This is a genomic window from Brevundimonas sp. (genome assembly GCF_965279155.1).
GTDB lineage: Bacteria > Pseudomonadota > Alphaproteobacteria > Caulobacterales > Caulobacteraceae > Brevundimonas.
In genome coordinates this window covers 2,829,285-2,885,158 of record NZ_OZ257138.1, presented here as the reverse complement: position 1 = coordinate 2,885,158, position 55,874 = coordinate 2,829,285, and the positions used below count along the sequence as shown (strand labels likewise).

The 55,874-nt window shown below is 67.4% G+C and carries 52 protein-coding genes and 1 other RNA gene (2 of these 53 cut by a window edge); 24 read left to right on the top strand and 29 right to left on the bottom strand.

What is annotated here, in order from left to right:
* From ACQY72_RS13870 to ACQY72_RS13860, 3 genes are all read left to right on the top strand, one after another.
* On the top strand, positions 1 to 286 hold the 3' portion of the coding sequence (locus ACQY72_RS13870) for a type II toxin-antitoxin system RelE/ParE family toxin (RefSeq protein ID WP_428154267.1). 29 nt of this gene lie to the left of the window's left edge; the window shows 286 of its 315 coding nt (coding positions 30-315); its start codon lies off the left edge, out of view; the stop codon is at positions 284 to 286.
* A 28-nt stretch (positions 287 to 314) separates the two neighbouring features.
* Positions 315 to 1,706: a cytochrome P450 gene (locus tag ACQY72_RS13865; protein ID WP_428154265.1), complete on the top strand. Its 1,392-nt coding sequence runs from the start codon at positions 315 to 317 to the stop codon at positions 1,704 to 1,706.
* 71 nt (positions 1,707 to 1,777) lie between these two features.
* Positions 1,778 to 2,854 (top strand): glycosyltransferase family 4 protein, encoded by a 1,077-nt coding sequence (locus tag ACQY72_RS13860; RefSeq protein ID WP_428154263.1) that lies wholly within the window; start codon positions 1,778 to 1,780, stop codon positions 2,852 to 2,854.
* A 4-nt stretch (positions 2,855 to 2,858) separates the two neighbouring features.
* Here ACQY72_RS13860 and ACQY72_RS13855 read toward each other — a convergent pair whose 3' ends face one another.
* The 7 genes from ACQY72_RS13855 to ACQY72_RS13825 form a co-directional block, all read right to left on the bottom strand.
* Positions 2,859 to 3,698 carry a TIGR00282 family metallophosphoesterase gene (locus tag ACQY72_RS13855; protein WP_428156716.1) on the bottom strand — a complete coding sequence of 280 codons (840 nt, stop codon included), beginning with the start codon at positions 3,696 to 3,698 and terminating at the stop codon, positions 2,859 to 2,861.
* Entirely contained in the window at positions 3,677 to 4,087 is a 411-nt protein-coding gene (locus ACQY72_RS13850) for a PIN domain-containing protein (protein ID WP_428154261.1), read from the bottom strand. Before ACQY72_RS13850 ends, ACQY72_RS13855 begins: the two co-directional genes overlap by 22 nt.
* Positions 4,087 to 4,320: a type II toxin-antitoxin system VapB family antitoxin gene (gene vapB, locus ACQY72_RS13845; protein WP_428154259.1), complete on the bottom strand. Its 234-nt coding sequence runs from the start codon at positions 4,318 to 4,320 to the stop codon at positions 4,087 to 4,089. The genes ACQY72_RS13850 and vapB overlap by 1 nt, the downstream gene beginning before the upstream one ends.
* A 31-nt stretch (positions 4,321 to 4,351) precedes the next feature.
* Entirely contained in the window at positions 4,352 to 4,912 is a 561-nt protein-coding gene (locus ACQY72_RS13840) for a 5-formyltetrahydrofolate cyclo-ligase (protein WP_428154258.1), read from the bottom strand.
* A gap of 174 nt (positions 4,913 to 5,086) precedes the next feature.
* Positions 5,087 to 5,249: non-coding RNA, 6S RNA (gene ssrS, locus ACQY72_RS13835), on the bottom strand.
* 60 nt (positions 5,250 to 5,309) lie between these two features.
* Positions 5,310 to 5,630, bottom strand: coding sequence for a cell division protein ZapA (locus tag ACQY72_RS13830; RefSeq protein WP_135194907.1), 321 nt, complete (start codon positions 5,628 to 5,630; stop codon positions 5,310 to 5,312).
* Entirely contained in the window at positions 5,630 to 5,893 is a 264-nt protein-coding gene (locus tag ACQY72_RS13825) for a hypothetical protein (RefSeq protein WP_428154256.1), read from the bottom strand. The genes ACQY72_RS13830 and ACQY72_RS13825 overlap by 1 nt, the downstream gene beginning before the upstream one ends.
* 94 nt (positions 5,894 to 5,987) lie before the next feature.
* On the opposite strand from ACQY72_RS13825, the gene tkt reads away from it, so the two are divergent.
* The 6 genes from tkt (at position 5,988) to ACQY72_RS13795 (ending at position 13,162) form a co-directional block, all read left to right on the top strand.
* Positions 5,988 to 7,979, top strand: coding sequence for a transketolase (gene tkt, locus ACQY72_RS13820; protein WP_428154254.1), 1,992 nt, complete (start codon positions 5,988 to 5,990; stop codon positions 7,977 to 7,979).
* Positions 7,980 to 8,152: 173 nt separating this feature from the next.
* Positions 8,153 to 8,995 (top strand): alpha/beta hydrolase, encoded by an 843-nt coding sequence (locus ACQY72_RS13815; RefSeq protein WP_428154252.1) that lies wholly within the window; start codon positions 8,153 to 8,155, stop codon positions 8,993 to 8,995.
* On the top strand, positions 8,992 to 9,384 hold the full coding sequence (locus ACQY72_RS13810) for a VOC family protein (RefSeq protein WP_428154251.1): 393 nt from the start codon (positions 8,992 to 8,994) through the stop codon (positions 9,382 to 9,384). Before ACQY72_RS13815 ends, ACQY72_RS13810 begins: the two co-directional genes overlap by 4 nt.
* A 4-nt stretch (positions 9,385 to 9,388) precedes the next feature.
* Entirely contained in the window at positions 9,389 to 10,585 is a 1,197-nt protein-coding gene (purT, locus tag ACQY72_RS13805) for a formate-dependent phosphoribosylglycinamide formyltransferase (RefSeq protein ID WP_428154249.1), read from the top strand.
* 260 nt (positions 10,586 to 10,845) lie between these two features.
* On the top strand, positions 10,846 to 12,933 hold the full coding sequence (locus ACQY72_RS13800; RefSeq protein WP_428154247.1) for a carbon starvation CstA family protein: 2,088 nt from the start codon (positions 10,846 to 10,848) through the stop codon (positions 12,931 to 12,933).
* Positions 12,926 to 13,162 carry a YbdD/YjiX family protein gene (locus ACQY72_RS13795; protein ID WP_428154245.1) on the top strand — a complete coding sequence of 79 codons (237 nt, stop codon included), beginning with the start codon at positions 12,926 to 12,928 and terminating at the stop codon, positions 13,160 to 13,162. Before ACQY72_RS13800 ends, ACQY72_RS13795 begins: the two co-directional genes overlap by 8 nt.
* A gap of 282 nt (positions 13,163 to 13,444) precedes the next feature.
* On the opposite strand, the gene ACQY72_RS13790 is transcribed toward ACQY72_RS13795, so the two are convergent.
* Together ACQY72_RS13790 and ACQY72_RS13785 are read right to left on the bottom strand one after the other, a co-directional pair.
* Positions 13,445 to 14,638, bottom strand: a complete 1,194-nt coding sequence (locus ACQY72_RS13790; RefSeq protein ID WP_428156715.1) for a S41 family peptidase — start codon at positions 14,636 to 14,638, stop codon at positions 13,445 to 13,447.
* 125 nt (positions 14,639 to 14,763) lie between these two features.
* On the bottom strand, positions 14,764 to 15,474 hold the full coding sequence (locus ACQY72_RS13785; protein WP_428154244.1) for an SDR family NAD(P)-dependent oxidoreductase: 711 nt from the start codon (positions 15,472 to 15,474) through the stop codon (positions 14,764 to 14,766).
* 41 nt (positions 15,475 to 15,515) lie between these two features.
* On the opposite strand from ACQY72_RS13785, the gene ACQY72_RS13780 reads away from it, so the two are divergent.
* Positions 15,516 to 16,214: an HAD family hydrolase gene (locus ACQY72_RS13780; RefSeq protein ID WP_428154242.1), complete on the top strand. Its 699-nt coding sequence runs from the start codon at positions 15,516 to 15,518 to the stop codon at positions 16,212 to 16,214.
* A 52-nt stretch (positions 16,215 to 16,266) separates the two neighbouring features.
* On the opposite strand, the gene ACQY72_RS13775 is transcribed toward ACQY72_RS13780, so the two are convergent.
* Complete coding sequence (locus tag ACQY72_RS13775; protein WP_428154241.1) at positions 16,267 to 19,155, bottom strand: TonB-dependent receptor plug domain-containing protein; 2,889 nt, start codon at positions 19,153 to 19,155, stop codon at positions 16,267 to 16,269.
* Positions 19,156 to 19,598: 443 nt separating this feature from the next.
* On the opposite strand from ACQY72_RS13775, the gene ACQY72_RS13770 reads away from it, so the two are divergent.
* From ACQY72_RS13770 to ACQY72_RS13760, 3 genes are all read left to right on the top strand, one after another.
* Positions 19,599 to 19,913 carry a hypothetical protein gene (locus ACQY72_RS13770; RefSeq protein ID WP_236547491.1) on the top strand — a complete coding sequence of 105 codons (315 nt, stop codon included), beginning with the start codon at positions 19,599 to 19,601 and terminating at the stop codon, positions 19,911 to 19,913.
* A gap of 25 nt (positions 19,914 to 19,938) precedes the next feature.
* A complete protein-coding gene (gene carB / locus ACQY72_RS13765; RefSeq protein WP_428154239.1) occupies positions 19,939 to 23,238 on the top strand; it encodes a carbamoyl-phosphate synthase large subunit in 3,300 nt (1,099 codons plus the stop codon).
* Between the two features lie 64 nt (positions 23,239 to 23,302).
* Positions 23,303 to 23,587, top strand: coding sequence for a DUF1294 domain-containing protein (locus ACQY72_RS13760; protein ID WP_428154238.1), 285 nt, complete (start codon positions 23,303 to 23,305; stop codon positions 23,585 to 23,587).
* Here the strand turns inward: ACQY72_RS13760 and ACQY72_RS13755 are convergent.
* A complete protein-coding gene (locus ACQY72_RS13755; RefSeq protein ID WP_428154236.1) occupies positions 23,577 to 24,860 on the bottom strand; it encodes a dicarboxylate/amino acid:cation symporter in 1,284 nt (427 codons plus the stop codon). The genes ACQY72_RS13760 and ACQY72_RS13755 overlap by 11 nt on opposite strands.
* A gap of 100 nt (positions 24,861 to 24,960) precedes the next feature.
* On the opposite strand from ACQY72_RS13755, the gene ACQY72_RS13750 reads away from it, so the two are divergent.
* The 5 genes from ACQY72_RS13750 to ACQY72_RS13730 all read left to right on the top strand — a co-directional run bounded on the left by ACQY72_RS13750 (position 24,961) and on the right by ACQY72_RS13730 (position 27,940).
* Positions 24,961 to 25,173: a cysteine protease gene (locus tag ACQY72_RS13750; protein ID WP_428154235.1), complete on the top strand. Its 213-nt coding sequence runs from the start codon at positions 24,961 to 24,963 to the stop codon at positions 25,171 to 25,173.
* A gap of 70 nt (positions 25,174 to 25,243) precedes the next feature.
* Positions 25,244 to 25,909 (top strand): glutathione S-transferase family protein, encoded by a 666-nt coding sequence (locus tag ACQY72_RS13745; RefSeq protein WP_428154234.1) that lies wholly within the window; start codon positions 25,244 to 25,246, stop codon positions 25,907 to 25,909.
* A gap of 55 nt (positions 25,910 to 25,964) precedes the next feature.
* Complete coding sequence (locus ACQY72_RS13740) at positions 25,965 to 26,165, top strand: hypothetical protein (RefSeq protein WP_346494834.1); 201 nt, start codon at positions 25,965 to 25,967, stop codon at positions 26,163 to 26,165.
* 145 nt (positions 26,166 to 26,310) lie between these two features.
* Positions 26,311 to 26,784: a transcription elongation factor GreA gene (greA, locus tag ACQY72_RS13735; protein ID WP_346494833.1), complete on the top strand. Its 474-nt coding sequence runs from the start codon at positions 26,311 to 26,313 to the stop codon at positions 26,782 to 26,784.
* A 184-nt stretch (positions 26,785 to 26,968) separates the two neighbouring features.
* A complete protein-coding gene (locus tag ACQY72_RS13730) occupies positions 26,969 to 27,940 on the top strand; it encodes a mitochondrial fission ELM1 family protein (protein ID WP_428154233.1) in 972 nt (323 codons plus the stop codon).
* Positions 27,941 to 28,057: 117 nt separating this feature from the next.
* Here the strand turns inward: ACQY72_RS13730 and ACQY72_RS13725 are convergent, their stop codons facing one another.
* A complete protein-coding gene (locus ACQY72_RS13725; RefSeq protein WP_428154232.1) occupies positions 28,058 to 28,354 on the bottom strand; it encodes a hypothetical protein in 297 nt (98 codons plus the stop codon).
* Between the two features lie 69 nt (positions 28,355 to 28,423).
* Between ACQY72_RS13725 and trxB the strand changes: the two genes are divergently transcribed.
* Positions 28,424 to 29,431 carry a thioredoxin-disulfide reductase gene (gene trxB, locus ACQY72_RS13720; protein ID WP_428154231.1) on the top strand — a complete coding sequence of 336 codons (1,008 nt, stop codon included), beginning with the start codon at positions 28,424 to 28,426 and terminating at the stop codon, positions 29,429 to 29,431.
* Between the two features lie 16 nt (positions 29,432 to 29,447).
* Here the strand turns inward: trxB and ACQY72_RS13715 are convergent, their stop codons facing one another.
* The 4 genes from ACQY72_RS13715 to ACQY72_RS13700 form a co-directional block, all read right to left on the bottom strand.
* Positions 29,448 to 30,407 carry an aldo/keto reductase gene (locus ACQY72_RS13715; protein ID WP_428154230.1) on the bottom strand — a complete coding sequence of 320 codons (960 nt, stop codon included), beginning with the start codon at positions 30,405 to 30,407 and terminating at the stop codon, positions 29,448 to 29,450.
* A gap of 71 nt (positions 30,408 to 30,478) precedes the next feature.
* Positions 30,479 to 30,886 carry a response regulator gene (locus tag ACQY72_RS13710; protein WP_428154229.1) on the bottom strand — a complete coding sequence of 136 codons (408 nt, stop codon included), beginning with the start codon at positions 30,884 to 30,886 and terminating at the stop codon, positions 30,479 to 30,481.
* A 65-nt stretch (positions 30,887 to 30,951) separates the two neighbouring features.
* A complete protein-coding gene (locus ACQY72_RS13705; protein WP_428154228.1) occupies positions 30,952 to 32,889 on the bottom strand; it encodes a PAS domain-containing protein in 1,938 nt (645 codons plus the stop codon).
* 80 nt (positions 32,890 to 32,969) lie between these two features.
* Positions 32,970 to 34,151: a cell wall hydrolase gene (locus ACQY72_RS13700; RefSeq protein WP_428154226.1), complete on the bottom strand. Its 1,182-nt coding sequence runs from the start codon at positions 34,149 to 34,151 to the stop codon at positions 32,970 to 32,972.
* Between the two features lie 203 nt (positions 34,152 to 34,354).
* On the opposite strand from ACQY72_RS13700, the gene ACQY72_RS13695 reads away from it, so the two are divergent.
* Positions 34,355 to 37,630: a PAS domain S-box protein gene (locus ACQY72_RS13695; protein ID WP_428154225.1), complete on the top strand. Its 3,276-nt coding sequence runs from the start codon at positions 34,355 to 34,357 to the stop codon at positions 37,628 to 37,630.
* A 75-nt stretch (positions 37,631 to 37,705) separates the two neighbouring features.
* Here the strand turns inward: ACQY72_RS13695 and ACQY72_RS13690 are convergent, their stop codons facing one another.
* Positions 37,706 to 38,062 carry a DUF6481 family protein gene (locus ACQY72_RS13690; RefSeq protein WP_428154223.1) on the bottom strand — a complete coding sequence of 119 codons (357 nt, stop codon included), beginning with the start codon at positions 38,060 to 38,062 and terminating at the stop codon, positions 37,706 to 37,708.
* A 252-nt stretch (positions 38,063 to 38,314) separates the two neighbouring features.
* Positions 38,315 to 38,500 carry a hypothetical protein gene (locus ACQY72_RS13685; protein ID WP_428154222.1) on the bottom strand — a complete coding sequence of 62 codons (186 nt, stop codon included), beginning with the start codon at positions 38,498 to 38,500 and terminating at the stop codon, positions 38,315 to 38,317.
* Positions 38,501 to 38,950: 450 nt separating this feature from the next.
* Between ACQY72_RS13685 and ACQY72_RS13680 the strand changes: the two genes are divergently transcribed.
* The gene (locus ACQY72_RS13680; RefSeq protein ID WP_428154220.1) at positions 38,951 to 40,102 is read left to right on the top strand and encodes a cell wall hydrolase; all 1,152 of its coding nucleotides are present in this window, start codon (positions 38,951 to 38,953) and stop codon (positions 40,100 to 40,102) included.
* Positions 40,103 to 40,129: 27 nt separating this feature from the next.
* Here ACQY72_RS13680 and nadC read toward each other — a convergent pair whose 3' ends face one another.
* The 4 genes from nadC to nadA are packed head-to-tail and all read right to left on the bottom strand — an operon-like array spanning position 40,130 to position 44,526.
* The gene (gene nadC, locus ACQY72_RS13675; protein WP_428154219.1) at positions 40,130 to 40,987 is read right to left on the bottom strand and encodes a carboxylating nicotinate-nucleotide diphosphorylase; all 858 of its coding nucleotides are present in this window, start codon (positions 40,985 to 40,987) and stop codon (positions 40,130 to 40,132) included.
* A complete protein-coding gene (locus tag ACQY72_RS13670; RefSeq protein ID WP_428154218.1) occupies positions 40,984 to 42,498 on the bottom strand; it encodes an L-aspartate oxidase in 1,515 nt (504 codons plus the stop codon). Before ACQY72_RS13670 ends, nadC begins: the two co-directional genes overlap by 4 nt.
* The gene (locus ACQY72_RS13665; protein WP_428154216.1) at positions 42,495 to 43,352 is read right to left on the bottom strand and encodes a metalloprotease; all 858 of its coding nucleotides are present in this window, start codon (positions 43,350 to 43,352) and stop codon (positions 42,495 to 42,497) included. Before ACQY72_RS13665 ends, ACQY72_RS13670 begins: the two co-directional genes overlap by 4 nt.
* 58 nt (positions 43,353 to 43,410) lie before the next feature.
* Positions 43,411 to 44,526: a quinolinate synthase NadA gene (gene nadA, locus ACQY72_RS13660; RefSeq protein ID WP_428154214.1), complete on the bottom strand. Its 1,116-nt coding sequence runs from the start codon at positions 44,524 to 44,526 to the stop codon at positions 43,411 to 43,413.
* A gap of 167 nt (positions 44,527 to 44,693) precedes the next feature.
* Here nadA and ilvA point away from each other — a divergent pair, with 167 nt between their 5' ends.
* Positions 44,694 to 46,220 carry a threonine ammonia-lyase, biosynthetic gene (ilvA, locus tag ACQY72_RS13655; protein WP_428154212.1) on the top strand — a complete coding sequence of 509 codons (1,527 nt, stop codon included), beginning with the start codon at positions 44,694 to 44,696 and terminating at the stop codon, positions 46,218 to 46,220.
* 60 nt (positions 46,221 to 46,280) lie between these two features.
* Here ilvA and ACQY72_RS13650 read toward each other — a convergent pair whose 3' ends face one another.
* Together ACQY72_RS13650 and ACQY72_RS13645 are read right to left on the bottom strand one after the other, a co-directional pair.
* Positions 46,281 to 49,337, bottom strand: coding sequence for a TonB-dependent receptor domain-containing protein (locus ACQY72_RS13650; protein ID WP_428154211.1), 3,057 nt, complete (start codon positions 49,335 to 49,337; stop codon positions 46,281 to 46,283).
* Positions 49,338 to 49,692: 355 nt separating this feature from the next.
* Positions 49,693 to 50,091: a host attachment family protein gene (locus tag ACQY72_RS13645; RefSeq protein ID WP_425985148.1), complete on the bottom strand. Its 399-nt coding sequence runs from the start codon at positions 50,089 to 50,091 to the stop codon at positions 49,693 to 49,695.
* Between the two features lie 109 nt (positions 50,092 to 50,200).
* On the opposite strand from ACQY72_RS13645, the gene ACQY72_RS13640 reads away from it, so the two are divergent.
* Positions 50,201 to 50,911 carry a LamG-like jellyroll fold domain-containing protein gene (locus tag ACQY72_RS13640; protein WP_428154210.1) on the top strand — a complete coding sequence of 237 codons (711 nt, stop codon included), beginning with the start codon at positions 50,201 to 50,203 and terminating at the stop codon, positions 50,909 to 50,911.
* 79 nt (positions 50,912 to 50,990) lie between these two features.
* Positions 50,991 to 51,806, top strand: a complete 816-nt coding sequence (locus ACQY72_RS13635; RefSeq protein ID WP_428154208.1) for a tetratricopeptide repeat protein — start codon at positions 50,991 to 50,993, stop codon at positions 51,804 to 51,806.
* Here the strand turns inward: ACQY72_RS13635 and ACQY72_RS13630 are convergent.
* The 5 genes from ACQY72_RS13630 to ACQY72_RS13610 form a co-directional block, all read right to left on the bottom strand.
* On the bottom strand, positions 51,803 to 52,330 hold the full coding sequence (locus tag ACQY72_RS13630; protein WP_428154206.1) for a methylated-DNA--[protein]-cysteine S-methyltransferase: 528 nt from the start codon (positions 52,328 to 52,330) through the stop codon (positions 51,803 to 51,805). The two genes, ACQY72_RS13635 and ACQY72_RS13630, sit on opposite strands and share 4 nt — an antisense overlap.
* Positions 52,314 to 53,405, bottom strand: coding sequence for a bifunctional transcriptional activator/DNA repair enzyme AdaA (locus tag ACQY72_RS13625; RefSeq protein WP_428154204.1), 1,092 nt, complete (start codon positions 53,403 to 53,405; stop codon positions 52,314 to 52,316). Before ACQY72_RS13625 ends, ACQY72_RS13630 begins: the two co-directional genes overlap by 17 nt.
* Before the next feature lie 70 nt (positions 53,406 to 53,475).
* The gene (locus ACQY72_RS13620; protein ID WP_428154202.1) at positions 53,476 to 53,670 is read right to left on the bottom strand and encodes a helix-turn-helix transcriptional regulator; all 195 of its coding nucleotides are present in this window, start codon (positions 53,668 to 53,670) and stop codon (positions 53,476 to 53,478) included.
* Between the two features lie 7 nt (positions 53,671 to 53,677).
* A complete protein-coding gene (locus ACQY72_RS13615; protein ID WP_428154201.1) occupies positions 53,678 to 54,367 on the bottom strand; it encodes a hypothetical protein in 690 nt (229 codons plus the stop codon).
* A gap of 77 nt (positions 54,368 to 54,444) precedes the next feature.
* Positions 54,445 to 55,874 carry the 3' portion of an SLC13 family permease gene (locus ACQY72_RS13610; RefSeq protein ID WP_428154199.1) on the bottom strand. It continues 346 nt past the right edge of the window, so only the last 1,430 of its 1,776 coding nucleotides appear in the window; its start codon lies off the right edge, out of view — the gene reads right to left on this strand; its stop codon occupies positions 54,445 to 54,447.

Below are 55,874 nucleotides of genomic sequence, written 5' to 3'. Positions count from 1 at the left end.
CAGCCGTCGGCTCGACGACATCTACGCCTACAGTTGCGAGACCTGGGGTGAGGCGCAGGGGCAGACCTATATCCGCCGCCTGTTCGCCTGTTTCGAGGACATTGCGGCCCAGCGCGTCGCATGGCGTTCGATCCCTGCCGAGTTCGGCGTCGAGGGCTTCTACGTCCTCTGCGAACACCACTACGTCTATTGGCGCACCCTGTCGGACGGCGCCGTCGGGATCGTGACGATCCTGCATGAACGCATGCACCAGATCGCGCGTTTCAGAGACGATGCGCCCGGTTGAACCGGCGATTTGCTTAAGGAACCGTCCTATGGACGCGACGACCGCCGACACCATCTTCCGCCCCGCCATACCGCCCCGGCGGACGGGCAAGCCCCTGTCGCTGCTGCCCTTCCTGTGGATCAGCTGGCGGGACCCGATTCAGATGTGGTCCGAGCGGCACTTCACCGAGCCGCAACTGCACGGCAACAGCGCCTTCGGCGAAATCCTAGTGGTCAGCCATCCCGAGGGCGTGCGTCACGTCCTGACCGAGAACGCGGCCAACTATGAGAAGGGCGACCTGCAACGCCGCGTGCTGGGGCCGATGCTGGCCGAGGGCCTGCTGCTGACCGAGGGCGAGGTCTGGCGTCGCGCCCGGCGCATCCTAGCGCCCCTGTTCACCCCGGCCAAGATGGCCACTCTGAACGCCCGCATGGCCGAGGTCTGCCAGGCCCGCGTCGCCGCCTGGTCGCTCTCGGCGCGCGGGCGGGTGCTGGATATCGACAGCGAGATGTCCGGCCTGACCTTCGACATCCTGTCGGCGACCATGTTCTCTGACGAACTGGGCGGCGAGGCGCGCGGGTTCGAGCGGGCGCTGAACCAATTCCTGGCCAATGGCGCGCGCATCGATCCGCTGGACGTGCTGGGCGCGCCGGACTGGGCCCCGCGCTTGGGCCGCCTGGCCAGCTTCCGCTCGGCCCGCTTCTTCGAGCAGCGCGTGACTACGCTAGTCGAGGCCCGCCGCGCACGGATCGAGACCGGAGACGCACCCCCCGCCGATCTGCTCAGCGCCCTGCTGCTGGCTAAGGACGAGAACGGCGGACCCGGTCTGACCGACGAAGAGGTCGCCGCCAACATCCTGACCTTCATCCTGGCGGGACACGAGACCACGGCCCGCGCCCTGGGCTGGACCCTGCACCTGCTGTCGCGCCAACCCGAGTATCTCGCGTATCTCCAAGCCGAGGCTGACACCTTCGACGTCTCCGATCCGAAATGGGCCGACGGCCTGCCCTGGACCCGCGCCGTGCTGGAGGAGACGATGCGTCTGTTCCCGCCCGCCCCGACCATGGCCCGCAAGGCCCTGGCCGACGACGAGATCGGCGGACAGACGATCAAGGCCGGCGCCACCGTCATCATCTCGCCGTGGATTCTGCAACGTCACAAGCTACTGTGGGACGACCCCGACGCCTTCCGGCCCGAACGCTTCCTGCCGCAGAACCGCAAGTCCATCGACCGCTACGCCTACATCCCCTTCAGCGCCGGCCCCCGCGTCTGCATCGGCGCAGCCTTCGCCCTGCAGGAGGCGATGATCGCCCTGGCCGCCATCCTGCGCGTCGCCGACGTCGAGGCCCTGACTACGGTCGAGCCTCGCCCGGTCCACCAAATCACCCTGCGCAGCCGCGAACCCATGCGACTGCGATTGAGGGCGCGGCGCAAGGGCTGACCCAGCCGAACCGTCCCCCTTCCGCCATGAACCGTCTATAGGTCGCGCCGTCCTCCCATCGGAACTTGCCCTTGCGCACCGCTGTCCTGCTCCCTCCGGGATGCCTGTTTTCCGAAACCCAGCCAAACTCGATGGAGACCGTCGTGCGGACGATGGCGGGTGTCGATCAGGGCGGCGAGACGCGCATCTTCTGCTGTAGCGGGGCAGACGATCACAATGCGCCGGGCATTGACGCCCTGCCGACCGGCCGCATGCGAATGCCCGCCCTGATCGAGCGGCTGCGGGCCTTTCGACCCGATGTGATCGAACATCATCAGCAGGTGAAACAGGCGCTGGCCGTGCAGCAGGCCCTGCCCGAGACGCCCCATCTGCTCTATCGCCACAACGCCCTGCGCCCGCCCCGCCACCCCATCGATCGCTGGCGCTACCGGGCGCGTTACGAGCGGCTGGACGGCTTGGTCTTCGTCAGCGTCGCCGAGCGCGACGCCTTCGTGCGGACCTTCCCCGATCTGGACGACCGGGCGTTCGCGGTGCCCAACCCCATCGACGCGAGCGCCTGGCTGGCCTCGCCCGAGGATCGACAGCCGATGATCGCCTTCGCCGGACGGGCGATGCCAGAGAAGGGCGTCGATGTCCTGTGCGCCGCCCTGCCCGCCGTGCTGGACGCCCATCCCGACTGGCGCGCCGTGCTGATGCTGAACGACTGGGACGATCACGCCCGCTGGGCGGCCCGGCATGTCGCGCCGCTTGAGCGGTATGGTGACCGGGTCGAGGTGCTGAAGTCCGCGCCGTTGGCCGAGGTCCGGCGACGCATGCAGACGGCGGCCATCGCCGTCACCCCCTCGGTCTGGGACGAGCCGTTCGGCCTGACAGCGATCGAGGCCCATGCTGCAGGTGCAGCCCTGATCTCGTCCGGGCGCGGGGGCTTGCGCGAGGCCAGCGGGCCGCACGCCCTCTATGTCGATACGGTGACGCCCCGGACGCTGGCGAAGGCGATGGAACAGCTGATCTCGGCGCCCGAGGAACGGCTGGCCCTGGCGCGCGCGGGCCAGGCCTATGTGCTGGCGACCCATACACCCCAGCAGCGCGCGGCCGATCTTCAGGCCGTGCGTCGGACCCTGATCGAACGCCGCCGGGCCGCCGCCTGAGGCCTCAGAGAATCGGCACGGCCTGGGACAGGCGTCCGCCGACACGGATCGGCTCGACGCGCGTCGCCAGCCCGGTCTTGTCGTCGGTCTCGACGAAGACGCCACACACCGTCGCGGGACCGGACGCCGGCATATAGCGACCGCCCGAGATGCGGGTGGTGAAGCGGCGCAGCGGCTCTTCCTTCTCGTTGCCGATGACGCTGTCGTAATCGCAGCAACCGCCGGCGTCGGTCTGATAGGCCGTGCCGCCGGGCAGGATCTGACAGTCGGCGGTCGGGACGTGGGTGTGGGTGCCGACGACCAGCGAAGCGCGCCCGTCGCAGAAATGCCCCATGGCCATCTTCTCCGACGTGACCTCGGCATGCATGTCGACGATGACAGCGTCGGCCACGGCGCCCAGGGGGGCGGCCGCCAGCTCGCGCTCGACCGCGCCGAACGGATCGTCCATCGGGTCCATATGCACCCGGCCCAACACGTTCATGACCAGGACGGTGCGGCCAGAATGGGTCTCGAACAGATTGGCCCCGGCGCCCGGCGCATCCATCAGGCGCGGATAGTTGGCCGGTCGGATCAGGCGCGGCTCGCGCACGATATAGGTCAGGGCCTCGCGCTGGTCCCACGAGTGGTTGCCCAGCGTCAAACAGTCCGCGCCCGCCATGAACAGCTCGCGCGCCGTGTTTTCGGTGATGCCGAAACCGCCCGCCGCGTTCTCAGCATTGATCACCACGAAGTCGAGCTTCAGGTCGCGCTTCAGGCCCGGAAGATGGTCGCTGATGCCGTCACGGCCGGACTTGCCGATGACGTCGCCGAAAAATGCCAGTCTCAAGTCAAGGTCTCCGTCCAGTCCTGACAACGCAAGCCTGGAACACGCTGAAACTCACCCAGATTGCCCGTCAGCAATAACAAGCCGCGACTACGCGCGTGGCCGGCGATCAGGGTGTCGTGGGCGCCGATGGGTGTACCCGCCCTCTTGAGATGGGTCTTGATGTCAGCCGCGTGCGCTGCCGCTTCATCATCGAAGTCTAACAGGACTAAGCGCTGAACGAAGTCCTCGACCTCGGACCTATGATGATCAGGTCGGGAAGATAGGATCGCGCCGTATAGCAGTTCCATCAATGCGATGGTCGAAAGACAAAGCCGATCGGCGCTCGTCCTGAAGTGAGACCGAAGCAGGCCCGATCGGTCTCGCAGCGCGCGCACGCACACGCTGGTGTCCAGCATGGCTTCAAGCATCAGTCGAACGAGACAACGGTGTCGTCCACCGGATCGGCAGGCTCTTCGATATCGATCCCCGGCCGGTCGAAGAAGTCGTCCCAAACGGCGTTGGCAGGCAAAAGAAGAAGGCCTTTGCCTTCCCTGATCACGCGCAATTCTTTGACGTCGTCTGGAAAAGCGAGGGCTTTAGGCAAACGCACTGCCTGCGAGCGGTTCGATTTGAACACAGTGGCTTTTAACGGTCCCGACATGACTGACATGTCCACCGTATACCCGGATATGTCAATGGCATATCCCATTAAACGACACATAGCCCGCCTCGGTCAGAACCCCATGCAGTCGGACATCGTGCGGTTCCAGCGCCAGCCGCTCGACCTTCTGGCCGACATAGGCGAAGCCGATGCGCAGCGCGTCCGGGCGAGCGGCGAAGGTGCGGTCGTAATAGCCGCCGCCCTGGCCCAAGCGCCCGCCCTGATCGTCAAAGGCTAGCAGGGGCGTCAGGATCAGATCGGGCGTGACGACTTGCGCCAGCGGCAGGGGCGCGGGACATCCGGCGGCGTCCAGTTCCAGCGGTTCTCCCGGCGACCAGGCGCGAAACTCCATGGGGGCGTCGCGCTGGACCACCACCGGCAGGCACAACCGGCGGCCGGCGGCCTCCAGCGCCACGGCCAGGGCGTCGGTATCCAGTTCGGACCCCATGGCGCGATAGAGGGCAACGATCTCGGCGGGCGGCAGGGCGTCCGCATGATCCGCCGCACGCGACGCCGCTAGCGGATCGATCTCGGCCAGCCGCTTGCGAAGCGCCCGCGCGGTGGACCGGAGCTCATGCTTGTCCTGGATCATTCGGCCACCCCTACCAACGCGCCGAGCCTAGCGAACCAAGGCGACGCGCACGCAACAGCAAAAACGCGCTCACTCGCGGACCGACCGCCGCCGGCCGGCGAACGATAGCGCACAAACGTGCTCAAGCAGGGAGCCGCCGCGCGGCGAGCGGTAGCACAAAAAAAGAGAGAGGTTGGCGGCGCCGCAAGAACCGTGAAGGGCGTTTAAATCCTCTCGAACCTGGGTAGCCAGGTGGGCTCCATATGCCCAGGCCCTCGAGCCCGGACAGGGACAGATCCCTTTGAGTGAATTAAGGTCGCGAGGAAATGTATGCCTTCGACGTGGGCCGCAGCAAGACCCGCCGTTGATCAAGATAGGCCCTTGCTCGGCCTTGCGCCAGCCTGCGTCGAATCTTTGATCAGATACCCTGGGCGATCTTTTCGATCCGGGCGGCGACCGCGTTCAGCGCCTCGGCGACGCCGTCCGTCGAGGCCGGGGCCGGGGCCAGGGTGGACGGTCCCGCCTTGCCGCCGTTCAGGCGCGCCTCATGCAGCTCGTCAGCCAGGATCAGGGCGGACATCAGGAACAGCCGCAGGTCGCCGACATGACCCACGTCCTGGGCCACCTGGCGCACCTGGTTGTCGAACTGTTTGGCCAGGATGCGGACCCGCTCTTCCTGCCCGTCGGCGCAACCCACCGCATATGGCCGCCCGTTGACCTCGACCGTCACCGTCGCCATCAGCCGGCCTCGCTTTGCGCCAACACGCCGCGCACGGCCTCTGCCGCGCGGGCCAGGGCGTCGGAGGCCTCGCGTCCTGCGGCCTCCAACTCGGCGACGCGCTGATCGCTGGCCCCCGAATCCGAAGAACGGGGCGCGAACAGGTCGTCGTCCGCAATCGCGGGCGCCGAGGCGGGGCGCGCCTTCAGCTCCAGGATCTTGCGTTCCAGTTCGGCCAGGGCGCGGTCGATACGCGCCCGTGCGGCCGTGGTGGCGTCTGCCATCGGTCGCTCCTTCAAATTGCGTATAGAACCCGAGGACGCGTCGGGGTAAAGCGGCGCGCCCCCTTTTTCCGCCTTCCCAACAGAGGTCTCCACCGTGACCGAAGCCAAAACCGCACCAAAGGCCACGCCCGAGCAGATGGCGAACGCCATCCGCGTCCTCGCCATGGACGGCGTCGAGAAGGCCAAGTCCGGCCACCCCGGCATGCCGATGGGCATGGCCGACGTCGCCACGGTGCTGTTCAGCCGCTTCCTGAAGTTCGACGCGAGCCGCCCCGACTGGGCCGACCGCGACCGCTTCATCCTGTCGGCCGGTCACGGTTCGATGCTGATCTACGCCCTGCTGCACCTGACCGGCTACAAGGCCGCGACCAAGGAAGAACTGTCCAACTTCCGCCAGTGGGGTTCCAAAACCGCAGGCCACCCGGAATACGGTCACATGCCCGGCGTCGAGGTCACCACCGGCCCGCTGGGTCAGGGCCTGGCGACCTCGATCGGCTTTGCGATGGCCGAGCGTCATCTCGCCGCCAAATACGGCGACGACCTGGTCGATCACCGCACCTGGGTCATCGCCGGCGACGGCTGCCTGATGGAAGGCGTGTCGCAGGAAGCCATCGCCCTGGCCGGCCGCTACAAGCTGAACAAGCTGCACGTCCTGTGGGACGACAACGAGATCACCATCGACGGCAAGGTCTCCCTGTCGGACACCACCGACCAGAAGGCCCGCTTCAAGGCCGCCGGCTGGGCGGTCAAGGCCATCGACGGCCACGACATGAACGCCATCAAGGCCGCCATGAAGTGGGCCACGCGTCAGGACAAGCCGACGCTGATCGCCTGCAAGACCAAGATCGGCAAGGGCGCCGCCACCATGGAAGGCAGCCACAAGACCCACGGCGCGGCCCTGGGCGCCGCCGAGATCGCCGCCACCCGCCTGGGCCTGGCCTGGGATCACGAACCCTTCGAAATGCCTCAGACCATCGCCGACGCCTGGCACAAGGTCGGACGTCGCGGATCGAAGGACCGCAAGAAGTGGGAAGCCCGCCTCGCCGCCTCCGGCCAGGCCGCCGACTTCACCCGCGCCATGAAGGGCGACTTGCCCGAGGCCGCCTTCGACGCCCTGAACGCCAAGATCGCCGAACTGATCGAGACCCAGCCGGCCCAGGCCACGCGCCAGTCCTCGGGCGCCGCCCTGGACCAGGTCTTCGCCGCCATCCCCGAACTGGTCGGCGGCTCGGCCGACCTGACCGGCTCGAACAACACCTTCGTCGCCGGCACGCCGATCCTGGACGCGCCGTCGTATGAGGGCCGTTACGTCAACTGGGGCATCCGCGAGTTCGGCATGGCCGCCGCCATGAACGGCCTGGCCCTGCACGGCGGGGTCATCCCCTATGCCGGCACCTTCATGGTCTTCTCGGACTACAGCCGCCCGGCCATCCGTCTGGGCGCCCTGATGGGGGTCCGCGCCATCCACGTCCTGACGCACGACTCCATCGGCCTGGGCGAAGACGGCCCGACGCACCAGCCGGTTGAACACCTGGCCGCCCTGCGCGCCATCCCCAACCTTCTGGTCTTCCGCCCCGCCGACACGGTCGAGGCAATGGAATGCTGGAAGATCGCGCTGGAGACGAAGACCGCCCCCTCGGCCATGGCTCTGTCGCGCCAGAAGACCCCGGCCGTCCGCACCGTCGCCTCGACCGAGAACCTGTCGGCCAAGGGCGCCTATGAGATCAAGGCGGCCTCGGCTGAAGCCAAGGTCACCCTGTTCGGCACCGGCACGGAACTGGCCCTGGCCCTCAAGGCCGCCGAGACCCTTGAATCCGAAGGCGTTCCGACCCGCGTCGTCTCCGTCCCCTGTTTCGAACTGTTCGAGCAGCAGGACGCCGCCTACCAGGCCTCGGTCATCGGTCGCGGCACAGTTCGTGTCGCCGTCGAGGCCGCCATCAAACAGGGCTGGGAAGGCTTCATCGGCGAAGACGGCGCCTTCATCGGCATGACCGGCTTCGGCGCGAGCGCGCCAGCCGAAGTCCTGTACGAGAAGTTCGGCATCACCGCCGAGGCGATCGTCGCGGCGGTCAAGGCGCGGCTTTAAGAACCCGCCCTTCTCCCTGAGGGAGAAGGTGGCCCGAAGGGCCGGATGAGGGGTTACGGTGCTGATCGCGTCGCACAGCGTAGCCCCTCACCCTTTCGCGCAAGAACGACGGCTTCGCCGCCGTGCGCTCAAGCCCTCTCCCAACGGGAGAGGGAAGGCTTGTGGAGATGTCGATGATTTCGGTTCGCGGTCTGCTGCTGAGTATTGGCCTGGCCCTCAGCCTGGCGGTCCCCTTCGCGAAAGCCCAAACGCCGCCCATCGCCGAAACCCCCATCGTGATCGGCCGCTCCTACGCCCTTCCCTCTGCGATTATGGGCGCGACCCGCGAGATCAACGTCTGGCTCCCGCCCGGCTATGCCGACAGCGGCCGGACCTACCCCCTCCTCTATGTGCTGGACGGCGGTCAGGATCAGGACTTTCACCACATCTCGGGCCTCGCCCAGCTCGGGACCGTCGCCGGCACGACCCGGGACGTGATCGTGGTCGGGATCGCCTCGGTCGATCGCCGCAACGAGCTGGCCCTGCCCACCACCGATCCCGACCTGATCGCCCGCTATCCGACCCAGGGCCATTCGGATCGCTTCCGCCGTTTCGTGGCCGAGGAGGTCCAGCCCTTCATCGAAAACCGCTTCCGCACCAGCGGCGAGACCGCGCTGATGGGCGAGTCCCTGGCCGGCCTGTTCGTGGTCGAGACCTTCCTGAAGGAACCCCAGATGTTCGACGCCTATGTCGCCGTCAGCCCCAGCCTGTGGTGGGACGGCGGCGAGCTTGCGCGCCAGTCCGGCGCCCGTCTGCGTGACCAGTCGAACGACCCCCGCACCTTGATCCTGACTCTGGGCGACGAAGGCCCCGAGATGCAGGCCCCGATGGACGTCCTGACCGCCAATCTGCGCGACTACGCCCTGCCCGGCCTGAGCTGGAGCTTCACCCCCCGCCCGACCGAGAGCCACGCCACCATCTATCACGGCGCCGCTCTGGACGCCTTCCGCCACCTCTATGCGGAGCCCGCGAAATGAGCCGTATCGGCGCCGTCAGCCTCTTGGTCCACGACTATGACGCGGCCATCGCCTTCTATGTCGGCAAGCTGGGCTTCGACCTCAGCGAAGACACCGACATGGGCGGCGGCAAACGCTGGGTGCGCGTCACCCCCAAAGGCGGCGAAACCAGCCTGCTGCTGGCCCGCGCCACGACCGACGCCCAGACGGCCCAGGTCGGAAACCAGGCCGGCGGCCGGGTCTGGCTGTTCCTCGAAACCGACGACCTGATCCGCGATCACGCCGCCTGGCTTGCCGCCGGCGTCCACTTCCGCGAAACCCCGCGACATGAGACCTATGGCAAGGTGGTGGTCTTCGAAGACCTCTACGGCAACGCCTGGGACCTGATCGAACCCGCTACCGGAGCCTGACGCCATGAAACTCGGCACCCCGCTTTCCGACACCGCCGTCCGCGTCATGCTGCTGGGCGCGGGCGAACTGGGCAAGGAGGTCGCCATCGAGCTGCAACGCCTCGGCGTCGAGGTCATCGCCGTGGATCGCTATCCCAACGCCCCCGCCATGCAGGTCGCCCACCGCAGCCACGTCATCCCGATGACCGATCCTCAGGTGCTGAACGGCCTGATCCTGGCCGAGGCCCCGCACTTCATCGTGCCCGAGATCGAAGCCATCGCCACCGAGGTCCTGGCCGATATCGAGGCCGCCGGCCTGGCCGTGGTCATCCCCACCGCCCGCGCCGTCCAGTTGACCATGAACCGCGAGGGCATCCGCCGCCTGGCCGCCGAAGAGCTGGGCCTGCCTGCCAGCCCCTACGCATTCGCCGGTTCGGCCGAGGAACTGGCCGCCGGCGCCGAAACCGTCGGCTATCCCTGTTTCGTCAAACCGGTCATGTCCTCGTCCGGCAAGGGGCAATCCTTCGTCGAAAGCCCCGATGAAATCGCCGACGCCTGGACCTACGCCCAAGACAGCGGCCGCGTCGCCGGCGCCCGCGTCATCGTCGAAGGCCGTATCGACTTCGATTTCGAGATCACCCTGCTGACCGTCCGCTCGCGCGCCGCCGACGGCTCGACCCGCACGGATTTCTGCGCCCCCATCGGCCACCGCCAGGTCAAGGGCGACTATGTCGAAAGCTGGCAGCCCCAGGCCATGAGCCCCGCCGCCCTGGCCGCCTCGCAAGACATCGCCGGCAAGGTCACGGACGCCCTGGGCGGTCTCGGCGTCTTCGGCGTCGAACTGTTCGTCAAGGGCGACCAGGTCTGGTTCTCCGAGGTCTCGCCCCGCCCCCACGACACCGGCCTGGTCACCCTGGCCAGCCAGACCATGAGCGAGTTCGCCCTCCACGCCCGCGCCATCATGGGCCTGCCCGTCGACGTGACCCTGCGCGAACCCGCCGCCAGCGCCGTCATCTACGGCGGCATAGAGGCGCAGGGCGTGGCGTTCGAGGGTGTCGCAGAGGCCCTGTCCGTCCCCACCGCCGACCTGCGCCTGTTCGGCAAGCCCGAAGCCTTCGACCGCCGCCGCATGGGCGTCGCCACCGCCCGCGGCGCCGATGTCGAGGAAGCCCGCGAACGCGCGCGCGAAGCGGCCGGGCGGGTGAAGGTGGTTCGGGCTTAGCACCATCGTCTCCTCCCCGCTTTGCGGGGAGGAGGACCGCGCGTAGCGTGGTGGAGGGGCTCTTGAAGTCCCACAGACGCCTGTGATGCGGTGCAGAACCCCTCCGTCACGGTGCGAAGGCGCGCCGCGCCACCTCCCCGCTCCGCAGGGAGGAGACGTCTGATACTGCATTTCTACGACTTTAGTCGATTGGCCTTGTCCCGCATTGTGGTGCAAACCAAGGGCGAGGGCCGCAGTCTGCCGGCCGGGAGGGATCTGTCGTGGGCAAACTCAGCACACCCATAATTTTCGGCGCCATCGCCATACTGGGGGCCGTGTCCCTCGGCATCATCGCCCTGCATCAGGGCGAGAGCATCAGCGCGGTCTGGATGGTGGTCGCCGCCGTCTGCACCTACGCCATCGCCTATCGGTTCTACGCCCGCTTCCTGGCCAACAAGGTGCTGAAGCTGGACCCCGCGCGTCTGACGCCGGCCATGCGCCGCAATGACGGGCTGGACTATGTGCCGACGCCCCGCAACGTCCTGTTCGGCCACCACTTCGCCGCCATCGCCGGCGCGGGGCCGCTGGTCGGGCCGGTGCTGGCCGCACAGATGGGCTATCTGCCCGGCGTGCTGTGGATCCTGGTCGGTGTGGTTCTGGCGGGCGCGGTGCAGGACATGATCGTCCTGTTCATGTCCACGCGTCGCGACGGCAAATCCCTCGGAGATATGATCCGCACCGAAATGGGCACCATCCCCGGCATCATCGCCCAGGTCGGCGTGCTGATGATCATGGTCATCATCCTGGCCGTTCTGGCCCTGGTCGTGGTCAAGGCCCTGGCGGAAAGCCCGTGGGGCACCTTCACCGTCGCCGCCACCATCCCCATCGCCATCTTCATGGGCCTGTACACCCGCTATCTGCGGCCCGGCCGCGTGGGCGAGATCTCGGTCATCGGGGTCGTCCTGCTGATCCTGGCCATCATCGGCGGCGGCCATGTCGCGGCTGATCCGTTCTGGGGTCCGGCCTTCACCCTGACCGGCCCGACCCTGGCCATCCTGATGATGATCTATGGCTTCATCGCCTCGGTCATTCCGGTCTGGCTGCTGCTGGCGCCGCGCGACTATCTGTCGACCTTCCTGAAGATCGGCGCGATCGTGGCCCTGGCCATCGGCATAATCATCGTGCGTCCGCACCTGCAGATGCCGGCCGTCACCCCCTTCATCGACGGCACCGGCCCGGTCTTCGCCGGCGCCCTGTTCCCCTTCCTGTTCATCACCATCGCCTGCGGCGCCGTCTCCGGCTTCCACGCCCTGATCTCGTCGGGCACCACGCCCAAGCTGCTGGAGAACGAGAACCAGATCCCGCTGATCGGCTATGGCGCCATGCTGTGCGAAAGCTTCGTCGCCGTCATGGCCCTGATCGCCGCCACGGTTCTGGACCCGGCGGTCTATTTCGCCATGAACAGCCCGGTCGCCATCATCGGCAACGATGCGGTCTCGGCCGCCGCCGCAGTCGCCCAATGGGGCTTCCACATCACGCCTGGAGAGCTTGAGCAACTGGCCCGCGACGTGGGCGAGAACTCGATCCTGTCTCGCGCGGGCGGCGCCCCGACCCTGGCCGTCGGCATGGCGCACATCCTGTCCAGCGTCATCGGCGGCAAGGCCATGATGGCCTTCTGGTATCACTTCGCCATCCTGTTCGAGGCCCTGTTCATCCTGACCACCGTCGACGCCGGCACCCGCGTCTGCCGCTTCATGATCCAGGACCTGCTGGGCGTCGCCGTGCCCAAGATGCGCGAGACCAAGTCATGGGGCGCCAACGTCGTCGCCACGGCCCTGACGGTCGGTCTGTGGGGGTATTTCCTCTACACCGGCGTGGTCGATCCGCTGGGCGGCATCAACAGCCTGTGGCCCCTGTTCGGCATCGCCAACCAGATGCTGGCCGCCGTCGCCCTGATCCTGGGCACCGTCGTCCTGTTCAAGATGAAGCGCGAGAGATACGCCTGGGTCACGATCGTCCCGGCGATCTGGCTGCTGATCTGCACCCTGACGGCGGGCTTGCAGAAGCTGTTACACCCCGAGGTTCGCATCGGCTTCCTGGCCCACGCCCGCAAGTATCAGGAGGCCCTGGGCGCCGGCGAACTGATCGCCCCGGCCAAGAGCGTCGGCGACATGCACCGGATCATCGTCAACGACTACGTCAACTCGGTCCTGACGGCGGGCTTCCTGTTCGTGGTCGTCACCATGGTGATCTACGGCGTGCTGGCGTGCCGCAAGGCCTACCGCAACAACCGGCCGACCGTGCGCGAATATCCCGAAGCGCACGACCTGACCCCGGCCGACGAAGCGGCGGACATCGCCCGTGCCTAGTCCTCAGACCCAGGACGACCTGCTCTGCCTGTGCCGCGACACCGCCCTGCGGTGGGGTCGCGGCGTCAGGCGCACGGCGGGCGCCATGATCGGCCAGCCGGACTATGACGCCTATGTCGCCCACGCGACGGCGACCCATCCGGATCAGCCGCCTCTGGACAAAACCGCCTTCTTCCGCCTGCACGAACAGCGCCGCTTCGGCGGCGCCGGCGGCTTCAAATGCTGCTGATCTGAAGCATTCGACGGCTGGGTTGGACCGGTCAACTTATCAGCGGAAGTCAGACAAAGCGGTCATCACAGCGGCCACAACGAGGTCTCAACGAACACAACGGAGCGATGCCGGTTCAGAACGTCTCGATGCCTGCGGCGGCGAAGCCGCAGATTGATTGACGGCATGGACATGGGAACAGGAAGTCAACGCGTGTTCGATCACGTCGTGTCCTCGGTGATCTCGTCGTGCCCGTTGTGATGAACGCCTTCCATGCCCGCATCAACTGGGACAAAGACCGCTTTAAAGACCGCTGGCGGGGACATCGGTCCGAGCCCGATCCTCCGCCTGAAGCGCGGCGATAGCGGCCTCCAGCGTGGGGTCGTCGCCCGCGCGACGCTGGGCCACGGTGCGCGGCGCCGCAATGTCCGGCGTCACCCCATGCTTCTCCAGCCGCGTGCCGCCCGAAGTCACAAAGTCCGCCCGACTGAGCGTCAGCTTGCCCCCGTCCGGAAGGTTGGTCTCCTGGGCGATCAGGACCGATCCCCCTGTCTTCTCGCCGACCACGATCCCACGCCGCGCCTCCTGCAGGGCCGCCGGCGTCAGTTCCGCCGCGCTACGACTGCCCTGGTCCACCAGCACCGCGACGTCATTGGCCAAGGGATCGCGTCGGTCGCCACAGTCGCCCGCCGCCCGCAGCACTACCGCCCGGCCGCTGCGTCCCCTCCGCGTGGCCCAGGCCTGATTGGCGGGCAGGAAACAGGTCAGGACAGACTCCGCCTCCATCAAACGACCACCCGGATTGCCGCGCAGGTCCAGCACCACATCGACATCGGCCGGCAAACCTTCCAGCTCGCTGCCCATCCACGCGCCCAGCCCCTTGTCGAACTGCTCGACACGCAGGACCAGCACGCCCGGCCGCGACTTGTCCGCCGTGAACGGCTCGACTGCGTCCATCACGCGCGGCGTCAGGGCGGTCTCGTGCCGCTGGCCTGTCTCGTCCGTCAGGACCAGTCGCACCGGCTGTCCTTCGTGCGTCTCGACATCCGGCCCCCAGGTCCGACCATCGACCGAGTTCAACGACCAGCCCAGCTGCACCCCCGCCTCCTCGGCCGGCGAACCGGGCCGAATGCGTTCGACGGTCCAGTCGTCGGGCGTCTCGCCCCGCATCAGTGTCAGGCCCATCACGGCCCGCCGCGCGAACTGGGCCTCCTGGCGGCGCACGGCGGCCGGGGGGCTGGCGGCGGCATGGCCGTCGTCCAGCAGGTCCAGCATTTCGTTGATGACCCGGTACAGCCCCCGCTCGTCTGTCGCCGCCAGGGCCTGGGGCCGAAACTGCGCCCGCGCCGCGTTCCAGTCCACGCCGTGCAGGGTCGGGTCGTAATAGCCGCGCCGGACCTCGCTCCACACCCGGTCGAACACCCGCTGATTCAGCCGCACGCGGTCTCGCGTCTGCGCCGCCGCTATGGACTGGATGGACAGGGCGCCGGCCGGCATGGCCACGGCCGGGGCGCCTAACGGCAGGCCGAGCAACAAGAGGCTGAAAAGCCGGACGGAAACTCTGACGCGCATGGAGGACATCTGACGCCAGACGCCCCTTTCGCTCAAGTCACGACTGCGCGTTATTCCGCTACCCGCGCCCCGTCCCAGGCGAAGACCCCGCCGCTGTCGGCCGGCGTCAGGCCCGACAGCACCGCCAGCAGCCGCTCGGCGGAATGCTCGGCGGTGAACAGCCGCGTCTCGGCCACCCCCTTCTGGAACGGCGCGCTCAGGCCCGTGTCCACCGTGCCGGGATGCAGGCCGGCGATCACCGCCTGAGGATGGCTGCGCGCCATCTCGATCGCCAGATTGCGCAGGATCATGTTCAGCGCCGCCTTGGACGCGCGATAGGCGTGCCAGCCGCCCATCCGGTTGTCGGAAATCGACCCCACCCGCGCCGACAGGGCCGCGAACACCGCCCGCCGATCCCGCGGCATCAACGGCAGCAGGTGCTTGGCCGCCAGCGCCGGCCCGACCGCATTGATTCGGTAATCCCGCAGCATATGATCGGCATCGAGCTGACGCAGACTGCGTTCCGGCTGAAACCCGTCGTGCAGCACGCCGGTCGCCAGCACGATCAGGGTCGGCGCCGGCCCCTGGCCGATCCGCTCGGCGGCGTGGACCAGCCCAGCCTCGTCCTCCAGATCGGCGGCCAGGCCTTGCGCGCCCGCCACATCCGCGCCCGACCGCGACACGGCCCAGACCGTCTCGAACGCCCCGCCGCTCACGATCCGTTCGACCATCGCCCGGCCGATCCCGCCCGTCGCCCCGATCACCACTGCCGATCCGTTCATCGCGTCTCCCCTCCTCGTTCGTCCCATGATAGGGGCGCGGCATGAGCATCACCACGGTCGGCCTCGATGCCGACGACACCCTCTGGCACAACGAGACGATCTTCCGCCTGACCCATGCGCGGTTCATCGATCTTCTGGCCGACCACGGCGACGAACCGACCATCGAGGCGCGTCTCGCCGAGACCGAACAACGCAACCTGCGCCTCTATGGTTACGGCGTGAAGGGCTTCACCCTGTCGATGATCGAGACGGCGATGGAGCTGACGAACGGCGAGGCCCCGCCCCACGTCGTGCGCGAGATCCTGGCCGCCGGCCGCGAGATGCTGGCCCATCCGGTCGAGACCCTGCCCGGCGTGGACGAGGTCGTCGCCGAACTGTCCGAAAAATACCGCCTGGTCCTGATCACCAAGGGCGACCTGCTGGACCAGGAACGCAAGCTGGCCGCCTCCGGCCTGGGCGAACGGTTCAGCGCCGTCGAGATCGTCTCCGAAAAGGACCGCGCCACCTACGACCGCGTCTTCACCCGCCACGGCACCGGCCCGGCCGAGGCCGTCATGGCCGGCAACTCCATGAAGTCCGACGTCCTTCCCGCCATCGCCGCCGGCGCCTTCGGCGTCCACATCCCTTATCACGTCACCTGGGCCCACGAATTGGCCGACGCCCCGGTGGACGAGCCGCGCTACGTCTCGCTGGCCTGCATCAGCGAACTGCCCGACTGGATCGCAGCCATCGACGCATAGAAAAAGGGCGGCTCTTTCGAGCCGCCCTTTCCATTTCAGGCTTGGCTTGCGCCTAGAAGCGGGCGCGGATGCCGCCGAAGAACTGACGACCATAGAGGTCGTAGGCCGACGATTCGCCGTTGCCGCTCAGGCCGTAAGGCAGGGTGTTGTCGAAGGCGTTCTTGACGCCGCCGAACACTTCGAACCCGCGCGTATAGGGCACGTTGTCGAAGGCGTACCGGACGGTGAAGTCATGGTACATCTGGGCCCGGACGTATGAGGGGAAGACGCGTTCCGGTCCGCTGACGCCCGGGGTCGGGGTGGTTTCGAAACGGGCGACCTCGTCCTGGAAGGCCGCTTCCCAGCTCAGGGACAGCGGACCGTTGACGTAGCCGACGCGCGACTTGAACGACCATTCGGGATTGCCGATCTCGCCTTTGTTGTTGTCGATCTCGTCAGGACGATCGGCGAAGGCGAAGAAGTTCAGCTCTTCGAGATAGTTCGCCGTCAGCTGGGCCGTGATGCGACCGCGCAGGCCGCCGAACATCTGCGGATGATCCTCGGCCAGTTGCTCCAAGTTCTTGGTGTAGGCCACCTCGAAGTCCCAGCCCTTGGTCGTCAGGGCGGCGGCGTTCACGAAGGTCGTGGAGACCGAGTCGATGTTGCCATCGGCGCCGCGCGTGAACAGCGAGCAGAAGTTGCCGTCCAGCCCGCCGCTGGCGTCGTAGCAGTTGTCGATGATGTCCTGAGCGCCGATCAGTGCGATCGCATTATCGATCTGGATATCATAGTAGTCCGCCGTGAAGCTGAAGCCCGGCATCCAACGCGGCTGAAGCACGACGCCCGCCGTCCAGCTTTCCGCTTCTTCGGCGTCCAGGTTGGGGTTGCCGCTGGAAACACCCTCGATCGACGCATTGGTGTTCGAGTTGAAGCCCGTCGGCACGCCCCCTGCGGCGCAGTTGGCGACGCGATCCGGGTCAAGCTGGATGTTGTCGACGTCGCAGGGGTCGGTGACCGAGAAGAAGCCTGCCGTCGCCGGCAGGAAGGCCTCGGTGATGTTCGGCGCACGAACGGCGCGCGAATAGGTGCCACGGAAGGTGATGTCGCGAACCGGCGCATAGACGCCGCCGACCTTCCAGGCCTCTGCGCCGCCGACGGTCGAATAGTCGGCGTAGCGATAGGCGCCGTCGATCGACAGACGATAGGCGAACGGCATGTCGGCCAGCAGCGGCGCGTTGAACTCCAGGAAGCCTTCGGTGACGTCGAATTCGCCGTAGGCGTCAGGCTGCGCCGCCGTTTCCGACAGACCCGACTTCACGAACGGGTCGTTGATGTTCTCGCTGGTTTCCTTGCGGTATTCGAAGCCGCCGGCGAAGGCCAGCGGGCCGCCCGGCAGGTTGAAGAACTTCGAAGTGTCGAAGTTGAACAGGCCCGAGACCACTTCCTGGGTGATGGTGTGGGTGCGGATCGAGTCGTGGCTGACATAGTCGATCGCCGCAGCGCTGTTCTGACGGCCGAACACGTTGAACGGCACGCAGGCGTCGCCGGTCATGCCAGCCGGCGCTTCATAATCCGCACCTTGAGCCGAGGGAACGTTGACGCGGCACTGGATGGAGCCATCCGGCGCACGAACGGCGTCGATGGCGGCGGCGTAGTTGCCGGGGATGGTGTTGCCCGTGCCCTTGAAGGTGTTCTGGGTCTCACCGTAGTTGTACGACAAATCCCAGTTGAAATCGGCCAGGCCGGTCTCGAACTTGCCCTTCAGTCCGGCGACGCCGCGATAGGTCTCGCGGGTGATGTCGGTGGTGCGGACGCCGATGTCCTCGTTGAAGCGGCCGAAGGTGATGTCGCGGCCGGCGACGACGCTGGCGATCTCGGGCGTGATGAAGGCGTTGTCGGCCTCGATCAGGTATTCGCCGAAGGTGAAGGACGGCTGGGCGTAGTCTTCGATCTCCGAACGCACATATTTGGCGTCGACATAGGCCGTGACACTGTCCGTGATGTCGAAACGACCCCGGAAGTTCGCGCCATAGCGGTCCGTCTTGGGCACCAGAACGACATAGTCATCCAGCGAGGCGCAGGTTTCGCAGTCGGCGAACTGGCCGAAGGCGAAGCTGTTTTCACCAAGGCGCGGTTGCTGCGGCACCGGCCGGCCATCACGGGTGAAGGCGCTGATGATCTGTTGAGTATTGGCGTCGAAGATGACGCCGTTCTCGTCCAAGTAGTCCGTCAGCACATTGGGAACCAGGAAACGGTTCGGAATGCCGTCGTTCGGACCGGTGTCGTCAGGGTTCAAGATGGTGCCCCAGTTCTTGATCGCCTTGATGTCGGACGCAAGAACCTGGTCGGAGTGATCATAGAAGGCCGTCGCCGTCAGGTTGAGGCGACCGTCCATGAAGTTGCGGCCATAGACGCCGTTGACCGACCATGCCTTGCCGTCGCCCGACTGGGCGCCGCCGTACTGGGCGGTCATCTCGCCGCCTTCGTAGTCGTCCTTCAGGATGATGTTGACCACGCCGCTGACGGCGTCCGAGCCATAGACGGCCGAGGCGCCGCCGGTGATGACTTCGACACGCTCCACCAGGGCGGCCGGAACGGCGTTGAGGTCGACGGCCGCGCTGCCGGCGTCGCCGCCGACGTGGCGCTTGCCGTCCACCAGGGTCAGGGTGCGCGAGGCACCCAGGCTGCGCAGGTTGGCGAAGTTCAGGCCGCCGTCGGTGCTGAAGCTGTCGGAGTTGCCGCGAACCGTCGCGTTCGCGCTCAGCGCGGGCAGCTGGGCCAGGATGTCGCCCAGGTTCTGCGTGCCGGCGTTATCGATAGCCTCGCGCGACACCGTCGAAACGGGGGTCGGCTGTTCCAGGTTCGGACGCGGAATGCGCGATCCGGTGACCACGATCTCGTCAACCGTGGTGGCTTCCTGATTGACCGGCGTTTGTTGAGCAACGGCGGGAAGCGCGGCCATTAGACCAAATGCCGATAGCATGCTGCCGGCCAGCAAACGAGAACGACGATACGTCAAAACGAGACCTCTCAAAGTCATCAAGCGGCAACCTTGAACAAGCTGCAGCATTAATACTCGCGCGGGGGAACGCGAGTTTGGGTGGCGGACCCTAGAGCCTTTGCATCGCCTCATCCAAGCCCTGAATGTGACCATCAGGCAACATAACGGTCACAAATGATCACTCATAACGATGATCTTTTGATGCGCGCGCTACTTCGTGGCGTCTTTATGTCCACATCGCGCACGAACCCTGGCGATATGGCGCCGCTTGATGTTTCGGGTTGCCCCCTCGCCCCTCCCTCTCTAAACGGGCCGCTTAACCGACAAGCAGACGTGAGCGTCGCAGGGCCAGGCTCTGCGGGGACTTCTCGCGCGCGTAGAGAACGTAAGGACGACGCAGCCCCTTGGACGCCTCGGACATCAGTCATGACGAACGCGACGCCATGGTGCGCGCGGCGCTGGCCGAACAGGGTGACAGCGGCGTGACCCCGCGTCACACGCGATTCTACTTCTATGGCGAAGGCGACCACGGCGACCTGAACGAGGTCGCGCGTCGCGCCGGCTTCCTGACCGGCGGCGCAGACGATTCCACCACACTAGAGACCACCATGGCGGTGGACGAGGCGTCGTTCGCTGCGACCTCCGCCATGATGCAGACCTGGGCCGCAGCGTTTCAGCTGGACTACGACGGCTGGGACTGCGCGGTCGTGACCCATTAGCGTTCAATAAGAAGAAGAGCTGGCGATGCCCAAGCGCACAGACATAAAGTCCATCCTCATCATCGGCGCCGGCCCGATCGTCATCGGCCAGGCGTGCGAGTTCGACTATTCCGGCGTTCAGGCCTGCAAGGCGCTGAAGGCGGAAGGGTATCGGGTCATTCTGGTCAACTCGAACCCCGCCACCATCATGACGGACCCGGAGGTGGCCGACGCCACCTATATCGAGCCGATCACGCCCGAGATGGTCGAGAAGATCATCGCCAAGGAACGCCCCGACGCCCTGCTGCCCACCATGGGCGGCCAGACGGCTCTGAACACCGCCCTGGCCCTGGACGCCTCGGGCGCGCTGAAGAAGTACGGCGTCGAGATGATCGGCGCGAAGGCCGACGTGATCGACAAGGCCGAGGATCGCCAGAAATTCCGCGACGCCATGGACAAGCTGGGTCTGGAATCGCCCCGCTCCAAGGCCGCCCATTCGATGCAAGAGGCGCTGGAGGGGCTGGAGTTCGTCGGCCTGCCCGCCGTCGTCCGCCCATCCTTCACCCTGGCCGGCACCGGCGGCGGCATCGCCTTCAACCGCGAGGAGTTCGAGGAGATCGTGCTGCGCGGCCTGGACCTGTCGCCAACGACCGAAGTCCTGATCGAGGAATCGGTGCTGGGCTGGAAGGAATACGAGATGGAGGTCGTCCGCGACACGGCGGACAACTGCATCATCATCTGCTCCATCGAGAACATCGACCCGATGGGCGTCCACACGGGCGACAGCATCACCGTCGCCCCCGCCCTCACGCTGACCGACAAGGAATATCAGCGGATGCGGACCGGCTCGATCAACGTCCTGCGCGAGATCGGCGTCGAGACCGGCGGATCGAACGTCCAGTGGGCCATCAACCCCGCCGACGGCCGGATGCTGGTGATCGAGATGAACCCGCGCGTGTCGCGCTCGTCCGCGCTGGCGTCCAAGGCCACCGGCTTCCCCATCGCCAAGGTCGCCGCGCGTCTGGCCGTCGGCTACACCCTGGACGAACTGACCAACGACATCACCCAGGTCACGCCGGCGTCGTTCGAGCCGAGCATCGACTATGTCGTCACCAAGATCCCCCGTTTCGCCTTCGAGAAATATCCGGGCTCGGAGCCCCTGCTGGGCACCTCGATGAAGTCGGTGGGCGAGGTCATGGCCATCGGCCGCACCTTCCAGGAATCGATGCAGAAGGCCCTGCGCGGGCTTGAGACCGGCCTGTCCGGCTTCGACGAGATCGAGATCGAAGGCGTGGCCGGAGCGGAGGACGATGCGACTGCACGCGGCGCCGTCGTTCGCGCCCTGGGCATCCCCACCCCCGACCGCATCCGCGTCATCGCCCAGGCCTTCCGCCACGGCCTGACGGTGGAAGAGGTCAACGCCGCCTGTTCCTACGAGCCCTGGTTCCTGCGCCAGATCGCCGACATCGTGCGCGAGGAAGGCCACATCCGGGTCAAGGGCCTGCCGACCGACCCGACCGAGTTCCGCCGCCTGAAGGCCAAGGGCTTCGCCGACGCCCGCCTGGCCCAGCTGACCGGCGCGACCGAAAAGGCCGTCCGCACCGCCCGTCGCGGCCTGAACGTGCGCCCGGTATTCAAGCGGATCGACACCTGCGCGGCCGAGTTCGCGTCGGCCACCGCCTATATGTATTCGACCTATGAGACCGGCGCCCTGGGCCAGATCCCCGAGTGCGAGTCCGAGCCCACGAACAAGAAGAAGGCCATCATCCTGGGCGGCGGTCCGAACCGGATCGGCCAGGGAATCGAGTTCGACTACTGCTGCTGCCACGCGGCCTTCGCCTTCGACGACATCGGCGTCGAAAGCATCATGGTCAACTGCAACCCCGAGACCGTCTCGACCGACTACGACACCTCCGACCGCCTGTATTTCGAGCCGCTGACGGAAGAGGACGTGCTGGAGCTGATCGAGGTCGAGCGTTCGAATGGCGACCTGATCGGCTGCGTCGTCCAGTTCGGCGGCCAGACTCCGCTGAAGCTGGCCCATGCGCTGCAAGAAGACGGCATCCCGGTGCTGGGCACGTCCGTCGACTCCATCGACTTGGCCGAGGACCGCGAGCGCTTCCAGCAGATGCTTGAAGGCATCGGCCTGCGCCAACCGCCCAACGGCCTGGCTCGTTCGGCGGAAGAAGCCGCGCAGAAGGCGGAAGAGGTCGGCTATCCCGTCGTGCTACGCCCGTCCTACGTCCTGGGCGGACGCGGCATGATGATCGTCCATGACCGCGAGCAGCTGGACCGCTACGTCCATGAGGCCATGCGCGTCTCGGGTTCGGACCCCGTCCTGATCGACCACTATCTGAACCGCGCGACCGAGGTGGACGTGGACGCCCTGTGCGACGACGAGACCGTCTTCGTCGCCGGCGTGCTGGAACATATCGAGGAAGCCGGCGTCCACTCGGGCGACAGCGCCTGCTCCATGCCGCCCTGGTCCCTCTCGGCCGAGACGGTGGCCGAGTTGAAGCGCCAGACCACCGAAATGGCCAAGGCCCTGAAGGTGCGCGGCCTGATGAACGTGCAGTTCGCGATTGAAGAGCCGCACAGCGAGAATCCCCGCATCTTCGTGCTGGAGGTCAACCCGCGCGCGTCCCGCACGGCGCCCTTCGTGGCCAAGACCATCGGCCAGCCGATCGCCTCGATCGCCGCCAAAGTCATGGCCGGCGTGCCGCTGAAATCCTTCGGCCTGACGGACAAGCCCTACGACCATATCGCGGTCAAGGAAGCGGTCTTCCCGTTCGCCCGCTTCGCCGGGGTCGACACCATCCTGGGCCCGGAAATGCGTTCGACCGGAGAGGTCATGGGCCTGGACTGGAAGCGTGAAGGCGAGGCCGACATGGCCCCCGCCTTCGCCCGCGCCTTCGCCAAGTCCCAGATCGGCGGCGGCGTCACCCTGCCGACCTCGGGCTGCGCCTTCATCTCGGTCAAGGACGAGGACAAGGCCTTTATCGTCGATGCAGCCAGGACGTTGCTGGCCGAAGGCTTCACCCTGATCGCCACCGGCGGCACCCACAGCTACCTGGTCGAACAGGGGCTGGAGGTCGGCCTGGTCAAGAAGGTGCTGGAGGGCCGTCCGCACATCGTGGACGCCATGAAGAACGGCGAGGTCCACCTGGTCTTCAACACCACCTCGGGCAAGCAATCGCTGCAGGACAGCTTCAGCCTGCGCCGCACCGCCCTGATGATGAAGATCCCCTACTACACCACCACAGCCGGCGCCCTGGCCGCCGCCCAGGCCATCGGCGCCATCAAGGCCGGCGACCTAAATGTCCGCCCGATCCAGGACTACGCCTGACGTTGACGAAATCTCCGGCTTTCGGCCGCACGCTGCGAACGCGTAGCGGCCGAAAGCCAGGGACATGCCGATCTCAAATCTCGACCTCGCCCTGATCGCGATCCTGATCGCCGAAGTCTTGGGCTTCGCCGCCTTCGCTTGGGACAAGCAGAAGGCGCGCGCCGGTCTGTGGCGCACGCCCGAGGCGACCCTGCTTATGTTCGGTCTGATCGGCGGCCTGGGCGCTTGGATGGGTCAGCATCTGCTGCGCCACAAGACGCGCAAGGAGCCGTTCAGGACGCAGTTCGGCCTGGTCGTCGTCGTCCACCTGATCCTGCTGGCGGCCGGCGCCGCCTGGGTCATTCTGTAGCGGGATCGTCCTTGCCCGCCACGATCCGTGTCGCGGCCAGGTCGGCGGTGACGTTGCCGACGGTGCGGAAGATGTCAGGGATGACCTCGACCGCCAGCAACAGCGGCAGCACCCCCAGCGGCAGGCCCATGGCCAGGCAGATGGGGCCGATGGCGGCGAAGAAGCTGACCTGGCCCGGCAGACCGACCGAGGCGATGGACACGGCGATGGCCGTCAGACCGCCCGCGATCAGTACGCCGAGGCTCAGTTCGACCCCGTGCAGCTGCGCCACATAGAGGCAGACCGCCAGGTTCGCGACCGGACTGGTGATGCGGAACACCGCCACCGCCAGCGGCAGGACCAGACCCGCCGAGGCCTGGGGCACGCCGAGCCAGTCGCGCGCCCGCTCGATCATGACCGGCAGGCTGGCGAGCGAAGACTGGGTCGAGACGGCGACGACCTGGGCCGGGGCCACGGCGCGGGCGAACCGGGCCAGCGAAATCCGTCCCCAGACGATGGCGACGACATAGATGATCAGGATCAGGCCGATCTGGCTGAGGCAGACGATGGCGACATAGTGGGCCAGCGTTCCCGCCACCCCCAGCCCGGCTCGCAGGCCGACGCCCAACGCCAGGGCGAACACGCCGAACGGCGCGGCCAGCAGCACCCAGTGGACGATCACCACCATGGTCTCGGCCACCGCCTCGAAGAAGCCCGCCAGCGGCCGGCGCAGCTCCGTCTTGATCCGGGTCGCGGCGAAACCGAAGGCGACGGCGAACACCACGACCGCCAGCACGCCGTCATCGGCCGCCGCCTTGATCACATTGGCGGGCGCCAGACTGGCCAGGAAGGCGCGCAGGCCGTCGGTGCGCGCCGCCTCGCCCACGGTCGCCAGCGAATCGGTCGTCACCCCCGCCAGCAGCCCCCTGCCCGCCTCCGGGTCGATGGGCCAGACCGCCAGCAGGCCCAGCCCCGCCAGGATCGCATAGACAGTGGCCCCGATCAGCAGCACGCCGAACACCACCAGCGACCGCACAGCGATCCGCCCCGTCGCGGCGGCGTCGGCGATGGAGACGATGCCGGTCACAAGCAGGCTGAACACCAAGGGGATGACGGTCATGCGCAGCGCATTCAGCCAGACCTGGCCCAGGCTTTCGACCACCCCCAGCGCCCCGGTCAGCCAGGCCGCATGCGCCCCCTGGGCCAAGGCCCCCACGAGCACGCCCGCGACGAGCGCGGCGATGACGAAGAAGCTGAGCGAGGTGAAGAAGGCGGCGAAGCGAGAACGTGTCATGCGACAGGGCTAGCACTGCTTTTCGCATCGCGCGAACACTGTCGTCGCAGGTCGAAACGCGATGTCGTCCCGCGCGTTGGGTCGGGGAAGGAGATCAACCATGTCCCGTCTGCACAAACTCGTTCCCATCCTCGGCGGCCTGCTGCTGTCCAAGGGCGGTCGCCGCGTCGCCGGCCGCCACGCCGGCAAGCTGGCCTTGGCCACCCTAGCCTATGAGGTCTGGCGCAATCGTCGCGAAGGCGGAAAGCCCCAGGTCACGCCAAAACCTACGCCCGAGCCACGCGCGCGCTGGAGCGGTCGTCGCCCGCGATAGCGCTCGACTTCCCCCTCGACTTCTGGGGCGGCGATGCGAATAGTCGCGCCTCGCCGCCTGGAGCCGACCCATGATCAAAGTCCATCACCTGAACGACAGCCGTTCCCAGCGCGTCCTGTGGCTGCTGGAAGAGTTGGGGCTGGACTATGAGGTCGTCCGCTATGAGCGAAACGCCGGCAACCGCCTGGCCCCGCCCGAGCTGCTGGCCATCCACCCCCTGGGCAAGTCGCCGGTGATCGAGGACGGCGGGGTCAAGGTCGCCGAGACCGGGGCGATCGTCGAATATCTGCTGGATGCCTACGGCCAGGGTCGGCTGCGGCCGGCGGCGGGGACCGAGGACGGTCGCCGCTTCACCTACTGGCTGCACTATGCCGAAGGGTCAGCCATGCCGCCCCTGCTGCTGAAACTGGTGTTCGGCATGCTGCCACGCCGCGCGCCGGCCCTGCTCAAGCCCTTGGTCAAGAGCATCGCCTCCAAGGCCCTGACCAGCTTCGTCGATCCGCAGCTCAAGACCCACATCGGCTTCTGGGAGGATGAACTCGGCCGGTCCGAATGGTTCGCGGGCGATCAGTTCACCGCCGCCGACATCATGATGAGCTTCCCCGTCGAGGCCGGCGCCGACCGCGCATTCGACGCCGCGACGAAACCCCGCCTGAAAGCCTTCCTGGCCCGCATCCATGCCCGCCCCGCCTATCAGCGCGCCCTGGAGCGCGGCGGCCCTTACAGCTACGCGTGATCGGATCGTGATCCAGGGCGACGCAACCCGGCGTCGTCCAGCACGTTGATAGGCCATGCGCCTTCAAACCATTCAGATCGTGGCCGGACTTGCAGCGGCCGTCGCCTTCATCCTGGCCTTCATGGCTGCAGGAGCCGCCCTTGTCTCGGGCCTGTTCATGCTGGCCGGCCTCGCCGCCGTCGCTTGGCTGGCCTACAGCCTGATCAAGGGCGTCCTGCGCCGCGATCCCAAGTCCGAACCGCCCGCGCGAGCCTGATGTTTCATCGGCTCGGGGCCCCGCTCTTGAAATCTTGAGCGGGAAACCCTAGTATTGATGCCCGGCCGCGCCCGCCCCGCGGCCTTTTGTATGCTTACTTCGCGTCTTTCCAGTCTCCGGGCGAACCAGAAAAATCACGACACCAATGGAAAAAGTGCCGATGACGGGCGAGGGCTACCGTGTCCTCGACGATCAACTAAAGCAATTGAAGTCGGTCGAAAGGCCGAGCGTCATCGCGGCCATCTCCGAGGCCCGCGAACATGGCGACCTGTCTGAAAACGCCGAATACCATGCCGCCAAGGAGCGGCAGGGTTGGATCGAAGGCCAGATCGCGGACATCGAGGACAAGATCAGCCGCGCCCAGGTCATCGACGTGTCGAAACTGTCGGGCAGCCAGGTCAAGTTCGGCGCCACGGTCACCGTGGTCGATGAGGACACCGAGGACGAGGCGCGCTACCAGATCGTCGGCGAGCACGAAGCCGACGTGAAGAAGGGCAAGGTCTCCATCGCCTCGCCCATCGCCCGCGCCATGATCTCCAAGGAGGTCGGCGACGTCGTCGAGGTCAACACCCCCGGCGGTGTGAAGGCCTACGAAATCCTCAAGGTCGAGTGGAAGTAAGCCAAACCTCGCACGACCTTCTCCCTCCCCGCTCCGGGGAGGGTCGTCGCACAGCGACGGGGTGGGGGCGGCCCGGCAGGGACGCACTGTCTGAAACAAGTAAGGTCCGTGGGGTTTCGCTCTGCCCTCCCCACCCGACCTCGCTCCGCTCGGCCACCCTCCCCCGCTGGGGGAGGGAGAGCAGATGACGCCACCCCTCTCCATCTGGGTCGTCTCCGACGGCCGCGCCGGCATCGAGAACCAGGCGCTCGGCCTCGCCGAGGCCGTTCAGCGCCTGACCCCGGCCGAGATCGCGATCAAACATGTTCGCTGGCGGCCGCTGTTCGACCGCCTGCCGTCGGCGTTGAAGACCCCGACCATGCTGGCGTCCGCTTCCGACGCCCTAACAGCACCGTGGCCTAATCTGTGGATCGCCACCGGCCGCGCGACCCTGCCCCTCTCGACCCGCATCAAAGGCTGGAGCGACGGCAAGACCTTCGTCGTCCAGACCCAGGATCCGCGCTGGGCCAACGACCGTTACGACCTGATCGTGGCCCCCGCCCATGACGAACTGTCCGGCGACAATGTCTTCGAGATCACCGGCTCCCCCCACCGCATCACGCCGCAGAGGATCGCCGAAGCTGCGCCCGCATTCGCCGACCGGATCGCACCCCTGCCCCACCCGCGCGTCGCCGTGCTGATCGGCGGCAAGTCCAGGGCCTTCGACCTGCCCGAGGCCCATGCGGCGGACCTGGCCGATCAGATCGCGGACGCCGTGCGAGCGTCGGGCGGTTCGTTGATGCTGACCTTCTCGCGCCGCACGCCTGACGCGGCCAAGGCGGCCATGACCGCCCGCCTGTCGAAACTGCCCGGCTGGATCTGGGACGGGACCGGAGAGAACCCCCTGTTCGGCTTCCTGCATTTCGCCGACCACGTGCTGGTCACCGAGGACAGCGCCAACATGGCCGCCGAGGCCGCCTCGACCGGTAAGCCCGTCCATGTCCTGCCGATGATCCCGCTGAAGTCCGGCGACAAGTTCGCCCGCCTGCACGACGACCTGCAATCACGCGGCGCGACACGCCCGTTCGACGGCACACTGGACAACTGGACCTACGATCCCCTGGCCGAGACCGATCGCGCGGCGCGGGCTGTGCTGGAAGCGATGCGGGCGCGTTAGCCCACGTCCAATCCTGACGCAGGCATGACCTAGCGTTCATCCATGGCTTTGGAGGCGCATTAAGAATGGCTCGCAAAAATCTGCACTAAAGTGCACTCAAAAAAATTACAGTGGCGTTCAGTCGCCCCCGCCGCCGCCATCCCCGCCGCCGTCCGAGCCGCCGTCATGGCCGCTCTGATGATGCGTGTCCGACGTCGGCATGACCCCGCCGCCACCATCCGACCCGTCGCCATTCTTCGTGGGCTTGGCCTTGGCGTTCACCGCGCCCATCAGCGCCACGCCCAGGCCCGACCCGATGGCCGTGCCCAGGGCGAGACCCAGGCCGATGTTGTCCAGCGCGACGCCCAGCGCCACCCCCATCGACACGCCCATGCCGACTCCGATCGGCAAAAAGGCTGCACCCTTGTCGCTCATCCCCATCTCCCCTTCTCGTCAGGCGAGACTAGCATCGCGCAAACGGGAATCACTGACTAAATAGGCGTCATGACCCAAGCTCGTACCGTTCGCGTCGCCATCATCGGTTCCGGCCCCGCCGGCTGGACCGCCGCCATCTACGCCGCCCGCGCCTCGCTGAACCCCGTCGTCATCGCCGGCATCCAGCCCGGCGGCCAGCTGACCATCACCACCGACGTCGAGAACTATCCCGGCTTCGCCGACACCATCCAGGGCCCGTGGCTGATGGAGCAGATGCAGGCCCAGGCCCTGCATGTCGGGACCGAGGTCATCCACGACATCGTCGTTTCCGCCGACCTGTCGCAGCGCCCGTTCCGGCTGAAGCTGGACGGCGGCGACGAGATCCTGGCCGAGACCATCATCATCTCCACCGGCGCCCAGGCCAAATGGCTGGGTCTAGAGAGCGAGGCCGCCTACCAGGGCTTCGGCGTCTCGGCCTGCGCCACCTGCGACGGCTTCTTCTATCGCGGCAAGGACGTCGTGGTCGTCGGCGGCGGCAACACCGCCGTCGAAGAGGCGCTGTTCCTGACCAACTTCGCCTCCAAGGTCACGGTCATCCACCGCAAGGACGAGTTCCGCGCCGAGAAGATCCTGCAGGACCGCCTGTTCGCCCACCCCAAGATCGAGGTGATCTGGAACGTGGCGGTCGAGGAGGTCGTCGGTGTGGTGGACGGCATCGCCAGGAACGTGACTGGCGTGCGGCTGAAGAACGTGCAGGACGGCTCGACACGGGAGATCCCTGCCGACGGCGTCTTCATCGCCATCGGCCACGCCCCGTCGTCGGAACTGTTCAAAGGCCAGTTGGAGACCAACTCCGGCGGCTATCTGCGGGTCACGCCCGGCACGGCCGCCACCGCCATCGAGGGCGTCTGGGCCGCCGGCGACGTGACCGACGACGTCTATCGCCAGGCCGTAACCGCCGCCGGCATGGGCTGCATGGCCGCTCTGGAAGTCAGCCGCTTCCTCGCCGAGGAAGACCACGCCAAGGCCCACAACCCCATCAGCCACGCCGAGGCGGAGAAGATCGGGGTTTGGTGACCCCGATTCGTTGGCATCAGTAAGCCGACGCCTCCGTCAGCTCCGCCACATCCTCGTCCGACAGCGTCAGGGTCGCCGCCTTCAGCGTGTCGGCCAGTTGCTCGGTCGAGGTCGCGCTGACGATCGGCGCCGTCACCCCCGGCTGGGCCAGCAGCCAGGCCAGGGCCACCTGGGCGGAGGTCGCCTCGTTCTTTTGGGCCACGGCGTCCAGCACCGCTAGGATGCGCACGCCGCGCTCGTCGAACTTGTCCTTCAGCATCCCCTCGCGCTTGGTCCCGGCGATCTGATCGGCGGTCTTGTATTTGCCGGTCAGGAAACCGCTCTCCAGGCTGAAATAGGTGATGACGCCCAGCCCTTTCGAGACCGCCAGGTCCTGCAATCCGCCCTCGAAGGTGTCGCGGCTGTAGAGGTTGTAGTGCGGCTGGATCGTCGCATAGGCAGCCAGGCCTTCGCGTTCGGAAATGGCCAAGGCCTCGCTCACCTGTTCGGCCGAATGGTTCGACGTGCCGATGGCCCGCACCTTGCCGGCCTTCACCAGCTTGTCGAGCGTGCGCAGCGTCTCTTCCTGCGGCGTCTTTGGGTCGGGCCAGTGGGTCTGATAGAGGTCGATATAGTCGGTCTGGAGCCGGCGCAGCGACGCCTCGACCGCCGTCTCGATCCAGCCTGGCGACAGGTCGTTGTGACCCTGCCCCATGTCCGATCCGACCTTGGTCAGGATCTTGACGTCGTCGCGTCGCCCGCGCGCCTTCAACCACTTGCCGATGATAATCTCGCTCTCGCCGCCCGAATGGCCTGGCACCCAGCGGGAATAGGCGTCGGCGGTGTCGATGGCGTCGAACCCGGCCTCGACGAACCCGTCCAGCAGGGCGAACGACGTCGCCTCTTCGGCCGTCCAGCCGAAGACGTTGCCGCCGAACACCAAGGGGGCAATATCCAGGGCGCTGGAGCCGAGCTTGCGTTTGGTCAGGGTCGTCATGGGGGAGGTCTCCTTGTGGGGAGCCCTCGACATATGCCGCATCGGCGCGTCCGCAACCGCCTTGAAGGCGGTCAGGCGAAGAGTTGAAGGCCCGGCGGCGCGTAATCGACCGGCTCGCCATGACGGCGGCGCAGGGCGTAATCGACGGCGGTCTGAACCGCCTGTTCGTCCGTGGGCTTGGACAGGACGCCGATGGTGCCGGCGACGCCGTCGCGCACCATGCCGGGGTTGGCGGTCATGAACAGGACGGAGACGCCCATGTCCTGACCCAGCTCGCGGCCCAGGTTGATGCCGGTCGGGCCGTCGGACAGGTGAATATCGACCAGAGCCAGGTCCACATCGTTCTCGCGCACCAGATCGCGCGCGGCCTTTGCGGTCGCGGCCACACCCAGGACTTCATGTCCCAGATCTTCCAGTACGAAACGCAGCTCCATCGCAACCAGGGCTTCGTCTTCGATGATGAGGATACGCGCAGTCATGGGGTCAGTGCTTATGCTCGGGAGCGTACACAACGCAACTTTGACCGATAGGTTTCAACATAACGCTAATTTCCAACAGCATTGGCGGCCCTGCGGCGCGACAGCGCCGTCGCCGGCAGATCGACGATGACCTTCAAACCTTCTGCCCGCCATTCGCGTTCCAGCCGTCCGCCTAATTGTCCCTGCACCGACAATGTCGCCAGCGAGGAGCCGAAGCCGGTGCGCGAGGGTTCTCCCTGCACGGTCGGGCCGCCGCTTTCGGTCCAGGTCAGGACGAACCGGTCCTCGTCACGTGCGGTGGACAGAGCGACCATGCCGCCCTTTTCCGACAGGGCGCCGTATTTGGCCGCATTGGTCGCCAGTTCGTGGAACAGCAGGGCGACCGAGGTGGCAGCCTGATCGTCGAACACGGCGTCGTCTCCCGTGATCCTGACGCGCGGCGTCCCCGTCTCGTCGGCATAGGCCTTGAACAGGTCCGACAGGAAGGAATGCAGCGTCGTCGCCCCCACCGTCGGCTTCGACGTCTCGGTGTGCGGCCGCACGAACTCGTGCGCGCGGGCCAGGGCGGCGATGCGGGTGCGCAGCGAGGCGGAGAAGGCCTTGGCCTCGGGATACTGTCGCGCCGACAGGGCGACCAGGGCGGTGATCACCGCGAAGATGTTCTTGATCCGGTGGCTCAGCTCCTGGCTGACCAGCTCGCGGCCCTGTTCCAGCTTCTTCAGCTCGTCGATGTCGGTCAGGGTGCCGAACCAGCGGGTGATCTCGCCCTGCTCGTCGCGGACGGCGACCGCCCGACCCAGCGTCCAGCGATAGACGCCGCTGTGATGCTTCAGCCGGTATTCGATCTCATAGGGTTCGCCGGTCTCCAGCGAATGACGCCAGACGGTCCAGGCGCGCTGCTGGTCGTCGGCGTGGAACATGTCGTTCCAGCCCGCGCCGTCGGTCGAACCGGCCGGCACGCCCGTGAACTCGTACCAGCGGGCGTTGTAGTAGTCGTGGAAACCGTCGGGCAGCGTCGACCAGACCATTTGCGGCATGGCGTCGGCCAGGACGCGGAACCGGGTCTCGCTCTCGCTCAGCGCCCGCGCCGTCTCGGCCAGATCCGTCTCGATCTGCTTGCGCTCGGTGATGTCCACCGCAATGCCCGGCAGGCGAACGGCTTCGCCCGAACGGTCGAAATAGACCTGACCACGCGCCAGAACCCAGCGCACCACGCCATTGCTGGTCAGACGGTATTCGCTGACGAATATCCCCTCGCCCGACTTGGCGCGTTCGATCTCGTCGTGGACGCGGGCGGCGTCGTCGGGGTGGACGCTGGCGGTGAAGACCTCGATCGGCGCGCCATTCTGGGCGGCGGCGGCGTCGACGCCGTACATGCGGGCGAACCGTTCGTCGGCCACGACCAGATTTTGCGTGATGTCCCAGTCCCAGGCGCCGACATAGGCCGAGGCCTCCATCGCCAGGCGCGCGATGTGCTGGCTGCGGTCCCGCTCCAGCAGGGCGCGGCGCAGCTCAAGCTGGGTCATGACCTGGTCGGCCAGGGTCTTCAGCGCCATGGCCTGAAGCTCGGTCAGCCCTTCGGGACGCGGCTTTTCGTCCAGCACGCACAACGCGCCCAGCGACACCCCGTCCGATGTCTTCAGCGGATGGCCGGCATAGAAGCGGATATGCGGCGCACCCGTCACAAGGGCGTTGTCGGCAAACCGTGTATCCAGAAGCGCGTCCTTCACGACCATGGCGTCGTCGGCCAGCATGGCGTGGGCGCAGAAGGACAGGGGGCGCGGCGTCTCGCGCGCGCTCAGGCCGATCTCGGCCTTGAACCACTGACGCTCGGCATCGACCAGGCTGACGGCGGCCATGGTCGTCCCACAGATGCGCGCGGCCAGATTGGCGAGGTCGTCGAACGACGCCTCGGGCGTCGTATCCAGCACGCCATACTGTTTGAGCGCCCTCAGACGGTCAGCCTCGTCCCACCTAGGACATTCGACTTCGGGGTGGGTCAAGCAGGCGTCCTCGTCGGGCCGGAGAGGTCCGGGCACGGTCATCAATGCCCGGACCGGTCAAAGCGTTGCAATGCACGATTTCAGTTCGTGGGACGACCGACTTCTTCGACGTCCATGGTCGCCACGCCCTCAGGCGCGGGCGTCGCAGGCTTGGGCGTCGTGGCGGGCCGTTCCAGCGCGGTCAGGCGGGCGTTGATGGCGGCGACCTCGTCGCGGGTCGGCAGGCGACGTCCGCCCAGGCTGACCACACCGACGACGCGCTGATGACCATCGACCTCGACGGTGCGCAGGGGGGCGTCCTTGGTCAAAGCGTCGGGATCGGGGCCGCCGGTCGCGGCGCCGGCGGCGATGATCATGCGGGGCCGCGAGAAGCGCGCCTCGTCGATGGCAGGCTCTCGGCCGTTATAGACTTTGCGGAAGGCGGCGGTTTCGCCATAGACGCCCTTCCAGCGATAGAAGATGTGCGCGCCGATCTGCGTCACCTTTGCCACCGTCGGCGCCCACCAGGGATGCACATAGTCGGCGTGATAGTGGGTGGCGGTGCCGACCTGCTGGGCGACCTCGCCGTTCAGCGCCTTCTCCGCGACCTTGCGCGCCCGGTCCCAGGCCCAGCCGACCGGCGCCTGGGCCAGAGAGCCGTCGCAGGTGAAGCTGAACTGGCAGCCCGTAGTGCGCTCGGCGCCCTCGAACACCACGCCGCAGACGGTGTTGGCGTAGTTGGGATCGCGCACCCGGTTCAGCACCACTTGGGCCACGCCGGCCTGGCCGCTGTCCGGCTCCAGCGCCGCCTCGAAATAGACGGCCTGGGTCAGGCAGCGCAAAGCCCGCCTGCGGTCGTCGGCGCTGCCCTTGAACACGAACGGCAGGGCGGGACGCAGCGCGCCGGACGCGGGCGCCAGGGCGGCGTTCAACCGCTGGGCCTCCAGCCCGTTCTTGCCCAGTTCCAGACCCGGCTTGCCCGCCAGGGTCAGGCTTTCCCAGCCCGGCGTCAGTCCATACAGGGCCGGCTGCAACAGTCCGGGGTCATGACGCATGGCCATGGCCAGTTGCGACGGGGTCAAACGGCCTCTGATCGCCGCCAGCCCGCCCTCGCCCAGATCGCCGCCGGTGATGCGCGACACGGCCTCGGCGGTGCGATCGACGTCCGGGCGCACGCTGGACCCGGCGGCCATGGCGACGCCCAGCACCGCGCCGGCCGCGGGCAGGGCCGCCGCCGAGCGCCGCAGCGCCGTCCACATCGTCTTCCAGAGCAACAGGGTCATTCACCGTCCACAGCCGCGATCGGCGCAATCGCCTTTCGCTGAAACCGCGCATCTATTCGGACTTATAGGCCATTTTCCGGCGATCCGACGACCGTCGTTATCGCGACCTCCGCTGCGCGACGGGGGTGGTCGCTCGAAACGCAAGGTGTAAAGCTGCGTTCCGACGTCGCGAGATGACAACTCGGCCGGGGAAGCGGAACAGCATGAGCCAAGGCGCGGCCTCACGGCGCATCGCGGGAATGGACGGCTGGCTGATCGGCCTGGCGCGCCTGTCCGCGACATCGCCCCTGCGTCGCGTGCTGATCGGTGTCGGCTTCGCCCTGGCCGGGCTGGCGGTCCGCGCGGCGGCGTCCGCCCTTTATGGCGAGGTGACCGGTTTCGCCATCCTGCTGCCGGCCGTGACGCTGGCGGCGCTGGCGGGCGGCTGGTCCGGCGCCTTGGCCGCCCTCGCCGTCTGCACCGGAGGCGGCTGGGCTATCGTCGCCCTGACGACGACCGGCCGGGACGGAATCCTCAGCGCCATCGGCGGGGTCGCCACCTGGAACTTTGTGCTGGTCGGCCTATTCATGGCCCTGGTCGGCGCGTCCTTGCGCAGCGCGATTTCACGACTGAGCGAAAGCGAGACGCGGTTCAGGCAGCTGGCCGATACCGCGCCGTCTCCCATCTGGCTGCTGAACGCCGAGGGCGAGTTCGAGTTCGTCAATGCGGCGGTCTTCGCCCTACATGGCCTGACCGTGGAAGCCCTGCGCGAGGGCGGTTGGAAGGCGGCGGTTCATCCCGACGACCTGGAGACCATCAAGGCGGCCGAGCGGTCCGCCACCGCAGAGCGTCTGCCCTATGAGATGGAGGGGCGGATAAAGGGGCAGGACGGCGTCTGGCGCTGGATGCGGGCCATCGTCCGCCCGCGCTTCGACGGTCAGGGCGTGTTCCTGGGCTATGCCGGCATTTCGTTCGACGTGACGGAGACGCGCGAGGCGCTGGAGACGGCGGCGCGGGCCGAGCGTCGCCAGGCCTTCCTGCTGGACCTCAGCGACCGCCTGCGTGACCTGACCGATCCCGAAGAGATCATGGCCGATGTCGAGAGCGCCCTGGGCGCCCTGCTGGACGCCGACCGGGTCGGCTATGGCGAGGTGGATCAGGCGGCGGGCGTGGTCTCCATGAGCCGCGACTGGACCGCCGGCGTCGCCAGCGCTCAGGGCCAGTTCAGCCTGAACGCCTTCGGCGAGGGCCTGATCGCGGATCTGGCGGAAGGCCGCACGATCCAGATCGAAGATGTCCGGGAGGATGCCCGCACGGCCGCCTTCGCCGACGCCTTCGACGCCATTCAGACCCGCGCCCTGATCCGCGCGCCCCTGATCCGCACGGGACGCCTGCGCGCCTTCCTCTATGTCCATTCTGCGGCGCCGCGTCTGTGGACCGAGGCGCAGGTCGCCCTGGTCGAGGAGGTCGCCGCCCGGACCTGGGCCGAGGTCGAGCGCGCCCGCGCCGAGAACGAGACCCGCGAGAGCGAGGAACGCTTCCGCGCCGTCGCCGACACGGCCCCGGTCCTGATCTGGGTCACGCAGCAGGACCGCACCCGCGCCTTCGTCAACCAGGCCTATGTCGACTTCTATGGGTCGGACTACGAGACGGTTCGCACGCTGGACTGGCGCGATGTGCTGCACCCCGACGACCACGCCCGCATCCTGGCGGAATCCGTGGCGGGGGAAGCGACGCACGAGCCGTTCTCGATGGAGGCCCGCTATCGGCGTCACGACGGCGACTGGCGATGGCTGAAGTCCTTCTCGCGCCCCCGGCTGAACGGGTCTGAGGTCGTCGGCTTCGTCGGCGTGGCCTTCGACGTGACCGATATGCGCGCGGCCCAGGCCAGGCTGGAAGAGTCCGAGAACCGTTTCCGCACCGTCGCCGACAGCGCGCCGGCCCTGATCTGGATGAGCGACGACGCCGCTCAGATGGTGTTCGCCAACAGGCGCTATCGCACCTTCTTCGGGGTGGAGGCCGAGGGCCACCTGCCCGACAGCTGGCGCGCGCTGATCCACCCGGACGACGAGGGCGTCTTCGTCGCCGCCTTCATGCGGGCCTTCGAGGCGAAGGATCGGTTCGAGGCCTTGACGCGGGTCAACCACCCGCTGCTAGGCCTGCGCTGGCTGCGCAACGAGGGCGTGCCTCGCTTCGACGCCTCGGGACAGTTCCAGGGCTATGTCGGCGCCTGCCTGGACGTGACCGACGCCAAGCGCGCTGAGGACGACCTGAAGCGGATCAACGAACTGCTGGCCGAGCGGGTCGACGAGGCCCTGATCGAAAAGGCCCAGGCCGAGGCCCAGCTGGTTCACGCCCAGCGGATGGAGGCGGTCGGACGCCTGACCGGCGGGGTGGCGCACGATTTCAACAACCTGCTGACCGTGGTGATCGGCGCACTAGACATCATCCTGCGCAGCGAGGATCCGGCCAAGCGCAAGAAGCTGGGCGAGGCGGCCCTGGCGGCGGCGCGGCGCGGCGAGAGCCTGACGCACCAGCTGCTGGCCTTCTCGCGCCGCCAGGCGCTGAGGCCCGAGCCGATCGACCTGAACGCCCTGATCCGCGAGAGCGAACCCTTGCTGCGTCGCGCCGTCGGAGAGGCTGTCGACTTCAAGGTGAAACTGAAGCGCGGCGGCGCGCGCGCCAATGTGGACCCGGCTCAGTTCGAGGCGGCGCTGCTGAACCTGATCGTCAACGCCCGCGACGCCCTGGGCGATGTGACGGGGGCCAAGAGCCGCCATGCGCGCATCACCGTCCAGACTCGGGCCTGCACGGTCGAGGCCGGCCAGGTCGCAGAGCTGCCGCCCGGCGACTATGTCTGCGTCGCCGTGTCCGACAATGGCGAGGGCATGTCGCCCGAGATCCGCGACCGGGTGTTCGAACCCTTCTTCACCACCAAGGGCGTCGGCAAGGGCACGGGCCTGGGCCTGAGCCAGGTCTATGGGTTCGCGCGCCAGTCGGGCGGCGGCGTCCATATCGAATCGGAGCCGGGACAGGGAGCCAAGATCTGCCTCTATCTGCCGCCCCTGTCAGCCGAGGATGCGGTCGCCGCGCCGGTCGCGGCGTCGGGAGACGACGCGCCTCTGGCTGAGGGCGGGCGGATGTTGCTGGTTGAGGACGATCCCGGCGTCGCCGCCGTGGCGCTGGAAATCCTGGAAGGTTTCGGGCTTGAGGTCGATTGGGCCGAGAATGGCGACGATGCGCTGAAGTTCCTGCACGCCGACCGCTTCGACGTCATGCTGACCGATGTGGTCATGCCGGGCGGTATGAGCGGGGTGGAGTTGGCGCGCGTGGCGGCGGTCGAGTGGCCGGAACTGCGGATCGCCCTGACCTCGGGCTATGTCGGCGAGGATGTGGATGCGGTGCTGGCCGACACGACCTGGCCGCTGCTGCGCAAACCCTATTCGTCCGACCAGTTGCGCGCCCTGCTGGAGCGACTGAGCGCCGCGCCGGCAAGCTGACAGGCAAAGAAAAACGCGCCGCAGTGCTGCGACGCGTCGATCTTTTCAGCAGTCGGTTCAGTAGTCGGCGGGGGCCTAGCGGCGCGCCTTGCGCGCGGCGTAACGGGCGTCGCGCTTTTCCTTCTGCTCTTCCTTGGTCAACTGCTTGCGCGCCTTGCGGTCGGCGCGCTTCTCGGCCTCGATCGCTTCCTGAGCGGCGGCATCGGCAGCCATGCGAGCGGCGTCCTTGTCGGCCTTCTCGCGGCGCTGTTCAGCCTTGGCCATCTCGTGTTGTTGACGCAGGGCTTCCTTTTCGGCGGCGCGCTTCTCGGCCAGCCGATCGAATTCGGGGTCGGGCGCAGCGGCCTTCGGCTTGAATTTGGCGAGCAGGGCCTTCTTGGCCTCCTGCTGGGCGGTAATGCGGTCGGAGAATCCGGTCTTCAGATCTTTCATGCGAAAGCGTCAGGGTTCCTTGTGAACGGCCAGGGGCGGCCGTCGGGGGTCAGGCGGCGAAAAAAAACGCGCATCCCGAAGCGGGGGGCACAAAGCCGATAAGCGGGCGAAAATCAAGGTTCGCCGCCAGGAAATCGGTTCTGAGCGTCATTTGGCGTGCGACGGCGTCGCCATCGACACGCCTTGTCTAAGGTAGGTCGCGCCCGCCGGATGGCAAGGGCCGCCATCCGAGCGGGCGCGATCGGCGCCGGGTCAGTTCGGCTTTTGCGCCTGGCCCACGGCCGTTCCGGCGGCTCCACCGACGGCAGCGCCCACAGGACCGCCCACGACGGCGCCGGCGATGGCGCCGCTGGCGGCCTTCTGTTCGACGGTGGCGCCACAGGCGGCCAGGGTCAGGGCGGCGGCGACGGCGGCGGTCAGGACGAGTGTTCGGGACATGATGCTTCTCTCCAAAAGGCCAAGCTTCAACGCGGATGCCGCATCGCGGTTCCTGCCTTTTGCTTTAGTAGCGATTACGCGCACCGTCACAATCTTGAACAGACCAAAGCGACACCTTTAGTCCGCTGCACCGCAACACGTCGTTCGACGGGAAGTTTCTGTGTAACCGAATACAGTATTCGATAGTTCGATTATGAAGGATGCGCCGGATTTCGGCCACACGCCGTCGCCCATCTGAAAAATACCTAGTCGTTTCGCCACCTTAACCATCGGATTGCGAATCGAACACAATGAGGCCATAAAAGGCTGGCTAAAGGCCCGTCCTCGACGCCCGGGCCACTGAGCCGAGCGCCGGAAATTGCAGGCTGGAATGCGACCGCAAAGGTCGCCTCGCCGGCAAGACTACCCCCGGGGGCCGCGTTTCTCGCCCTGCTGAACAGGACTATCTCGTTGTCGCATTCCTCGCAGACGCGCGCCATTCTGCGCGCCGATCGTGTGGCCAAGATCAAGCCCATGACGGCCGCCGCAGCCTTTGGCGGTCTGGTGGGACTGGCGATCGGATGCGCCTATCTGGGCGGCACGGCTGCGCGCGCGACGACGCTGCGCGCCCAGGCTGAACGGATTCAGGGCGCGACCGCCGCCGGTTTCACCGAAGAAGCGCTCGCCGCCGCCGCAGGCGGCCTGGACGCCAGCGCCCTGACCATCGCGCGTCGCCACGATCCCTATACCAGCGCCGGCTCGGCCCAGCGCGACCGACAGGCCGAACTGCTGGCCGCCCGTCTCGAACAACTGCGTGCGCCCGGCGACGCCAATCTGCGCCGCGCCAGCCTGACCGCCCCGACCGCCGCCCGCCCCTTCCAGATGGCCAACGCCCTGGACGCCAGCCGCGACCTCGATTGCCTGACCCAGGCCGTCTATTATGAAGCCCGCGGCGAAGGCGGCGACGGCATGAAGGCCGTGGCCCAGGTCGTCCTGAACCGTGTGCGCCACCCCGCCTTCCCCAAGACCGTCTGCGGCGTGGTGTTCCAGGGCGCGGCCCGCAGCACCGGTTGCCAGTTCTCCTTCACTTGCTCGGGCGTGATGCGTGGTCGCGTCAACCAAACCGCCTGGAACCGCGCGCGCGCCGTCGCGTCGGACGCCATGTCGGGATCGGTCTTCGCCCGCGTCGGCAACGCCACCCACTTCCACACCACCGCCGTCGCGCCGGGCTGGCGTTCGTCGCTGGTTCAGGTCAGCCAGGTCGGCAGCCATCTGTTCTATCGCTTCGGCGGGCGTTCGGGCTCCAGCGGCGCCTTCACCTATGCGGCGCGGCCTTCGGCCCCTGCGGAACAGCCCCGCCTGATCCAGGCCGGCCTCAACCCGGTCGAGACCGCGCGTCAGGCCGGACAGGCCGTGGCCTATACGATGGTGCTGGCGCAGGAAGGCCGGTCCCTGCCGGCTCCCGCCGCCCAGCCAGCGACGCCGCCGCGTCCGGCCGCCGCGACGACCCCGGCGCCGACCGCCGCTCGCGCCGCCAACGCCCAGCCGGCGTCGCGTCCTGCGCGTCCGGCAGACGCCCCCGCCAAGACCGACATCGTCGAAACGGCCTCCAGCCCCGCCTGATAGGCCCAGGTCTGGAGGGTCTGGCGCCTAGAGCGCGTCCAGACCGATGTCGAGAACCGGCGCCGAATGGGTCAGGGCGCCGACCGAGATGACGTCGACGCCCGTCTCGGCGATGCCGCGCACGGTCGTCAGATCGACCCCGCCCGAGGCCTCCAGCACGATCCGCCCGGCGACGCGCGTCACGGCGGCCCGCAGGTCCGACAGGCTGAAGTTGTCCAGCATGATCACGTCCGGCGCCGCGCCCTCGTCGATCAGGGCCAGAACGGCGTCCAGCTGATCCAGCCCGTCCACCTCGACCTCGACCTTCATCAGGTGCGGGGCGAAGGCCCTGGCCCGTCGCACGGCCTCGGCGACCCCGCCGCAGACAGCGACATGATTGTCCTTGATCAGGATGGCGTCATCCAGGCCGAAGCGATGGTTCATTCCGCCGCCGCAGGCCACGGCGTGCTTTTCCAGCGCACGCAGGCCCGGCGTGGTCTTCCTCGTGTCCGCGATCCGCGCCTTCGTTCCGGCGACAGCCTCGACATAGGTCCGCGTCAGGGTCGCCACGCCGCTGAGCCGCCCGAGCAGATTCAGGGCCGTGCGTTCGGCCGACAGGAAGGCGCGGGCGTCGGCCTCGACCACCGCCAGCACCGCGCCGGCTTCGAAGGCGTCACCGTCATGGAGGCGCACGTCCACGAACGCCTTCGGATCCATGGCCAGCACCGCCAGCCGCACGCAATCGATCCCCGCCAGCACGCCGGGCTTGCGCGCAGTGAACGCCGCCTTCATGCGCGCGCCCTCGGGAATGCAGGCCATGGCGGTCACATCGCCCGCCCGGCCCAGATCCTCGGCCAGAGCCATGCGAACGACGGGTTCGATCAGGACATCGGGAAGCCGTCTCATTCCGCCGCCTCCAGCGCCGCCGGGCGGGTGATGCGCACCCGCGTGTGGTCGGCGCGCGCCGCCGTCTGAGGATAGTCTGAACGATAATGACCGCCCCGGCTCTCGCGCCGATCCAGCGCCGCCTGGGCGATCAGCCGCGCCGCCAGCAAAACGGCCGCCGGCCCGTGTTTGGTCTCCAGCCGGTCGATCAGGGCGATCAAGGCCGACAGCCCCTCCGCATCGCGCACCACGCCCGCATGGGCCGTCATCGCGGTCCGCAGTTCAGCCATCGCCGCCTCGGGCAGGTCGGGCGCGATCCCGACCGGCGCAGGACGGCCGCCGCCCGTCTCCAGGGCCGCCGCCACGCCTGCGCGCCGACCGAAGGCCGCCGCTTCGAGCAGGGAGTTGGACGCCAGCCGGTTGGCGCCGTGCACCCCCGTCGCCGCGCATTCTCCCACCGCATAGAGGCCCGAAACCGTCGTGCGCCCATCCGCGTCGGCGGCGATCCCGCCCATGTGATAGTGGCAGGCGGCCATCACCGGAATGGGGCTGACGCGCGGATCCAGACCGCTGCGCATACAGGCGGCGAAGACAGCGGGAAACTCGTGCGGGAAGGCCTCGCCGATGGCCGTGCGCGCATCCAGAAAGGCGCCCCGCCCTTCGGCCCGCGCCGCATGGACCGCCCGCGCCACCACATCGCGCGGCTTCAGATCGGCGTCGTTCTCGGCGCCCAGCAGGAACCGACCCTGCCCGTCGATCAGCCGCGCCCCCTCGCCCCGCAGCGCCTCGGTCGCCAAGGGCGCGGGGTCCAATCCCGCGTCGATAGCGGTGGGGTGGAACTGCACGAACTCGGGATCGAGGATTTCCGCACCGGCTCGCGCAGCCAGCGCCATCCCCTCGCCCTTCAGCACCGCCGGGGTCGTCGTCGCCGCGAACAGGCCGCCCGCCCCGCCGGTGGCCAGCACCACGGCCGTGGCCGTGATCTCGACCAGACGATCGCCGCGCACGACCACCGCCCCGACCACTCGGCCGTCGGCGTCCTGCAGCAGGCCCTTCAGCCGCGCATCGTCCCACACCTCGATCAGCTTCTCGGCCCGCACCGCCGCGACCACGGCCGACAGGATGGCCCGCCCCGCGCCGTCGCCGCCGACCCGCGCCACGCGGGGGACGGAATGGGCCGCCTCCAGGCTGACGACGAAGCCGCCGTCCGCATCCCGGTCGAACGGCGCGCCCAGGGCCGCCAGCCACTCCACCGTCTCGCGCCCCGCCTCGGTCAAGGTCCGCGTCGCGCCCGGATCGACCAGGCCCGCGCCCGCCGCCTGGGTGTCCCTGGCGTGCAACTCGGCCGAATCCACGGCTGTCAGGGCCGCCGCCATGCCGCCCTGCGCCCAGGCGGACGAACAGGCGTTCAACAGAGGTTCCGGCGTCACCACCAGGACCTTGGCCCCCGCTTTGGCCGCTTCGAGCGCGGCCGACAGCCCCGCCAGGCCTGCGCCGACGATCAGCGGCCCGTCATGCCGCGTTCGGTTCATCCGCGTACTCCCAGATAGTTCAGGCCCAGTTGCATCGCACCGACCGGATCGCCCCCGGTCATCGGCATCAGGGCGCCGACGGCCGCCGCCGCGCACACCGCCAGGGTCAGCAGATAAAGCGCAAGGCTCTTGCCCGCCTCGGGCCAGCTCAGCGTCCCCCAGGCCGCGCGCCAGACGCCGCGCTTCAGATGGCTGAACACCGACAGGGCCAGGAAGGCGGCCAGGATGAACCGCCCGGTCGTAAGCCCCCACCAGACCACCGCCACGCCGATGACCAGCAGCACGATCTGCTCCAGGCGTGGATGCACGCGGGTCAGCACCGGCCCCAGGGCCTTGGACCCGTCCAGCGGCGGCGCAGGGACCAAGTTCACCAAGTTCAGCATTGCGATGAAGAAGGCGCCCATCAGCCATTCGCCCTGCCCCAAGACCATCCAGACCCCGACGAAGGGGATCATGGCCAGAAGGCCGAACGCCGGCCCGGCCAGCGACACCAGCACGCCGTCCCACTCGCTGCGAGGCTCGCGCCGCGCCTTGGCCAGTCCGCCCAAGAAAGGAATGATGTAGATGCGCGCCGGCCCCATGCCGAGCTTGTTCATCGCCAGGGCGTGCCCCGCCTCGTGGACGAACAGGCCGATCAGCACCGCGCCCGCCACGATGGCGCTGCCCGTGACCCACCACAGGAAGCCGCCCATCAGGGCCGTGGACAGAAGGGCCCAGACCAGGCTCTGATCCTTCTCGACTGGGGCCTCGACAGCGGCGCGCTCTACCGGCGCCTCGCGCACGGCAACGGCTTCGGGCCGAGGGTCCCAGGGACCGGGGGCGGGTTTGGGGTTTGGGGTGTCGGTGTTGCTCATGACGTCCAGATGGGCGCGAGAACCCGTCCCGTCGCCGGGACCGATCGCCGCGTCACGCTCAGATCAGCTCCACATCGACGTGATGGCGCGCCTTGACTAGGTCGTAGCGCGCGGGAACCAGCGGCGGCGGCAGGTCGATCATCCGCTGCACCGCCAGGCGTCCGCGTTCGATCATATCGGCCGGCACCGTCACCTCGAACTGCATGTGCAGCAGGCAGTCGTGGATGTTCTGCAGCGTGATCCGCTTCATATGCGGGCACAGGTTGCACGGGCCGATGAACTGCACGCCCGGCACGTCGCCGGCCACGTTCGAGGCCATCGAACATTCGGTGATCATGACCACCTGTTTGGGCCGACGCGCCTCGACATAGTCGGTCATGGCCGCCGTCGATCCGGCGAAGTCCGCCGCCGCCAGCACGTCTTCCGGGCATTCGGGGTGGGCCAGGATTTCGGCGCCCGGATAGGCGGCGCGCATCTCGGCGATGTCGTCCACCGTGAACCGTTCGTGCACCTCGCAGCGGCCCTTCCAGGCGATGATCCCGACCGTCGTCTGGGCCGCCACATTGCGCGCCAGATATTCGTCGGGGATCAGGATGACCCGGTCCACGCCCCATTCCTTGGCCGCCCATTCCACCACCTGCACGGCGTTGGCGCTGGTGCAGCAGATGTCGGTCTCGGCCTTCACATCGGCAGTGGTGTTCACATAGGTCACGACCGGCAGGCCCGGATAGCGCTGCTTGATCAGCCGCACGTCCGCCCCCGTGATCGACGACGCCAGCGAACATCCGGCCCGCAGATCGGGGATCAGCACGGTCTTCTCGGGCGACAGGATCTTGGACGTCTCGGCCATGAAATGCACGCCCGCCTGAACGATCACCTTGGCGTCCGACCGCGCGGCCTCCTTGGCCAGCCCCAGGCTGTCGCCGACATAGTCGCCGACCCCGTGGAAGATCTCGGGCGTCATATAGTTGTGGGCCAGGATGACGGCGTCGCGCTCGCGCTTCAGCCGGTTGATCTCGCTGATCAGCCGCGCCTGTTCGGGCCACTCCAGCGGCGTGACGTGGTCCTTGACCTTCGCCCACACCCCGGCGGTCTCCCGCTCCAGTTCCTTCGTCAGACCAAAGGCGCCGTCCGCCATGATCATCTCCCATGCCCTTATGCTCAAAGTTAGCATAAGCACATCCAATGTAGGCCGATGCGGACGCGGTGCAAGAGGAAATGCAAAGCCGCACCCCGCAAGCGCCGACGGCTCGGATTTGCAAAAACCGTTCCCAAGACGGCCGACTTCGCCTAGACGACAGCCCACTTCTTTGCCGCTTGAAGCCCATTCACGACATTTCCATGCAGGACACCATCCGCCGCATCCTCACCGCCCGCGTCTATGACGTGGCCGAGGAAACGCCTCTCGATCCGCTGCGCCGCCTGTCGGCGCGGCTCGACCGACCTGTCCTGCTGAAGCGCGAGGACCTGCAGCCGGTCTTCTCGTTCAAGATCCGTGGCGCCTACAACAAGATCGCCGCCCTGTCGGAGGACGAACTGTCGAAGGGCGTCATCTGCGCCTCGGCCGGCAACCACGCGCAAGGGGTCGCCCTGGCCGCCGCGCGCCGCAATACGCCTGCGACCATCGTCATGCCGACCACCACCCCCGGCATCAAGGTCGCCGCCGTCCGCGCCCTAGGCGGCGAGGTGGTCTTGCACGGCGACAGTTTCGACGAGGCCTATGCCCACGCCCGCCATCTGGAGAGCCAGACCGGCGCCGCCTTCATCCACCCCTTCGACGACCCCGACGTCATCGCCGGCCAGGGCACGGTGGGGCTTGAGATCGCCCGCCAGCACGCCGATCCCATCGAGGCGATCTTCGTGCCCATCGGCGGCGGCGGGTTGGCCGCCGGCGTGGCCGCCATCGTCAAATTCCTTCGTCCCGACACCCGCGTCATCGGCGTGGAGCCGATCGACGCCCCCACGATGAAGGCGTCCATCGACGCGGGCGAGGTCGTGACACTGAACGAGGTCGGCCTGTTCGCCGACGGCGTCGCCGTGCGCCGTGCGGGAACCGAGACCTTCCGCCTGTGCAAGGATCTGCTGGACGAGATCGTGCTGGTGGACACCGACGCCATCTGCGCCGCGATCAAGGACATCTTCGACGACAGCCGCGCCATCGCCGAGCCGTCGGGCGCCGTCGCGCTTGCGGGGCTCAAGGCCTGGGCCGCCGCCCATCCCGGCCCCGATTTCAGGAAGGGGTCGCTGATCGCGATCAACTCGGGCGCCAACCTGAACTTCGACCGGCTACGTCACGTCGCCGAACGCGCCGAGATCGGCGAGGGCGCCGAGGCCCTGCTGGCCGTGGCGATGAAGGATGACCGCGACGACTATCGCCGCTTCCTGGATACGCTGGACGGCCGGTCGGTGACCGAGTTCAACTACCGCTGGTCCGGCGACGGCGACGCCCAGATTTTCGTCGGGGTCGCCCTCAGGAACGGCCCGCACGAGCGCGACGACCTGATCGCCGCGCTGCGTTCCGGCGGCTACGCCGTCGAGGACATGAGCGACAACGAGACCGCCAAACTGCACGTCCGCTACATGGTCGGCGGCCGCACGGTGGGCCTGCCGCATGAACGCATCCTGCGCTTCCAGTTCCCCGAACGGCCAGGCGCCTTCCTGCGCTTCCTCAACAGCCTCCAGCCCGCCTGGGCCCTGACCCTGTTCCACTATCGCAACCACGGCGACGACGTGGGCCGGGTGCTGGCGGGCATCAGCGTGCCGCCGCAGGAGCAGGCCCAACTGACCGCCGCCCTCGCCGACCTGGGCTACCCCTATGTCGATGAGACCGCCAACCCGGCGTGCCGCCTGTTTCTGGACGGCGCCTGACACGAAAGAAGCGGCGACCGTCGCCGGTCGCCGCTTCCCATTTTCGGTTCGACGTTTCGCTTACAGCTTCTTGCTGAACCGCACGAAGAAGTAGCGGCCGCGCGGCGACACCGGCGTCGCCACACTGGACAGGAACGGCTCCTTGTCCGTCAGATTGTTGACCCCGACGATCAGGTCGCTCCGACCGTCGATGTCCCAGGTCAACGAAGCGTCGTGCGTCCAGATGGGATCGTTCCAGGGCGCGTCGAACGAGACGGTATTTTCGATCTCTACGCCGGCGCGGGTCTGTCTGGTCTGGTAGTTAGAGAACAGACCGGCGGTGAAGCTTCCAACGGTATAGCGCACAGAGGTGTTCACCACCCACTCAGGCGAATTCAGTTCTTCCTTGACCGGATTGGCTTGGCTCGGATCGGCGACAAACGGGAAGTTGTTGCGATCTTCGATCCAGGTGCCGCCGACGCCCAGGGCCAAAGAGCCCCATTCCGGCTTGCCGAAGGTTTCCATATCCAGACGATACTGGACGTCGAAGTCCACGCCCGAGGCTTCCAGCCCGGCGAAGTTCACCTGGCTCTGCTGGAGAAAATCGAGCCCGCCCTGCGTCAGAGAACCGGGACGGTCGTCGCGGCTCAGCAAGGCGCAATACTGGTTGGTGATGCTGGGCGCGTCATAGCAGCTGTTGACGATGTCCTGACCCGAGACTGCGGCGATGGCGTTCTCGATCTTGATGTTCCAGTAGTCGGCCGTCAGGGTGAATCCCGTCAGGAAACGGGGTTGGAACACCAGTCCCGCCGTCCACGAGTCCGAGGTTTCGGCCTGCAGATCCGGGTTGCCGCCTGCTGCGCCGAAGAATTGCGCCGTCAGGGGGTCTTCGAAATCATAGATCGTTCCGACCGTCACCCCGTAGCGCGCCAAGTCAGCCCGGCAGTTGGCCTCACGTGTCGAGGAGCCTTGGGTGATGTTCTCGGCGGAGCAGGGGTCGATCGGGCGGAAACCGGCGGTCTGCAACGGCGTGAACAGTTCGGCGATGTTCGGCGCGCGCACGGCCTTGGCCACACCGCCACGGAACCTCAAATCCCGAACCGGCGCCCAGACCAGATCGGCCTTGAAGGTTTCGGTATTGCCGATGTTGGAATAGTCGCTGATGCGCGCGGCGGCGTTCAGGGTCAGGGTCTCGGCGAAGGGCAGGTCCGCCAACAGGGGCAGGCTGATCTCGGCGAAGCCTTCCGACACTTCGAACTCGCCGGACACGGCGGCCGTGGTGGCGTAGCGGAAGGTTACGCCCTGTTCGTCGAAATCGTTCGGATCGAAGTCGCTCTGCTCCTTGCGATACTCGCCGCCGATGGCGAAGCTGATCGGGCCTCCCGGCAGGCTGAACCAGCGCTCCAGATCGCCTGACAGATAGCCCGACACCACGGTCTGCTGGATCAGGGCCGTGTCGGTCACGCGCGGCCCGACGAAGGCCGAGGCCTCCGGGCTGACGTTGCCGAATCCGAACAGGTTCAGCGGACGGCATTCCGAACCGGCGCCGGGCGTGAAGGTCTGGAACGGATTGGGCACCGGCCCTCCGAACTCGGGATAAAGGCCCGAGATGGGCGGTGCGGCCGTGGGGTCCAGCGTCGAACGGCATACGGCCTGGCCGGTCACGGGATCGGTGACCGCATCGACGGCGGCGAAGAAGCGATCCTCCAGACGCACCGGGAAGCGCGTGTCCTGCTCGGTGCGGCCATAGTTGAAGGACAGTTCGTACTTCCAGCCCAGATCCAGCTCACCGCGCGTGCCGACGACGGCGCGATAGGTGCGACGGTCGCTTTCGGATTCGGGATCGATGACATCGGCGTGGTCGCGCGACAGGGCGATCCGGGCCGTTCCGGCGACGCTGGGATCCGCCGCTATCTCGGCCGCGACCAGAGCCCGCAGATCGGCCGGGATGAACGGGTTGTCCAGCGAGATAGGAATGGAGTCGTCATAGCTGTTGTAGGGGCTGTAGTTTGTCCCCTTGCTCCACGACGCCGAGGCCTCGACGAACGGGTTGAAGAAGGTCGAGATGTTGTAGTTGGCGGTGAAGTTCAACGAATAGCTGGACTCCTTGGGCAGCAGGCTCTGTCTGTTGAACGTCTGGGCGGCGCCGTCGCCGCCCGACTGGTTCGACGAGCCGGCATACAAACCATCCTGGAACGGACGGAAGGCGCCGGTGACGGGATCCACCGTGTAGCAGCCGAAGCCCTGCTGACCGTTTCGGCTCGTCAAGCAGTCGGCGTTGACGCGAGGATTGGAGAAGGAGCCGGCCGGATCGGCGAAGCCGTCCCCGTCCAGATCGATGCCGATCAGGCCGCTGGTGCTGGAGATCGAAAATCGCGGATCGGCGATGAAGGCGCGCGGCGCCGCCGAACGGGCGCGCGCCAGCAGTCCTGCATCCGTGCCAGCGTAACGCGGAGCGCCGCCCAGCAGGATCGTGCGGCCACGGGTATTGGCCAGTGTGCGGTCTGCCGGAATCGGATCGCCGACCTGGAAGAACAGCGCCGGGTTCGTGTAGTCGTCGTATGTGCCGTTATCGCGCGAGAAGCTGCGGTCTTCGTAATAGAGAGCCGAACGCTCGTTGCCCTGAACGCCGATGGTGAAGTTGCCGCGGCCGTTGTCGAAGTTCTGACCGTGCAGCAGGGAGACATAAAATTCTTCAGCATCGCCCTCACCCGAAAGGCCGCCTTGCACCGTTACCTCGGTGCCTTCGTAGTCGTCCTTGAGGATGAAGTTGACCACGCCCGTCACGGCGTCCGAGCCATAGACGGCTGAGGCGCCGCCCGTCAGCACCTCGACACGTTCGATCAGACCGGCCGGGATGCTGCTGATGTCTACGGAGGCCGATCCGGGAACGCCCGCAACGTAACGCCGTCCGTTCACAAGCGTCAGAGTTCGCGCCGATCCCAACCCACGCAAGTTCAGCACTGCCGCACCGCCGCCAGCTTGTGCCGAACTCGTCGAGGATTGAAGCGCGGGAATACGGTCCAGCAGGTCAACGACCTGGGTCACGCCTTGGGCCTGCAACGTTTCGGCGGTCACGACCTGGATCGGTTGCGGCGCCTGCGTGACCGAAGTGGCGGACAGGCGCGAACCGGTCACGACGATTTCTCCGACTTCGGTGGGGACAGGCTCGGAAACAGTTTGGGCCTGCGCCAGAATGGGCGCTGACAGCGCGCCGAGGATCGTCCCAGCTAGCAGGATTGGTCGGGAAACCGCTTTCTTGTGCATGATATTTTCCAGAACAACGCGAGAGGAGTCGCGAAGCTGGAAGGATTTTGCCTAAGCGCAGCAATCGTCAATCAAGAATGTCAAAATGCGACATGTTCATGTTGAAACTGTCACTATTTCGCCTCAGTGGTGCTTTGACGGCATTCACGAACAAGTTTCTGTTCTTGATGACGATTACTGCGCATGATCGGCTTGGAAGCTCAGACCACCGATGCCTAAGCGGCGGTCACGCCTTGTCGATCGCCGCGGCGATCTGGTCGCTGGAATGCCCCGTCAGGTCCTTGGCGATCTCGCCGACCAGCTTGCCCTGAAGGTCCTTGTGCCAGTGCTTGCGCAGCTCACCCAGGGTCTTGGGCGCGGCGATCACCAGCAGTTCGTCGATCTTGTTGGTGACCGACCATTTGTTCAGCACCTCGGCGACGCCCATGGCGAAACCGTCTTCGGCCTGGGTGTCGTTGTCGGGATTGGCCTCATTCGAACGTCGGCCGGCCGAGCCGGAAACGCGATCCGCGATGGGGGGATTTTCCAGCGGCGTCAGCTTGATCTCCGAGGCGTTCGTGTTCTTGAACAGGGCCAGCTTTTCGCCATCGACCACCGCCACCAGCGCGCCATTGGAAAGTTTCATCGTCGATACTCCAGTCTGTAGGGATGCCGATAACGAACCGGAGCGCAGGCCGTTGCCTCACGCGACCATTCCCATAGTGTCGCGCGACAAAACCGCCGAGAGACGAACCATGCCCAACGCCCTGCCCCTGGACCGCCGCCGCCTGATGGCCCTGGGCGCATCGGGCGTCGCGGGCGCGATCCTGCCGGGGTGCGCGACGATGGGGGCCACTGCGCAGCGCCAGACGGTGTGGACCTTTGATCGGCTGAGCGACATCGGCGGCGTGGCGACCAGCGTCGAGGGCGACCCGACACTGATCGACAGCCCCTATGGTCGGGCGGTGCTGTTCGACGGCGTGGACGACGCCCTGTTCATCGACAACCATCCGCTGGCCGGCGCCGAGACCTTTACGTTCGAGGCCCTGTTCCGGCCCGACGGCGGCACCTTCGAGCAGCGCTGGTTCCATCTCGCCGAAGAGGCGCCTGCCGGCCAGCCGCCGTCCCAGACCCGGTTTCTGTTCGAGATCCGCGTGGTTCAGGACCGCTGGTACCTAGACGCCTTCACACGCGGCCCCGGCTACAACCACACCCTGATCTTTCCCGAGCGCCTCTACCCTTGCGGCCAGTGGCACCACGTCGCCCAGACCTTCGACGGCGTCATGTACCGCGCCTATGTCGATGGCGTCCTGCAGGGCGAACATGCCGTGCCGTTCAAGCCCCAGGGACCGGGTCGCGCCTCGGTCGGCTGTCGCATGAACCGGGTGAACTATTTCAAGGGCGCGGTGCGTCAGGCTCGCTTCACCCACGCCGCCCTGCCGCCCGAACGGTTTACGCGGCGCTGACGAACGACAGGGCCGGACGAGGCCTCGCCAATTCTCTCAGGTTGCGTCTATGGTCGAGAACCGAAGGGGAGAGCGGACAATGATGCTGAGGATTTTGGCTGCGGCGCTGGCGCTATCGACGGCCGCCATGATGACGGCTCCCGCGCTCGCCCTTGCGCCGGCCGCCGCCGACGCACCGCAGATGTCGCGTCAGGAACGCCAGGATCACGACCTCTTCGTCCAGGCCAACGCCGAGTTTCAACGCCGGGGCTATCCCGCCCTCGCCCGCCGCCTTCCGGCGCTTCGCCAGGCGCTGGACCGGATGCCTGCGGACTATGGCCAGTTGGTCGAACAGTCCGGTCAGCATGTGGTCAGGGTCACCGATCCAGGCGACGTGCTGTTGATGATGATCGGTCTGTCCGCAGCCGCCGCCAAGGACGGCGGAAACGCCAAGGGCGCCACGGCCTTGCCGAACGTCTATGGCGACATCGCCCTGATGCTCGCCTCCGAGGCGGTCGAGGCGCGTCGCTATGACGAGGGCATCGCCTATCTGGATCGCGTGCTGAAAGTGCAGCCGAAGAACTGGCTGTTGCTCATTGAAAAGGCCGCCGCCCTGCAAGGGCTGGCGCGCTGGAACGACGCCCTGGTGCTGGCTGACGCGGCCCTGGCGGACGGCGACATGCTGATGGTTCTGCATCGCGGCCCGTTCCATCGCCGGCGCGGCTTCAGCCTGATCGAATTGGGCCGACTGGACGAGGCCAAGGCCGCCTACGAGGCCGCGCTCGAAATCGATCCGGCGGAAGCAAACGCCAAGCGCGAACTGGACTATATCGCACAGCTGAAGGCCGGCGCCCCGCCGACCGCGCCCGAGGTGATCTCTCCCCTCTCGCCGACGCCTCGACCGCCGACCAGCTAAAGCAACCGGCCGCCGGCCTCGTGCGCCAGCAGCCAGCGTTTGCGCTCAAGCCCGCCCGCATAGCCGGTCAGCGTCCCGTTCGCCCCGATCACGCGGTGGCAGGGCACGATGACCCCGACCGGGTTGGCGCCGTTGGCCAGGCCCACGGCCCGCACCGCCTTGGGCGCGCCGATCGCGGTCGCCAGCTGGCCATAGGTGCGCGTCTCGCCGGTCGGGATGTCGCGCAGCGCCTTCCACACCGCGCGTTGAAACTCGGTGCCGCCGGTCTTCACCTCGACAGCGTCGAAGGCGGTCAGGTCGCCGCCGAACCAGGCCTCGACCGCCTGGCGCACCGGCTGCGGCGCACGGCCTTCAGTCAGTACGACCTCGCCATAGTGGCGGCGCAGCAGCAGCCGCAGCCGCGCCTCATAGTCGTGGAAATCCAGCGCCCGCACCGCGCCGTCCGCATCGATGACGACCAGCACCTCGCCCACCGGCGAAGAGATTCGGTCCAGGGTCAGATTCATCTCAGGCTGCTTGGTCATGTCGCCGTTCCTCGATCAGGGTCCAGTACAGGGCGCCGTAGGCCCGCCACGGCCGCCACCGCTCTGCGCGCGCCAGCAGTCCGACATCCGTCGTCGCCAGCCGGTCGCTGGGCGCATCCTCGCCCGCGTCGATCCAGTCGCCCGCAGGCCGCAATCCCGGCCGGGTCTCGACGGCCGCCCGCAGGACGGGATCGGCCGACAGGTCGCGCGTGATCGCTTCGGGATCGGCGGCGAGGTCGAACACGCACCGCACCCGCGCCAGCACGCCGGGCAAGGCCTTCAGCTCGCCGACCCGCGCCTCAACCGACGCCTTGCCAGTGGCGGCGTGACGCACCGTCACCGACCCATCCGTGCCGTCCACGTCGGCCCGCAGCCGCCGGATCCAGACGCCGTCGACCACCGCCTCGTCCACGACGCCGCGCATCGCCAGCGTCGTCATCATGGCGGCCCAGTCATAGGGCGGGCGATAGGACAGGCCGATCTTGACCACCCCGCCCGGTTCGCTCTCGACCTTTCGTCGCCGCAAGTCCAACGGCGCCCGGCCATACAGGGCCTGAAAGGTCTCGTTGAACCGCCGCACGCTACCGAAGCCGGAAGCCATCGCCACCTCGGCCATCGACAGGTCGCTCTCATGGATCAGCTGTTTGGCTAGCAGCACGCGCCGCGTCTGGGCCACGCTGACCGGGGCGGCGCCCAGGTGCAGGCGGAACAGGCGGCGAAGCTGTCGCTCACCCATGCCCAATCGTGTCGCCAAATCTTCCGCATTTCCGGCATCCAGCGCCCCCGCCTCGATCAGGGCCAGGGCGCGACTGACCGTGTTCGACGTGCCCCGCCAGGCGCCCATCTCCGGCGCGGTCTCGGGCCGGCAGCGCAGGCAGGCCCGAAGCCCCGCCTCCTCGGCCGCCGCCGCCGTCGGATGAAAGACCACATTCTGCCGCTTCGGCGTTCGCGCCGGGCAGACCGGCCGGCAATAGATCCCGGTCGAGGTCACGCCGGTGAAGAAACGCCCGTCGAAACGGGCGTCCCGCGCCACGACGGCGCGCCAGCAGGCGTCCTGATCCAGGGGCTGTTCCATGAGGACAGGATGCCCCGCTCGCCCCGCGATGTCTCGCGGTTTTCGGACATGGATCGGATCGGGGATCGGATCAGTCCTTGAGGAAGAACAGCCCCTCCACCGTCGTCTCCAGCGCCCGCGCCAGTTCCAGCGCCAGGACGGTGGAGGGCACGAAGACGCCGTTCTCGACCGTATTGATGGTCTTGCGCGACACGCCCGCCTTGTCGGCCAGGCCGGCCTGGGTCAGTTCGGCGGCCAGCCGCGCCTCCTTCAGGCGCGATCCCAATCTCGGATCACCCACCGCGCTCGGCCTCCCGGTCCAGCCAGGCGAATCTGAGCCCCGCCGTCGCCCCGCCGATGGCCAGCACATAGGGCAGGGCGGCGACGCCATAGGCCGGTCGCCACATGCCGAGAGCCAGGGCGACCGTCGCCCCGCCCATCAGCACCACGAACGCCAGGATGATCGCCTGCGCCCGCATCGACTGGGTCAGTTCGTCGTCCAGCAGGCTGCGATGCTTTCGCGTGGTCCAGTCCCAACCCATCACGATCAGGGGCACGACCCAGCCGTACAGGACCGGCAATGACACCTGCAGATAGTGCCCCCAGTTTCCCTGCCCGGCCAATACCTGCTGCATGGCCAGATGGGCCTGGAACATGAAGGCCAGCATGACGAAGGGGAAGATGATCAACTGACGCGTCCGCGCCTTCTGCAACTGATCTCGGCTCGTTCCCTGGCGCCGCATAAGCGCCTCCACCGACTGTCCCGGTCGGGAGCACCAGGCCAAGGCCAGCGCCGCAACCAGGATCACGGCCCCGGCGCCCGTCACCGCGCCGGCGGCGGTGGCCAGATCGCCATCGACCCGAACCCCGACCGCGACGCCGCCGATCACGGCGGCTGTGCTGACTGCCGCCAAGGCTATCGCCCAACGCCATTTCGCCGCCCGCTTCGATTCCATCAGGCGGATCGCCTGTTCGTCTTGCATGGTCTTGCCTCCCTGCGTCACAAGTAACCTTGAGGTGACATATCACCTATAGGTTACATGCCGTCAAGAGGCGATCGTCACATGGGCCAGAACAGCAGGATCGTCGGCGGGCCGATGACCAGGACCAGCAGGCTCAAGGGCGCGCCCAGCTTGGGATAGTCCGAGAATTTGTAGCCGCCCGGCCCCATGACCATGGTGTTGCACTGGTGTCCGATGGGGGTCAGGAAGTCGCATGCGGCCCCCACCGCGACCGCCATCAGGAACGGGTCGGGGCGATGGCCCAACTGCTGGGCCAGAACACCGGCGATGGGCGCCACGACCAGCACCGTGGCGGCGTTGTTCAGGAAGGGCGTCACCGCCATCGACGCGGCCATCATCCCCGCCACGGCGACGACCGGCGGAATGCCTTCGAACACCGTCTTCAGATGACTGGCGATCAGGTCGGCGCCGCCGGTCTGCTGTATGGCGTCGGACACGGGGATCAGCGCCGCGATCAGGACCAGCAGCGGCCCGTCCAGCGCCGCATAGGCGTCGCGCATCCGCAGGCCGCCCAGAGCCACGATCACCACGGCGGCGCCGAAGAAGGCGATGGCCACGGGAAGGATGCCGAACCCCACCATCACCATCGCCGCCGCCAGCACGACCGCCGGCAGGTATTTGCGTCGCTTGCCGCCCAGCCGCACCTCGCGCTCGGCCAGCGGCAGCAGTTGCAGCGCCGTCAGCACCTTGGGCATCGCCGCCTCGGACCCCTGAAGCAGCAACACATCGCCCGCCTGAAGCTTGGCCGTTCTCAGATGCTGCGTCAGCTCATAGCCGCTGCGCGACACCCCCAGAAGGTTCAGACCGTGCTGGCCGTAAAGGTCCAGCTGGCGCACGGACTGGCCCGTCAGCGGGGATTTGGCGCCGACCACCGCCTCCACCAGATTGACCTCGTCCTTGGCCTGTTCCAGCAGCACCGGCCGGTCGCCCCGCACCAGGGTCAGCTTGGTCGCATCGATGAAGGCTTCCAAGGCCTCGTGGTCGCCCTTCAGCAAAAGGGTGTCGCCCGGCTGGACCACCGTGTTGCCACGCGGCCTGGCGCGCCGCTTGCCGTCCCGGATCAGGGCCATGACCTCGACCGCGTCGGGCGCCAGCGCCACCAGTGCGGTGATCGTCGTCGGCGCCCGCATCCAGTCGTCTGGCGCGCGCGCCTCGGTCAGATAGGCGTTGGCCGAAAGGGCCGCCGACAGGCCCAGCGCGCCGGTTCGATCCTTGGGCAGCAGCCGATAACCGAACGCCAGGAACACCAGCGCCGCCGCCGTCAGCGCCAGACCGACGGGTGCATAGTCGAACATCTGGAACGGTTGGCCGACGATGTCCTGGCGCACCTCCGCGACCAGGATGTTGGGCGAGGTGCCCACCAGGGTCACCATCCCGCCCGCCATAGCCCCGAACGCCATCGGCATCAGCAGGCGCGACTGGGGCGTGCCGATCCTGCGCGACACCTGAAGCGCCACCGGCATCATGA

Coding starts and splice junctions, on each gene's coding strand:
- ACQY72_RS13865 (WP_428154265.1), top strand. CDS start 315: ATGGACGCGACGACCGCCGACACCATCTTCCGCCCCGCCATACCGCCC.
- ACQY72_RS13850 (WP_428154261.1), bottom strand. CDS start 4,087: ATGCTTGAAGCCATGCTGGACACCAGCGTGTGCGTGCGCGCGCTGCGA.
- vapB (WP_428154259.1), bottom strand. CDS start 4,320: ATGTCGGGACCGTTAAAAGCCACTGTGTTCAAATCGAACCGCTCGCAG.
- ACQY72_RS13840 (WP_428154258.1), bottom strand. CDS start 4,912: ATGATCCAGGACAAGCATGAGCTCCGGTCCACCGCGCGGGCGCTTCGC.
- ACQY72_RS13830 (WP_135194907.1), bottom strand. CDS start 5,630: ATGGCGACGGTGACGGTCGAGGTCAACGGGCGGCCATATGCGGTGGGT.
- ACQY72_RS13825 (WP_428154256.1), bottom strand. CDS start 5,893: ATGGCAGACGCCACCACGGCCGCACGGGCGCGTATCGACCGCGCCCTG.
- ACQY72_RS13815 (WP_428154252.1), top strand. CDS start 8,153: ATGATTTCGGTTCGCGGTCTGCTGCTGAGTATTGGCCTGGCCCTCAGC.
- ACQY72_RS13810 (WP_428154251.1), top strand. CDS start 8,992: ATGAGCCGTATCGGCGCCGTCAGCCTCTTGGTCCACGACTATGACGCG.
- purT (WP_428154249.1), top strand. CDS start 9,389: ATGAAACTCGGCACCCCGCTTTCCGACACCGCCGTCCGCGTCATGCTG.
- ACQY72_RS13790 (WP_428156715.1), bottom strand. CDS start 14,638: ATGCCGGCCGGCGCCCTGTCCATCCAGTCCATAGCGGCGGCGCAGACG.
- ACQY72_RS13785 (WP_428154244.1), bottom strand. CDS start 15,474: ATGAACGGATCGGCAGTGGTGATCGGGGCGACGGGCGGGATCGGCCGG.
- ACQY72_RS13780 (WP_428154242.1), top strand. CDS start 15,516: ATGAGCATCACCACGGTCGGCCTCGATGCCGACGACACCCTCTGGCAC.
- ACQY72_RS13775 (WP_428154241.1), bottom strand. CDS start 19,155: ATGGCCGCGCTTCCCGCCGTTGCTCAACAAACGCCGGTCAATCAGGAA.
- carB (WP_428154239.1), top strand. CDS start 19,939: ATGCCCAAGCGCACAGACATAAAGTCCATCCTCATCATCGGCGCCGGC.
- ACQY72_RS13760 (WP_428154238.1), top strand. CDS start 23,303: ATGCCGATCTCAAATCTCGACCTCGCCCTGATCGCGATCCTGATCGCC.
- ACQY72_RS13755 (WP_428154236.1), bottom strand. CDS start 24,860: ATGACACGTTCTCGCTTCGCCGCCTTCTTCACCTCGCTCAGCTTCTTC.
- ACQY72_RS13750 (WP_428154235.1), top strand. CDS start 24,961: ATGTCCCGTCTGCACAAACTCGTTCCCATCCTCGGCGGCCTGCTGCTG.
- ACQY72_RS13745 (WP_428154234.1), top strand. CDS start 25,244: ATGATCAAAGTCCATCACCTGAACGACAGCCGTTCCCAGCGCGTCCTG.
- ACQY72_RS13740 (WP_346494834.1), top strand. CDS start 25,965: ATGCGCCTTCAAACCATTCAGATCGTGGCCGGACTTGCAGCGGCCGTC.
- greA (WP_346494833.1), top strand. CDS start 26,311: ATGGAAAAAGTGCCGATGACGGGCGAGGGCTACCGTGTCCTCGACGAT.
- ACQY72_RS13730 (WP_428154233.1), top strand. CDS start 26,969: ATGACGCCACCCCTCTCCATCTGGGTCGTCTCCGACGGCCGCGCCGGC.
- ACQY72_RS13725 (WP_428154232.1), bottom strand. CDS start 28,354: ATGAGCGACAAGGGTGCAGCCTTTTTGCCGATCGGAGTCGGCATGGGC.
- trxB (WP_428154231.1), top strand. CDS start 28,424: ATGACCCAAGCTCGTACCGTTCGCGTCGCCATCATCGGTTCCGGCCCC.
- ACQY72_RS13715 (WP_428154230.1), bottom strand. CDS start 30,407: ATGACGACCCTGACCAAACGCAAGCTCGGCTCCAGCGCCCTGGATATT.
- ACQY72_RS13710 (WP_428154229.1), bottom strand. CDS start 30,886: ATGACTGCGCGTATCCTCATCATCGAAGACGAAGCCCTGGTTGCGATG.
- ACQY72_RS13700 (WP_428154226.1), bottom strand. CDS start 34,151: ATGACCCTGTTGCTCTGGAAGACGATGTGGACGGCGCTGCGGCGCTCG.
- ACQY72_RS13695 (WP_428154225.1), top strand. CDS start 34,355: ATGAGCCAAGGCGCGGCCTCACGGCGCATCGCGGGAATGGACGGCTGG.
- ACQY72_RS13690 (WP_428154223.1), bottom strand. CDS start 38,062: ATGAAAGATCTGAAGACCGGATTCTCCGACCGCATTACCGCCCAGCAG.
- ACQY72_RS13685 (WP_428154222.1), bottom strand. CDS start 38,500: ATGTCCCGAACACTCGTCCTGACCGCCGCCGTCGCCGCCGCCCTGACC.
- nadC (WP_428154219.1), bottom strand. CDS start 40,987: ATGAGACGGCTTCCCGATGTCCTGATCGAACCCGTCGTTCGCATGGCT.
- ACQY72_RS13670 (WP_428154218.1), bottom strand. CDS start 42,498: ATGAACCGAACGCGGCATGACGGGCCGCTGATCGTCGGCGCAGGCCTG.
- ACQY72_RS13665 (WP_428154216.1), bottom strand. CDS start 43,352: ATGAGCAACACCGACACCCCAAACCCCAAACCCGCCCCCGGTCCCTGG.
- nadA (WP_428154214.1), bottom strand. CDS start 44,526: ATGCTAACTTTGAGCATAAGGGCATGGGAGATGATCATGGCGGACGGC.
- ilvA (WP_428154212.1), top strand. CDS start 44,694: ATGCAGGACACCATCCGCCGCATCCTCACCGCCCGCGTCTATGACGTG.
- ACQY72_RS13645 (WP_425985148.1), bottom strand. CDS start 50,091: ATGAAACTTTCCAATGGCGCGCTGGTGGCGGTGGTCGATGGCGAAAAG.
- ACQY72_RS13640 (WP_428154210.1), top strand. CDS start 50,201: ATGCCCAACGCCCTGCCCCTGGACCGCCGCCGCCTGATGGCCCTGGGC.
- ACQY72_RS13635 (WP_428154208.1), top strand. CDS start 50,991: ATGATGCTGAGGATTTTGGCTGCGGCGCTGGCGCTATCGACGGCCGCC.
- ACQY72_RS13630 (WP_428154206.1), bottom strand. CDS start 52,330: ATGACCAAGCAGCCTGAGATGAATCTGACCCTGGACCGAATCTCTTCG.
- ACQY72_RS13625 (WP_428154204.1), bottom strand. CDS start 53,405: ATGGAACAGCCCCTGGATCAGGACGCCTGCTGGCGCGCCGTCGTGGCG.
- ACQY72_RS13615 (WP_428154201.1), bottom strand. CDS start 54,367: ATGCAAGACGAACAGGCGATCCGCCTGATGGAATCGAAGCGGGCGGCG.